This is a genomic window from Pseudomonas sp. TNT2022 ID642, assembly GCF_028656995.1.
GTDB lineage: Bacteria > Pseudomonadota > Gammaproteobacteria > Pseudomonadales > Pseudomonadaceae > Aquipseudomonas.
Genome location: NZ_JAMDGW010000019.1, coordinates 285,743 through 342,472, shown reverse-complemented (window position 1 = coordinate 342,472; position 56,730 = coordinate 285,743). Strand labels below are relative to the sequence as shown.

Annotated in this window: 51 protein-coding genes (2 of these 51 only partly in view); 32 read left to right on the top strand and 19 right to left on the bottom strand. The window is 60.1% G+C overall.

The annotated features are described in order from the left end of the window. From M5G26_RS19765 to M5G26_RS19740, 6 genes are all read left to right on the top strand, one after another. A protein-coding gene (locus M5G26_RS19765) for an aspartate aminotransferase family protein (RefSeq protein ID WP_034151967.1) crosses the window boundary here: on the top strand, positions 1-738 show its 3' portion. The gene continues 627 nt to the left of window position 1, outside the view; 738 of the gene's 1,365 nt are visible here — the last part of the coding sequence; the start codon falls outside the window, past its left edge; its stop codon occupies positions 736-738. A 172-nt stretch (positions 739-910) separates the two neighbouring features. Further along, positions 911-2,023, top strand: coding sequence for a polyamine ABC transporter substrate-binding protein (locus tag M5G26_RS19760; protein WP_007913851.1), 1,113 nt, complete (start codon positions 911-913; stop codon positions 2,021-2,023). Positions 2,024-2,211: 188 nt separating this feature from the next. Beyond that, positions 2,212-3,309, top strand: a complete 1,098-nt coding sequence (locus M5G26_RS19755; protein WP_026000501.1) for a polyamine ABC transporter substrate-binding protein — start codon at positions 2,212-2,214, stop codon at positions 3,307-3,309. Between the two features lie 66 nt (positions 3,310-3,375). Further along, positions 3,376-4,518 (top strand): ABC transporter ATP-binding protein, encoded by a 1,143-nt coding sequence (locus M5G26_RS19750; protein ID WP_007913856.1) that lies wholly within the window; start codon positions 3,376-3,378, stop codon positions 4,516-4,518. Between the two features lie 35 nt (positions 4,519-4,553). Further along, positions 4,554-5,435 carry an ABC transporter permease subunit gene (locus M5G26_RS19745; RefSeq protein WP_191625171.1) on the top strand — a complete coding sequence of 294 codons (882 nt, stop codon included), beginning with the start codon at positions 4,554-4,556 and terminating at the stop codon, positions 5,433-5,435. Next, positions 5,432-6,322 (top strand): ABC transporter permease subunit, encoded by an 891-nt coding sequence (locus M5G26_RS19740; RefSeq protein WP_007913861.1) that lies wholly within the window; start codon positions 5,432-5,434, stop codon positions 6,320-6,322. The genes M5G26_RS19745 and M5G26_RS19740 overlap by 4 nt, the downstream gene beginning before the upstream one ends. 140 nt (positions 6,323-6,462) lie before the next feature. Here M5G26_RS19740 and M5G26_RS19735 read toward each other — a convergent pair whose 3' ends face one another. Beyond that, positions 6,463-7,104 (bottom strand): HD domain-containing protein, encoded by a 642-nt coding sequence (locus M5G26_RS19735; protein ID WP_273916270.1) that lies wholly within the window; start codon positions 7,102-7,104, stop codon positions 6,463-6,465. Positions 7,105-7,224: 120 nt separating this feature from the next. Between M5G26_RS19735 and M5G26_RS19730 the strand changes: the two genes are divergently transcribed. Then, positions 7,225-8,190, top strand: coding sequence for a GlxA family transcriptional regulator (locus M5G26_RS19730; RefSeq protein WP_273916269.1), 966 nt, complete (start codon positions 7,225-7,227; stop codon positions 8,188-8,190). A 186-nt stretch (positions 8,191-8,376) separates the two neighbouring features. Here M5G26_RS19730 and M5G26_RS19725 read toward each other — a convergent pair whose 3' ends face one another. Both M5G26_RS19725 and M5G26_RS19720 read right to left on the bottom strand, forming a co-directional pair. Then, on the bottom strand, positions 8,377-10,788 hold the full coding sequence (locus tag M5G26_RS19725; RefSeq protein ID WP_273916268.1) for a penicillin acylase family protein: 2,412 nt from the start codon (positions 10,786-10,788) through the stop codon (positions 8,377-8,379). Positions 10,789-10,890: 102 nt separating this feature from the next. Next, positions 10,891-11,469, bottom strand: a complete 579-nt coding sequence (locus tag M5G26_RS19720) for a DUF6436 domain-containing protein (protein WP_273916267.1) — start codon at positions 11,467-11,469, stop codon at positions 10,891-10,893. A 99-nt stretch (positions 11,470-11,568) separates the two neighbouring features. Here M5G26_RS19720 and M5G26_RS19715 point away from each other — a divergent pair, with 99 nt between their 5' ends. Beyond that, positions 11,569-12,516 (top strand): alpha/beta hydrolase, encoded by a 948-nt coding sequence (locus M5G26_RS19715; RefSeq protein ID WP_273916266.1) that lies wholly within the window; start codon positions 11,569-11,571, stop codon positions 12,514-12,516. A gap of 42 nt (positions 12,517-12,558) precedes the next feature. Here the strand turns inward: M5G26_RS19715 and M5G26_RS19710 are convergent, their stop codons facing one another. Then, positions 12,559-13,290 (bottom strand): DUF2059 domain-containing protein, encoded by a 732-nt coding sequence (locus M5G26_RS19710; RefSeq protein ID WP_122604472.1) that lies wholly within the window; start codon positions 13,288-13,290, stop codon positions 12,559-12,561. Between the two features lie 108 nt (positions 13,291-13,398). Between M5G26_RS19710 and M5G26_RS19705 the strand changes: the two genes are divergently transcribed. Together M5G26_RS19705 and M5G26_RS19700 are read left to right on the top strand one after the other, a co-directional pair. Continuing rightward, on the top strand, positions 13,399-14,031 hold the full coding sequence (locus tag M5G26_RS19705; RefSeq protein WP_134176036.1) for a 2OG-Fe(II) oxygenase: 633 nt from the start codon (positions 13,399-13,401) through the stop codon (positions 14,029-14,031). A 1-nt stretch (position 14,032) separates the two neighbouring features. Beyond that, a complete protein-coding gene (locus tag M5G26_RS19700; RefSeq protein ID WP_273916265.1) occupies positions 14,033-14,518 on the top strand; it encodes a DUF523 domain-containing protein in 486 nt (161 codons plus the stop codon). 224 nt (positions 14,519-14,742) lie between these two features. On the opposite strand, the gene M5G26_RS19695 is transcribed toward M5G26_RS19700, so the two are convergent. After that, positions 14,743-15,306: a transporter substrate-binding domain-containing protein gene (locus tag M5G26_RS19695; RefSeq protein ID WP_273916264.1), complete on the bottom strand. Its 564-nt coding sequence runs from the start codon at positions 15,304-15,306 to the stop codon at positions 14,743-14,745. Positions 15,307-15,441: 135 nt separating this feature from the next. Here M5G26_RS19695 and M5G26_RS19690 point away from each other — a divergent pair, with 135 nt between their 5' ends. Continuing rightward, positions 15,442-15,867, top strand: coding sequence for a DUF4399 domain-containing protein (locus M5G26_RS19690; RefSeq protein ID WP_102901377.1), 426 nt, complete (start codon positions 15,442-15,444; stop codon positions 15,865-15,867). 119 nt (positions 15,868-15,986) lie between these two features. On the opposite strand, the gene serA is transcribed toward M5G26_RS19690, so the two are convergent. After that, the gene (gene serA / locus M5G26_RS19685; RefSeq protein ID WP_008085296.1) at positions 15,987-17,216 is read right to left on the bottom strand and encodes a phosphoglycerate dehydrogenase; all 1,230 of its coding nucleotides are present in this window, start codon (positions 17,214-17,216) and stop codon (positions 15,987-15,989) included. Positions 17,217-17,420: 204 nt separating this feature from the next. On the opposite strand from serA, the gene M5G26_RS19680 reads away from it, so the two are divergent. The 4 genes from M5G26_RS19680 (at position 17,421) to M5G26_RS19660 (ending at position 21,855) form a co-directional block, all read left to right on the top strand. Next, positions 17,421-18,815, top strand: a complete 1,395-nt coding sequence (locus M5G26_RS19680; protein ID WP_273916263.1) for an FAD-binding oxidoreductase — start codon at positions 17,421-17,423, stop codon at positions 18,813-18,815. Between the two features lie 41 nt (positions 18,816-18,856). After that, a complete protein-coding gene (locus tag M5G26_RS19675; protein ID WP_007913879.1) occupies positions 18,857-19,522 on the top strand; it encodes a fumarylacetoacetate hydrolase family protein in 666 nt (221 codons plus the stop codon). 263 nt (positions 19,523-19,785) lie between these two features. Continuing rightward, on the top strand, positions 19,786-20,709 hold the full coding sequence (locus M5G26_RS19665; RefSeq protein ID WP_273916262.1) for an SdiA-regulated domain-containing protein: 924 nt from the start codon (positions 19,786-19,788) through the stop codon (positions 20,707-20,709). 228 nt (positions 20,710-20,937) lie between these two features. Further along, positions 20,938-21,855 (top strand): SdiA-regulated domain-containing protein, encoded by a 918-nt coding sequence (locus M5G26_RS19660; RefSeq protein ID WP_150693707.1) that lies wholly within the window; start codon positions 20,938-20,940, stop codon positions 21,853-21,855. 146 nt (positions 21,856-22,001) lie between these two features. Here M5G26_RS19660 and rpiA read toward each other — a convergent pair whose 3' ends face one another. Continuing rightward, positions 22,002-22,676, bottom strand: coding sequence for a ribose-5-phosphate isomerase RpiA (rpiA, locus tag M5G26_RS19655; protein ID WP_007913886.1), 675 nt, complete (start codon positions 22,674-22,676; stop codon positions 22,002-22,004). 147 nt (positions 22,677-22,823) lie between these two features. Between rpiA and ilvA the strand changes: the two genes are divergently transcribed. Then, positions 22,824-24,338: a threonine ammonia-lyase, biosynthetic gene (gene ilvA / locus M5G26_RS19650; protein WP_123593571.1), complete on the top strand. Its 1,515-nt coding sequence runs from the start codon at positions 22,824-22,826 to the stop codon at positions 24,336-24,338. A 40-nt stretch (positions 24,339-24,378) separates the two neighbouring features. Beyond that, positions 24,379-24,792 carry a DUF2269 family protein gene (locus tag M5G26_RS19645; RefSeq protein ID WP_273916261.1) on the top strand — a complete coding sequence of 138 codons (414 nt, stop codon included), beginning with the start codon at positions 24,379-24,381 and terminating at the stop codon, positions 24,790-24,792. A 121-nt stretch (positions 24,793-24,913) separates the two neighbouring features. Here the strand turns inward: M5G26_RS19645 and M5G26_RS19640 are convergent, their stop codons facing one another. Beyond that, a complete protein-coding gene (locus M5G26_RS19640; protein WP_122596620.1) occupies positions 24,914-25,570 on the bottom strand; it encodes an HAD family hydrolase in 657 nt (218 codons plus the stop codon). A gap of 143 nt (positions 25,571-25,713) precedes the next feature. On the opposite strand from M5G26_RS19640, the gene M5G26_RS19635 reads away from it, so the two are divergent. After that, positions 25,714-26,193, top strand: coding sequence for an RNA pyrophosphohydrolase (locus M5G26_RS19635; protein WP_003229203.1), 480 nt, complete (start codon positions 25,714-25,716; stop codon positions 26,191-26,193). Between the two features lie 22 nt (positions 26,194-26,215). Continuing rightward, a complete protein-coding gene (gene ptsP / locus M5G26_RS19630; RefSeq protein WP_093429796.1) occupies positions 26,216-28,495 on the top strand; it encodes a phosphoenolpyruvate--protein phosphotransferase in 2,280 nt (759 codons plus the stop codon). 247 nt (positions 28,496-28,742) lie between these two features. Here ptsP and M5G26_RS19625 read toward each other — a convergent pair whose 3' ends face one another. Beyond that, complete coding sequence (locus M5G26_RS19625; RefSeq protein WP_273916260.1) at positions 28,743-29,489, bottom strand: NRDE family protein; 747 nt, start codon at positions 29,487-29,489, stop codon at positions 28,743-28,745. A 132-nt stretch (positions 29,490-29,621) separates the two neighbouring features. On the opposite strand from M5G26_RS19625, the gene M5G26_RS19620 reads away from it, so the two are divergent. The 3 genes from M5G26_RS19620 (at position 29,622) to M5G26_RS19610 (ending at position 32,319) form a co-directional block, all read left to right on the top strand. Next, entirely contained in the window at positions 29,622-30,404 is a 783-nt protein-coding gene (locus M5G26_RS19620) for a sulfite exporter TauE/SafE family protein (protein ID WP_150693710.1), read from the top strand. A gap of 77 nt (positions 30,405-30,481) precedes the next feature. Then, on the top strand, positions 30,482-31,297 hold the full coding sequence (lgt, locus tag M5G26_RS19615) for a prolipoprotein diacylglyceryl transferase (RefSeq protein WP_064116307.1): 816 nt from the start codon (positions 30,482-30,484) through the stop codon (positions 31,295-31,297). A 50-nt stretch (positions 31,298-31,347) separates the two neighbouring features. Beyond that, positions 31,348-32,319, top strand: coding sequence for a thymidylate synthase (locus tag M5G26_RS19610; protein WP_102901367.1), 972 nt, complete (start codon positions 31,348-31,350; stop codon positions 32,317-32,319). Positions 32,320-32,440: 121 nt separating this feature from the next. Here M5G26_RS19610 and cadR read toward each other — a convergent pair whose 3' ends face one another. Next, positions 32,441-32,890, bottom strand: a complete 450-nt coding sequence (gene cadR / locus M5G26_RS19605; protein ID WP_016983204.1) for a Cd(II)/Pb(II)-responsive transcriptional regulator — start codon at positions 32,888-32,890, stop codon at positions 32,441-32,443. 84 nt (positions 32,891-32,974) lie between these two features. Between cadR and M5G26_RS19600 the strand changes: the two genes are divergently transcribed. From M5G26_RS19600 to M5G26_RS19570, 7 genes are all read left to right on the top strand, one after another. Then, positions 32,975-35,284 (top strand): heavy metal translocating P-type ATPase, encoded by a 2,310-nt coding sequence (locus M5G26_RS19600; protein WP_273916259.1) that lies wholly within the window; start codon positions 32,975-32,977, stop codon positions 35,282-35,284. A gap of 14 nt (positions 35,285-35,298) precedes the next feature. Next, positions 35,299-36,162: a LysR family transcriptional regulator gene (locus M5G26_RS19595; protein ID WP_150693831.1), complete on the top strand. Its 864-nt coding sequence runs from the start codon at positions 35,299-35,301 to the stop codon at positions 36,160-36,162. A gap of 193 nt (positions 36,163-36,355) precedes the next feature. Then, positions 36,356-37,432: a putative 2-aminoethylphosphonate ABC transporter ATP-binding protein gene (locus tag M5G26_RS19590; protein WP_150693714.1), complete on the top strand. Its 1,077-nt coding sequence runs from the start codon at positions 36,356-36,358 to the stop codon at positions 37,430-37,432. Further along, positions 37,432-39,156: a putative 2-aminoethylphosphonate ABC transporter permease subunit gene (locus M5G26_RS19585; protein WP_273916258.1), complete on the top strand. Its 1,725-nt coding sequence runs from the start codon at positions 37,432-37,434 to the stop codon at positions 39,154-39,156. The genes M5G26_RS19590 and M5G26_RS19585 overlap by 1 nt, the downstream gene beginning before the upstream one ends. Before the next feature lie 26 nt (positions 39,157-39,182). Beyond that, positions 39,183-40,208 (top strand): putative 2-aminoethylphosphonate ABC transporter substrate-binding protein, encoded by a 1,026-nt coding sequence (locus tag M5G26_RS19580; RefSeq protein WP_007912988.1) that lies wholly within the window; start codon positions 39,183-39,185, stop codon positions 40,206-40,208. A gap of 143 nt (positions 40,209-40,351) precedes the next feature. Then, a complete protein-coding gene (locus M5G26_RS19575) occupies positions 40,352-41,488 on the top strand; it encodes a TIGR03364 family FAD-dependent oxidoreductase (protein WP_150693715.1) in 1,137 nt (378 codons plus the stop codon). Beyond that, positions 41,485-42,045 carry a phosphonate degradation HD-domain oxygenase gene (locus M5G26_RS19570; RefSeq protein WP_273916257.1) on the top strand — a complete coding sequence of 187 codons (561 nt, stop codon included), beginning with the start codon at positions 41,485-41,487 and terminating at the stop codon, positions 42,043-42,045. The genes M5G26_RS19575 and M5G26_RS19570 overlap by 4 nt, the downstream gene beginning before the upstream one ends. 187 nt (positions 42,046-42,232) lie before the next feature. On the opposite strand, the gene M5G26_RS19565 is transcribed toward M5G26_RS19570, so the two are convergent. Beyond that, on the bottom strand, positions 42,233-43,618 hold the full coding sequence (locus M5G26_RS19565; RefSeq protein WP_123376162.1) for a GTPase/DUF3482 domain-containing protein: 1,386 nt from the start codon (positions 43,616-43,618) through the stop codon (positions 42,233-42,235). Then, a complete protein-coding gene (locus M5G26_RS19560) occupies positions 43,611-44,990 on the bottom strand; it encodes a DUF2868 domain-containing protein (RefSeq protein WP_150693718.1) in 1,380 nt (459 codons plus the stop codon). Before M5G26_RS19560 ends, M5G26_RS19565 begins: the two co-directional genes overlap by 8 nt. Before the next feature lie 85 nt (positions 44,991-45,075). On the opposite strand from M5G26_RS19560, the gene M5G26_RS19555 reads away from it, so the two are divergent. Beyond that, on the top strand, positions 45,076-45,588 hold the full coding sequence (locus M5G26_RS19555; protein ID WP_134176053.1) for a dihydrofolate reductase: 513 nt from the start codon (positions 45,076-45,078) through the stop codon (positions 45,586-45,588). Positions 45,589-45,676: 88 nt separating this feature from the next. Here the strand turns inward: M5G26_RS19555 and M5G26_RS19550 are convergent, their stop codons facing one another. After that, a complete protein-coding gene (locus tag M5G26_RS19550; protein ID WP_150693720.1) occupies positions 45,677-47,068 on the bottom strand; it encodes an L-cystine transporter in 1,392 nt (463 codons plus the stop codon). 241 nt (positions 47,069-47,309) lie between these two features. On the opposite strand from M5G26_RS19550, the gene M5G26_RS19545 reads away from it, so the two are divergent. Next, a complete protein-coding gene (locus M5G26_RS19545) occupies positions 47,310-48,371 on the top strand; it encodes a hypothetical protein (RefSeq protein WP_064116295.1) in 1,062 nt (353 codons plus the stop codon). 164 nt (positions 48,372-48,535) lie between these two features. Here the strand turns inward: M5G26_RS19545 and ilvD are convergent, their stop codons facing one another. From ilvD to M5G26_RS19515, 6 genes are all read right to left on the bottom strand, one after another. After that, positions 48,536-50,377, bottom strand: coding sequence for a dihydroxy-acid dehydratase (ilvD, locus tag M5G26_RS19540; protein ID WP_273916256.1), 1,842 nt, complete (start codon positions 50,375-50,377; stop codon positions 48,536-48,538). 268 nt (positions 50,378-50,645) lie between these two features. Further along, a complete protein-coding gene (locus tag M5G26_RS19535) occupies positions 50,646-51,878 on the bottom strand; it encodes an MFS transporter (RefSeq protein WP_273916255.1) in 1,233 nt (410 codons plus the stop codon). Further along, positions 51,871-52,848: a diiron oxygenase gene (locus M5G26_RS19530; protein WP_273916254.1), complete on the bottom strand. Its 978-nt coding sequence runs from the start codon at positions 52,846-52,848 to the stop codon at positions 51,871-51,873. The genes M5G26_RS19535 and M5G26_RS19530 overlap by 8 nt, the downstream gene beginning before the upstream one ends. After that, positions 52,845-53,918 carry a SagB family peptide dehydrogenase gene (locus M5G26_RS19525; RefSeq protein ID WP_134176057.1) on the bottom strand — a complete coding sequence of 358 codons (1,074 nt, stop codon included), beginning with the start codon at positions 53,916-53,918 and terminating at the stop codon, positions 52,845-52,847. Before M5G26_RS19525 ends, M5G26_RS19530 begins: the two co-directional genes overlap by 4 nt. A gap of 447 nt (positions 53,919-54,365) precedes the next feature. Continuing rightward, complete coding sequence (locus tag M5G26_RS19520) at positions 54,366-55,562, bottom strand: class I SAM-dependent rRNA methyltransferase (RefSeq protein ID WP_093429813.1); 1,197 nt, start codon at positions 55,560-55,562, stop codon at positions 54,366-54,368. Positions 55,563-55,735: 173 nt separating this feature from the next. Next, positions 55,736-56,275: a type 1 glutamine amidotransferase domain-containing protein gene (locus M5G26_RS19515; RefSeq protein WP_150693724.1), complete on the bottom strand. Its 540-nt coding sequence runs from the start codon at positions 56,273-56,275 to the stop codon at positions 55,736-55,738. 227 nt (positions 56,276-56,502) lie between these two features. Between M5G26_RS19515 and M5G26_RS19510 the strand changes: the two genes are divergently transcribed. Further along, on the top strand, positions 56,503-56,730 hold the start of the coding sequence (locus M5G26_RS19510; RefSeq protein WP_191625172.1) for an HDOD domain-containing protein. The gene runs 585 nt beyond the window's last position; only the first 228 of its 813 coding nucleotides appear in the window; it begins with the start codon at positions 56,503-56,505; the stop codon falls past the right edge of the window.

Genomic DNA, 56,730 nt, shown 5'->3' with positions numbered 1-56,730 from the left:
GAAGAAAAGATTCTCGAAGTTGGCGTCGACAATGTCGGTGCCTTTATTGCCGAGCCGATTCAGGGTGCCGGTGGCGTGATCATTCCGCCTGACAGCTACTGGCCGCGCATCAAGGAAATCCTCGCCAAGTACGACATCCTGTTCGTGGCGGACGAAGTGATCTGCGGTTTCGGCCGTACCGGTGAGTGGTTCGGCAGTGATTTCTACGATCTCAAGCCGGACATGATGACCATCGCCAAAGGCCTGACGTCCGGCTACATCCCGATGGGTGGCCTGATCGTCCGCGACTCGGTGGTAGCGGTGCTCAACGAAGGTGGCGATTTCAACCACGGCTTCACCTACTCCGGTCACCCGGTGGCAGCCGCAGTGGGCCTGGAAAACATCCGCATCCTGCGCGACGAAAAAATTATCGAGAACGCGCACAACGAAACGGCACCGTATTTGCAGAAACGTCTGCGGGAACTGAACGATCACCCGTTGGTGGGTGAAGTTCGCGGAGTCGGTCTGTTGGGCGCGATCGAGCTGGTGCAGGACAAGGCCACGCGCAAGCGTTACGAAGGCAAGGGCGTCGGCATGATCTGCCGCCAGTTCTGCTTCGACAACGGCCTGATCATGCGCGCTGTGGGCGACACCATGATCATCGCGCCGCCGCTGGTGATCAGCAAAGCCGAGATCGATGAGCTGGTGACCAAGGCACGCAAGTGTCTGGACCTGACCCTCAGTGCGTTGCAGGGCTAAGTGCTAGGCTTTGAGCGGGGGAGCCGTGGCGCTCGCGCTCAAAGCTGTCAGAAAGGCTGGTCTTTTCTTGAAAGACCGCCTCGGATCTTGCCAGACTAGCCGCGGTTCCAGTTGTCCGGGTTCGGCCGCTGAACAAAGTGGTTCAAAAAAGAAAAATTTGGAGCATTAACGCATGAAGGCATTAGGCAAAAAGCTCGCTGGCAAGACTCTGCTCGCCATGTCCCTGATGGGAGTCATGGCGGCTGCGGCTCAGGCGGACGACAAGGTGTTGCACGTCTACAACTGGTCCGACTATATCGCCCCGGACACTGTGGCCAACTTCGAAAAAGCCACCGGGATCAAAGTCGTCTATGACGTCTTCGACAGCAACGAAACCCTGGAAGCCAAGCTGCTGGCCGGCAAGTCCGGTTACGACATCGTGGTGCCTTCCAATAACTTCCTCGCCAAGCAGATCAAGGCCGGTGTTTACCAAGAGCTGGACAAGTCCAAGCTGCCGAACTGGAAGAACCTCGACGAAGACCTGCTCAAGGCTGTTGGCGATGCCAGCGACCAAGGCAACAAGCACGCGTTCCCGTACATGTGGGGCTCGATCGGCATCGGCTACAACCCGGCCAAGGTCAAAGCTGCGCTGGGTATCGACAAGATCGATTCCTGGGACGTGGTGTTCAAGCCTGAAAACATCGAGAAACTCAAAAGCTGCGGCGTAAGTTTCCTCGACGCACCGACCGAAATGATTCCGGCGGCGTTGCACTACCTGGGCAAGCCGACCAACAGCAAGGACAAGGCTGACCTGAAAGCCGCCGAAGACCTGTTCCTGAAAATTCGTCCGTCGGTTGCCTACTTCCATTCCTCCAAGTACATCTCCGACCTGGCCAACGGCAACATCTGCGTCGCCGTCGGTTACTCGGGTGACCTGGAACAATCCAAGACCCGCGCCCAGGAAGCCGGTGACAAGGTCAAGCTGGCCTACACCATTCCAAAAGAAGGTGCTGGCACGTTCTACGACATGGTCGCCATTCCCAAGGATGCCGAAAACGTCGAAGCCGCCTACAAGTTCATGAACTACCTGCTTGAGCCGCAAGTGATGGCCGGCATCACCAACGCCGTGCGTTTCCCGAACGGCAACAAAGCTGCTACGCCACTGGTGGACAAAGACATCACCAGCGATCCGAGCATCTACCCATCGGCTGAAGTGAAGAAACAGCTCTATGCGATCAGCGACCTGGACGCAGCGACCTTGCGTTTGATCACTCGCAGCTGGACCAAGATCAAATCCGGTAAATAAGCCGGTTTGAAGCAGCAACCGCTGGCCGTCGTCTCCCGCGAAGGCGGCCAGCGGATCAATTAAATGACAGGAAGTTTTGCAGGAACGGTTTTTCGAGGGTAAGTTGCGCGCCGGTTTTGTTGCCGGGCAGCCACGGCTGTCATGCAGCGCGGGGCAACTTGGGCCCAACTAATTTAGAGGACCTCCACTTGCCTATTTTTTCTTCTTTGCGCAAAGCCCTGCTGGCCACTGCCGGCCTGACGATTGCTGTCGGAGCCCAGGCCGCCGGTACGGTGCATATTTATAACTGGTCCGATTACATCGGCGAGACCACTCTGGCCGACTTCCAGAAAGAGACCGGGATCAAACCGGTCTATGACGTCTTCGATTCCAATGAAACCCTGGAAGGCAAGTTGCTGGCCGGGCGTACCGGTTACGACGTGGTCGTGCCGTCGAACCACTTCCTCGGCAAGCAGATCAAGGCGGGCGCGTTCCAGAAGCTTGACCGTGCGCAACTGCCGAATTACGCCAATCTCGACCCGGCGCTGCTCAAGCGTCTGGAACAGAACGATCCGGGCAACCTGTACGCCGTGCCGTACCTGTGGGGCACCAACGGTATCGGTTACAACGTCGATAAAGTGAAGGCTGTACTGGGTGTCGACAAGATCGATTCCTGGGGCGTTTTGTTCGAGCCTGAGAACATCAAGAAGCTGCAAAGCTGCGGCGTGGCGTTCCTCGATTCGGCGGATGAAATGATGCCGACCGTGCTCAACTATCTGGGCCTGAATGCCAACAGCACCAATCCGAAGGACTACGAAAAGGCCACCGACAAATTGCTCGCGGTGCGTCCTTACGTGACCTACTTCCACTCCTCGAAATACATCGGTGATCTGGCCAACGGCGACATCTGCGTGGCCATCGGTTTCTCTGGCGATATCTTCCAGGCGAAGAATCGCGCAGCCGAAGCCAAGAAGGGCGTGAACATCGCTTACACGGTGCCGAAAGAGGGTGGTGCGCTGTGGTTCGACATGCTGGCAATCCCCAAGGATTCGTCGAACGTGAAGCAGGCCCATGCCTTCATCAACTATCTGCTGAAACCTGAGGTGATCGCTCAGGTCAGTGATTACGTCGGTTACGCCAACCCCAATCCGGGGTCGGACAAGTTGATGGAGCAATCCATCCGTACCGATGCGTCGGTGTATCCGCCTCAGGCCGTTATCGACAAGGCTTATGTGTCGATCGAGTTGCCACCGAACATTCAGCGTCTGATGACCCGCAGCTGGACCAAGGTCAAGTCGGGGATGTAAGGCACACACTATCCTGGGTTCGCCTTGCGGGGCGAACTGCACTGTTTTTTTCTGGGAGTTTCGTAAATGGCAGTTGCCTCCGGCGCCTATAAGAAAGCCCTCGAGGGCGACCAGACACCGAAACAGGTGTTGGTCAAAATCGACCGGGTCACGAAGAAATTCGACGAGACGATTGCCGTGGACGATGTGTCCCTGGAAATCAAAAAGGGCGAGATCTTCGCCCTGCTCGGCGGTTCGGGATCGGGCAAATCCACTCTGCTGCGGATGCTGGCAGGGTTCGAACGGCCCACGGAGGGGCGCATTTTCCTCGACGGCGTCGACATCACCGACATGCCGCCGTACGAACGTCCGATCAACATGATGTTCCAGTCGTACGCCTTGTTCCCGCACATGACCGTGGCGCAGAACATCGCCTTCGGCCTCAAGCAGGACAAGATCCCGGCGGCTGAAGTCGATGCTCGGGTGGCCGAGATGCTCAAGCTGGTGCAGATGAGCCAGTACGCCAAGCGCAAGCCGCATCAACTGTCTGGCGGTCAGCGTCAGCGCGTGGCGCTGGCACGGTCGCTGGCCAAGCGACCGAAGCTGCTGTTGCTCGATGAGCCGATGGGCGCACTGGACAAGAAACTGCGCTCGCAGATGCAGCTGGAACTGGTGGAAATCATCGAGCGCGTCGGCGTGACCTGCGTGATGGTGACCCACGACCAGGAAGAGGCCATGACCATGGCCGAGCGCATCGCGATCATGCACCTGGGCTGGATCGCCCAGATCGGCAGCCCGATCGATATCTACGAAACCCCGACCAGCCGTCTGGTCTGCGAATTCATCGGCAACGTCAACATCTTCGAAGGCGAAGTGATCGACGACGCTGAGGGCCACGCAACCATCACCTGCAAAGACCTCGATCGGCAGATCTATGTCGGCCACGGCATCAGCACCTCGGTGCAGGACAAGTCCGTGACTTACGCGATCCGTCCGGAGAAGCTGCTGGTCACCGCCGATCAACCGACCTGCGAATACAACTGGTCGAGCGGCAAGGTGCACGACATCGCCTACCTCGGCGGGCACTCGGTGTTCTACGTTGAATTGCCGAGCGGCAAACTGGTGCAGTCGTTCGTCGCCAATGCCGAGCGCCGTGGCGCGCGTCCGACCTGGGGCGATCAGGTTTACGTGTGGTGGGAAGACGACAGCGGCGTGGTACTTCGCTCATGAACATGCGCAAATTCAAACGCCGCATCAACCGAATAATCCCCAATGGCCGCCAACTGGTCATCGGGGTCCCGTTCATCTGGCTGTTCCTGTTCTTCATGTTGCCGTTCTTCATCGTTCTGAAGATCAGCTTCGCCGAAGCCGACGTGGCGATCCCGCCGTACACCGAGATTTACACCTACGCCGAGCAGAAGCTGCAACTGCTGCTGAACCTGGGCAACTACGCGATGCTGGCGGGCGACGAGTTGTACATCGCCGCTTATCTCGGCTCGCTGAAAATGGCATTTATCAGCACGCTGTTGTGCCTGCTGATCGGTTACCCGATGGCCTACGCCATTGCCACCGCCCGTAAAGAGCTGCAAACGGTGCTGGTGCTGCTGATCATGATGCCGACCTGGACGGCGATCCTGATCCGCGTTTACGCGTGGATGGGCATCCTCAGCAACAACGGTTTGCTCAACGGTTTCCTGATGAGCATGGGCTTCATCGACGAGCCGCTGCAGATTCTCAACACCAACCTGGCGGTGTACATCGGCGTCGTTTACTCGTATCTGCCGTTCATGATCCTGCCGTTGTACGCCAACCTGGTGAAGCACGATCACAGTCTGCTGGAAGCAGCATCGGACCTGGGTTCGAGCACCTTCAACAGCTTCTGGAAAATCACTATTCCGCTGTCCAAGAACGGCATTATTGCCGGCTGCATGCTGGTGTTTATCCCGGTGGTGGGTGAGTTCGTGATCCCGGAACTGCTCGGCGGTCCGGAAACCCTGATGATCGGTAAAGTGCTCTGGCAAGAGTTCTTCAACAACCGTGACTGGCCGGTGGCATCCGCGCTGGCAGTGGTGATGCTGGCGATCCTGATTGTGCCGATCATTCTGTTCAACCGCAGTCAGGCCAAAGAAATGGAGGGCAAAGAATGAAGCGCATCCGTTTCTCCAGCCTGATGCTGGTCATCGGTCTGTTGTTCATCTACCTGCCGATGCTGATCCTGGTGATCTACTCGTTCAACGCCTCGAAACTGGTGACGGTGTGGGGCGGCTGGTCGATCAAGTGGTACGTCGGCCTGCTCGACAACACCCAACTGATGGGCTCGGTGCTGCGCTCGCTGGAAATTGCCTGCTACACCGCGGTTGCTGCGGTGGCGCTGGGCACGCTGGCGGCGTTCGTGCTGACGCGCATCACCCGTTTCAAGGGCCGCACGTTGTTTGGCGGCCTGGTGACGGCACCGTTGGTGATGCCGGAAGTGATCACCGGTCTGTCGCTGCTGCTGTTGTTCGTGGCCATGGCGCAGATGATCGGCTGGCCGCAGGAACGTGGCATCGTCACCATCTGGATCGCTCACACCACGTTCTGTGCGGCGTATGTGGCGGTGGTAGTGTCGGCGCGCCTGCGTGAGCTGGACCTGTCGATCGAAGAAGCGGCGATGGACCTCGGTGCTCGGCCGTGGAAGGTGTTCTTCCTGATCACCATCCCGATGATCGCGCCATCGCTGGCGGCGGGCGGCATGATGTCGTTCGCGCTGTCGCTGGATGACCTGGTGTTGGCGAGCTTCGTCTCCGGTCCGGGTTCGACGACCCTGCCGATGGAAGTGTTCTCGGCGGTGCGTCTGGGCGTGAAGCCTGAGATCAACGCCGTGGCCAGTCTGATTCTGCTGGCCGTGTCGATCGTGACCTTCATGGTCTGGTTCTTCAGCCGCCGTGCCGAAGAAGCGCGCAAGAAAGCCATCCAGCAAGCCATCGAAGAAAGTGCAGCCGATTCGTGGAAGCAGCCGGACGTGCGTCGCGCACCAAGCCCGGAAGCGGCGTAAGCACTAATGGGTTGGCCTCATTCTCGAGGCCAACCCAATTCAAACTGTAGGAGTGAGCCTGCTCGCGATAGCGGAGTGTCAGTCAGGAAATTTCCAACTGACAGGACGCCATCGCGAGCAGGCTCACTCCTACATGGGTTTCAGGCAGTCCAGGGTGAGTGGCGGATGACCTCGACAAAGTTCATCGGCTTGAACCCCGGCTCCTGATCCCTCAGCACATCGGTCTTCACATTGCCAAACGTGGTCTGCGGACGATGGCGCAAGCCATCGGCAAACGCGCAGATAATGCACTCCTTGAAACCTTCCCCACGCGGGTGCGCATGCACCACCGCCTCACGCTGCACGGTGCTGAACGCGGCGTAATCCATCCCCAGCACATCCATCTCCACACCAGCCGTCACCAGCGCAACGGTCGGGCGCAGATGCTTGGGCACGCCCGGCGTGGTGTGCAGGGCAATCGACAGCCAGACCTGCTCGATGTCGTCATCGCTCAACCCGTACGGTTTGAGAAAAGCCGCCGCCGCGTTGGCGCCGTCCACTTCAAAACGCTCGTCATCACTGCGGTGGCCTTCGACCAAACCGAGGTCGTGGAACATTGCGCCGACGTAGAGCAACTCCGGATCGTAGGTCAGTTGCTGGCGCTCGCCGCTCAGTGCACCGAACAGAAATACCCGGCGCGAGTGGTGGTAGAGCAGGTCGGACTCGATGTCGCGGATGTACTCGGTGGTGGCCCGGGCGAGGGCGCTGTCGGGGATTTTGATGCCGGCGATGGTTGTGCTCATGGCAGGTTTCCTCACTGAAACGCCGTTGTGGCGCTGCTGGGGAAAGTCTGTTCCCGGCGCTGAAAGCGAACAATCGATGCATGGCTGCGATCCTTGCCAATCCACCTGCAATCCGTAGCCATGAATAAAGCCGTCGCCATTGTGGTGTTCGCAGGCGTGCAGTCGCTGGACGTCAGCGGCCCTATGGATGTGTTCGCCGAGGCCAATCGCTTCCTGGCGCCCGAGGATCACTATCGGCTCGAAGTGATCGGTGTCGAACACGGCCCGATGGCCTGCTCCAACGGTTTGAACCTGAATGCCCATTGGCATTTCAGCGAAGCCCTTGAGGCCTACGACCTGTTGCTGGTCGCTGGCGGCCCGCAACTGCCATTCATGAATTTTGGCGCGACGTTTGATGATTGGCTGCGCGGGGCGTGTTCACGGGCGCAGCGCTTCGGTTCAATCTGCAATGGCGCGTTCATGCTCGCGCGCGCCGGTTTGCTGGAGGGGCGCACCGTCACCACGCACTGGAACGACGCCGAGGCGTTGGCGCAGTTGTGCCCGACAACGCAGGTCGAAGCGGATCGCTTGTATGTCGAGGACGGCACGCTCTACACCTCGGCGGGGGTCACGGCGGGGATCGATCTGTCGTTGTATTTGCTGGCGCGTGATCACGGCGCTGAAGTGGCGCTGAGCGTGGCTAAACGGCTGGTGGTGTTCACCCAGCGCTCTGGTGGCCAGTCGCAGTTCAGCCCGTTCCTCACGCCGCACGCGGAGCCGACGTCGGCGGTGGCGATGGTGCAGTTGTATGTGCTGGCCAATCTCACGGGTGATCTGACGATTGCCGATCTGGCCAATGCGGCGAACATGAGTGCGCGTAATTTCTCGCGGGTGTTTGCTCGGGAGGCGAAAGTTACGCCGGCGGAGTTTGTCGAGCGGGCGCGGGTGGATGCGGCGCGGGTGATGCTGGAGAGCACGGCGGCGCCGTTGAAGACTGTGGCGTATCAGTGCGGGTTTCGCGATGCGCAGCATATGCGTGGGGTGTTTAACCGGCGGCTGGGGGTGACGCCGCAGCAGTTTCGGCTGAATTTTGCGTTGAAGCTGTGACCCTCACCCTCACCCCAGCCCTCTCCCAGAGGGAGAGGGGGCCGATTGGGGGATATTGAGGAGATACGCCGACGTGATGTTGCTGTTCCGAATCCATAATCGACTCGATCTCTCAGGTCGGTGCATAGCGAAAGACACCTCGGTCAGTCCCCTCTCCCTCGGGGAGAGGGCTAGGGTGAGGGGCTCTTAAGGTGCTGCCCGCGCCGGCAAAAGCTTCAACGTACTGCGCGTATTCGCCGTCACTTCTTCGGCATTGAAATGCGCCTGCACATAAATCCCGTCGACATACGCCTCAGCCTGATCGTCATAGTGACTGTCGAACGGCACACCACTCTGCCCAACCGGGTTGATCGTCAACCCATGCGCCGGATCAGCAAAATCCACCAACCGACGCGTCGACGGCCCGTAAGTCACCGGCCATGGCGCCGGGCCGATCTTCGCCGACAGATTGTTCGGCACCTCATGACTGCCCGGCGCGGCAAACGGCCCGACATTGAAAATCCGATCCAGCGGCTTCTGCTGTCCCAACGGATGGCCGTGAGTCAGCGTGTGCGCAGCGCCCCATTTCCACTCGGCAGAGTTATCGCCCAGGGTCAGCTTCAAGTGCTGCATGCTCGCCTGCCACGCCGCGCGCACGACATCGGCACGGGTTTCTTTGGCCGGCGTGCTGCGGTTGTCCCACCACGGTGAATCGGCATTCGCCGCCAGTTTCGGCAGCGCCGCATCGATCACCCGCGTCGACAGCAATGTCTCGAAGAAGTCATTGCCCAACTCATCCCGCATTGCCGCATCGGCGAGGTCGTAGAGGAACTGGTTGAACACCGTCGCACTGACCGAATCCAGCGGATAGTCGCCTGGCCACTGCGCCAGTTGCTCGACCAGTTTCAGTTGCGCCGGATCGCTGACCACCTCGCGCAGCACCGGCAGCAATGGCGCCAGCAAGCGCGGGCCGTAGCCGGTGGCGGTGCCCAGTTGCAGTTTCTGGTTGGCTTCGTTGGTCCACTTCACGCTCTTGTCGCTGAGCTGACGATTCAGTTGCTGGCCGCGATCGGCGAGGTTGTAGTAACCGGGAATCTCCATGCCGGTCGGCGACAGCGGCTGGAAGTTGGCCGAGACAATGTAGCCGCGCGCCGGGTTTTCTTCCTGCGGGTTGGCGCTGAACGGGTAGAAACCGTCCTTGTCGGCCTGATTGCTGCTGCCGTCGAGGATGAACTCCGGCCGCACCCCGGCCGGGCGCTTGGGCAGCAATGCCGAGGCCCACCAGGCGATATCGCCCTTGGCGTTGGCGTAAACCAGGTTCAGCCCCGGCGCCTGGACTTTTGCGGCAGCGGCGCGGGCCTTGGCCAAGGTGTCGGCGCGATTGAGCTGGTAGAAGCCTTCGAGGATCGGGTTCGGTGTTTCGAGAAAGGCCCACCACATCGCAATCGGCGTCTTGCCGGCAGCGGTGCCGAGGGCATCGTTGACGATCGGGCCGTGGGGCGATTGGCGCAGGGTCAGGGTCACCGGCGACTGCCCCTTCACGTTGATCTGCTGCTGTGTGACGACCATGTCGGTCCACTGGCCGCGATACCAGACCTGATTCGGATTATCCGGGTTGACCTTCTCGGCGATCAGGTCCAGATCGTCGTTCTGGAACATGGTCAGGCTCCAGCCGAAATCGAGGTTGTGGCCGAGGAAGGCGAACGGCACCAGCGCCTGATGATGGCCGTACAGCTCGAAGCCCGGCGCCGACAATTGCGCTTCGTACCACACCGACGGCACCGAGAAGCGAATGTGCGGGTCGCCGGCCAGCAGCGGTTTGCCGCTCTGGCTGCGGCTGCCCGCGATGACCCAGGCATTGCTGCCTTCGAACTGTGGCAGGCCGTTGTCGATCAGCGCCTGTTCGCTGAGGCGGGCGAGAGCGTTGAGGTCTTTCCAGTCGTCGGCAGCGAGGGCTGGCGCTGGCTTGGCGTGACCGTTGACCAGCACGCCTTTGGGCTGCCAGTCGAGGTCGAAGACCTTGAGGTAATCGGCGCCGAGCTGATCGCGCACGTAGGTCAGCAGCGGCTCGGTGCGAAATGCGGCAGCAAAGCTGTAGGCCATGTAGCCGGCGACGCTGATGCTGTCTTCTGCCGTGAAAGGTCGTTTGGGGATGCCCAGCACGTCAAACTCGATCGGTGCAGCGTGGCTGTCCTGATATTGGTTGATGCCATCCAGATAGGCTTGCAGGCCCTTCCACGCCGGAGACTGTTTATCGAGACTGGCGACGTAACTGGCCGCGCGCTCACGGATGCGCAGGCTGCGGAACAGTTTGTCGGTGTCGAGCAGCTTCGGCCCGAGCACTTCGGCCAGCTCACCTCGGGCGAGGCGACGCATGGCTTCCATCTGGAACAGGCGATCCTGGGCATGCACATAGCCGAGGGCGCGGTAGAGGTCGGTTTCGTTCTCGGCGCGGATGTGCGGCACACCGCGCTCGTCGTAGCGCACGGTCACTGAACCCTGCAGGTTGCGCAGCTCGACCTGACCTTGTCGCGTTGGCTGTTTGCTGTAGACGTACCAGCCTGCGCCGGCAAGCAGAACAACGATGAGCAAGGCCAGTACGGTGAACACGCGCTTCATGGTGACTCCTTGTGCAGGCGGGATTGCCGCCCGTCGGGCTGCAAACAATTAGCACAGACCTTCTGTGCCGTGCAGCGCTGTCCTTGAAAAGTCCGGAATGCCTTACTGCTTCTCCACTGGCCACGGGCAGTAGCAACCGACCGCCAGCGTGTGTGTGGCATTGACCGGGCGATCTTCCGTCAGGGCATTCAAAATCGGTTCGATAAAGCTGTTGCTGGAGTTGCAGGTCAGGCCTTCGCTGTACGGGCCGAAGTACGCCAGTTTGCCGCTGCGATCCCAGATTGCCACGGCCGGGCTGGCGGGGACTTGTTCGGAGCCGGGCAATATCGTGATGGTTTTCAGGCTGCTGAGGGTCGCGGGCAACTGGCCGTGGCTGCCGGTTTTTTGCACGGCGAAGAACTCCACGCCCCTGGCGCTGAACTGCTCGACCATCTCGGTCAGGTGTTGTTGATTGCCGACGTTGCACGGACAGGCCGGGTCCCAGAAGTGCACCAGGCGAATCTTGCCAGGGCCGGCGAGGTTGTCCGGCAGGCGCAGCGGATCACCGGAAAATACCGCCGTGTGTTCGCTGAACGCACGCAGATAGCGCCCCTGGAACCAGTCATACGCCGCCCACAGCACCCCGGCGCAAATCAGCGCGAGCAGGCTGGCAAACAGTGCGGTGCGGTAGGGCGAACGCATGGTTTTCGATCCTCGGAAGGTCGGCTAGCTTGCCATGTCTGTCACTACAGATGAATATCGCAGGCCGATAAAGTCTGTTTACCGCTTTGGAATTCCCGCATGCCTGCCACTTTCGATCCCGATCAAATCCGCGCCAGCCTCAAGCCTCTGGCCGAGTGGCAGCCGTTGTCGGACGAGGCCAAGGCTTATCAGCGCTTCTACCAGACCGACTTTCCCCATCGCGATGTCTGGCGTGGCATGGGCCGTTTCGAAGTCGATGGCTATGAAGTGGTGAGCCATTGCTGGTGGCCGGAGAAGGTCAAGGCGACGCTGTTTCTGCTGCACGGCTACTACGATCACGTCGGGCTCTACCGGCATGTCATCGAGTGGGCGCTGGATCAGGATTTTGCCGTGATCGCCTGCGATTTGCCGGGCCATGGCCTGTCGAGCGGGCCGCGCGCGAGCATCCGCGATTTCTCTGAATATCAGGATGTCCTGCAGGCCTTGTTTGCCGAGGCGCAGTCGATTTCCCTGCCGCAGCCATGGCATCTGTGCGGGCAGAGCACCGGCGGGGCGATTGTGGTCGATCACCTGCTCAACCATGGCGAAAACAGCCCGGCGCAGGGCCAGGTGATTCTGATGGCGCCGCTGGTTCGGCCGCGTGCGTGGGGCTGGTCGCAGTTCAGTTATTACCTGCTCAGACCTTTTGTCCGGGGTGTTGCGCGACGCTTCAGCGAGAACTCCAACGATCCGGATTTCCTGCCGTTTCTGCAGGCTGACCCGTTGCAGCCGCGACGCTTGCCGACGAAATGGGTGGGGGCGTTGTCGCGTTGGATCATTCGCGTCGAACACGCGAAAAAAAGTCCGCGACGGCCACTGATCATTCAGGGGCAGGCGGACATGACGGTGGACTGGCAGCACAATTTGCAGGTGTTGAAGTGGAAGTTCGATCGGCCGCAGATTCTGCTGCTGGCCGAGGCGCGGCATCATCTGGCGAATGAGACGGCGGAGATGCGCGAGGAGTATTTCGAGTTTCTGAGCAAGCGGATCAGAGGCCGGAATCTCTAGTGAAGCTGAAGGCCCCATCGCTGGCAAGTCAGGCGCTGAAGCTCATTGCCCGACCGCCAACCCCGCCCGAATCGCTGCCAGCGCCGCCTGGTAATACGCCTTGCCTTCAGCCGACTCGGCAAACGTCGCAAACTCTTCCAGCTCTTCATCCGACAGATCGCGATAGACGTAAAGCAACGTGTTGTTCATGTCCGCGCCGATCTGATCCATCAAGCGCTGGCGCTGACCATTGAGCATGCCTTGCGCCTGACCACCACCGAGCAGCCCCGGGATCATCGAACTCAAACTGTCCGCCGCCACGCCGGCAATCGCCAGACTCACTTCGGCGCCAGCTTCACGCGCTGGCAGCGCCTGAGCGAGGTGACCGATGATCAGCAGACGGCTGTCGCTGGCCTGCATCTTCGGCAGACCCTTGGCATTTTTCGCCAATTGATCGCGGCGGGTCGCGAGCAATTCGGCGGCGACGATTTTCTTGCCCAGCGGCGATTGAAAGAAGGTCAGCGCCGGTTTCGGGTCGGCAAGCTTCTGCCGCAGTTGCGCTTCGGCGCGTTGATCGACAGCCTGCGGGGCAAAGCGCTGATTGCTGTTATTCACCAATGCTTGAAACACCGCCGGTGGCAGGCTGTTCTGATAGCGCTGCTGTGCGGCCGTCAGGGCATCGTTGAAATGCGCACGTTGATCTGGCCAGCCGGCGACCTTGTACAACTGATCGTGGCCGTCCGCCCAGGCGGGCAAAACGCAGAACATCAACAGTGAAAAAAGCAAACGGCGCATAGGGACTCCTGTCAGCAGCGGACTATTCTCCGTGCGGTGCCGGTACTTGTCGAGAATTCGTAGCAAGCCGCCGCGTGGCTCTGTCGGATTTCTTGCCGCCGACATACTATGCGCGCCATGCAAATATCCTCTGAACACCCACTGCTGTTACGCATTGTCGATGACCTGGCCGACCACGGCTGGTCGCAGCAGAACATTTTCCTGCCCGCCGGTTTGACCCGCGAGCTGGCGGCCGAGTGCCGTAAACGTGAGGCCGAAGGTGAACTGGCGCCGGCGGCGGTTGGCCGTGGGCCGTTTTCAGAGATTCGCGAGGGTATTCGTGGCGACCACATTCAGTGGATCGATCCCGGTCAGGCCGAGGCCAGCGACCGCTATCTGAACCTGATGGAGAGCCTGCGCGAGGCGCTCAACCGTGGCCTGTTTCTTGGTCTTGAGGACTTTGAATGCCATTTCGCGCTGTATCCGCCGGGTGCTTTTTATCGCAAGCACGTCGACCGTTTCCGCGACGATGACAAGCGCATGGTCTCGGTGGTGGTCTACCTCAATGACGCGTGGCTGCCAGAGGATGGCGGTCAGTTGCGCATGTACCTGAATGATGAGCGCGTGCATGACGTGCAGCCTACTGGCGGGTGTCTGGTGGTGTTTCTCTCTGGTGAGGTGCCTCATGAAGTGCTGCCGGCGAACCGCGAGCGCCTGTCGCTGACTGGCTGGTTTCGTCGCCGTGGCAACGAGCCGTTCTGAGATGGACAGGATTCTGGTCAGTCGCTGCCTGCTGGGGCATCGCGTACGTTATGACGGTGGTGCGAGCGGGCCGTTTGATTTGCTTGAACAGTGGATTGCCGAAGGGCGGGTGGTGCCGTTGTGTCCGGAGGTTGCGGGTGGTTTGCCGACGCCGCGGGCAGCGGCGGAGATTCCGGGCGGGCAGGGTGGTGAAGTGCTCGATGGTGTCGCGGCGGTGATCACCACTGAGGGTGAGGATGTCAGTGCGCAGTTTCTCGATGGTGCGCGGCAGGCGCTGGAGCTGGTGCAGAAGCACGGGATTCGCGTGGCGGTGCTTAAGGCCAACAGTCCTTCTTGCGGGAATCTGTTGACGTATGACGGGACGTTCAGTGGCGTCAAAGTCAATGGCGAAGGGGTGACGGCCGCGTTGCTCAAGCGCCATGGTGTGCAGGTTTTCAGTGAACTGGAATTGCCGCAGGCCGCGCTGGCACTGGCTGCTTTGGACTGATCCTGAATCGTTACCCTCACCCCAGCCCTCTCCCGGAGGTAGAGGGGGCCGACCGTGGTGTCTGGCGCTATTCATCGACCTGAAACACCTTGTTGACTATGGATTCAACACAGTCATGACCAATCGATTTCGGATTCGGTATAGCCATCCCAGGTCGGCGTATCTCTAAAGCAACCCCAAATCAGTCCCCTCTCCCTCCGGGAGAGGGTTAGGGTGAGGGGCTTTTAAGGCTTCAACCACTTCTCGGTCAGCGCTGCCAAACGTCCATCCGCCTTGATCCGCTGCATCGCGCTCGCAAGGCTTGCCTGAAACGCCGGATTACCCTTCTGAAACGGAATCGCCAGATCCACCGGCGGCGCCGCTTTCGGCTTCTCTTCAGTCAATGCCTGCACCAGCACCATCGGCCGTGGCTGCTCATCCTTCTTTGCCAGCAACTGCCCATCGACCTTGCCGTAAGGCTCGCTGAAGTCGAAACGATCCTTGAGTTCAGGTGTCAGTGCTATGTGGTTGAGCGCAACGTCGTACTTGCCGCTTTCAACGCCCTGGAGCAGGTCGGCCTCATCCGTCACGATGAAGTCGGCGCGCACATCCAGCTCGTTGGCCAGCAGTTGCCCAAGCTCGACCTCGAACCCCGTGAGTGTGTCGCCTTCCTTGAAATTGAAGGGCGGTGTATTAGCCTCAAGGGCTATGCGCAGCTCGCCACGGTCGTTGACGTCATCAATCAGTTCGGCGTGAGCCAAAGGGCTCAAAAGGGGTAGCAGGCAGATCAGGCCAGGCAGAAAGCGCATGGTCACTCCTTTGAAATCATTATCGCGACGCTCTGATTCAGGCTCGCTTTGCTATGGTTGTCGAGTGCCTTCGACAACGAATGGTCATGAAGTTGTCATGACCGTGCGGATTTTACGGAAAAACTGGAGAAGAAAATGAAAAGCTTTATGTCACGTGCAGCGTTCGCGGGTGTGCTGATGGGCGTTTCGGTGCTGGCCAGTGCCGCCACACCGGCCCCCAAAGGCGCCGAAGTGTTCATCGTTTCTCCCGAAGACGGGGCCACGGTTTCGCAGACCTTCACCGTCAAATTCGGTACCAAGGACGTCGCACTGGCGCCGGCCGGTGACGTCACCAAGAACACCGGTCACCATCACCTGCTGATCGACGCCAAGGAAATTGTTCCTGCCGGTTCGGTCGTCCCTACCGATGCCAACCATATGCACTTCGGCAAGGCGCAGACCCAGGCTGACATCAAGCTCGCCCCGGGCAAACACACCTTGCAGCTGGAACTTGGCGACAGCGGTCACATGGCATTCGACCCGCCAATCGTCTCGAAGAAAATCACCATCAACGTGGAATAAAAAAGGGAGCCCTTTCGGGGCTCCCTTTTTTATCAGCGGCGAGTTGCAAGCTACGAGCTTCAAGCAAAAGCACAAGCGAACATCACTTGCCGCTTGTAGCTCGCGGCTTCTAGCTGTTCTTAGAAAAGAACCCGGCTACGGATAGTGCCGTTGATGTGCTGCAGCTTCTCTTGCGCCAGATCCGAGTACTCGGCGTCGACGTCGATCACCACGTAGCCAACCTTCTCGTTGGTCTGCAGGAACTGACCGGAGATGTTGATGCCGTTTTCGGCGAAGACCTTGTTGATCTCGCTCATCACACCCGGGATGTTCTCGTGGATGTGCAGCAGGCGGTGCTTGCCAGGGTGAGCCGGCAGGGCCACTTCCGGGAAGTTCACCGACGAAACGGAGGTACCGTTGTCGCTGTACTTGACCAGTTTTTCTGCCACTTCCAGACCGATGTTGGCTTGCGCTTCGGCGGTCGAGCCACCGATGTGCGGGGTCAGGATCACGTTGTCGAGGCCACGCAGCGGGCTTTCGAACTCTTCGTCGTTGGAGCGTGGCTCCACCGGGAATACGTCGATGGCCGCGCCGATCAGGTGCTTGTCCTTGATCGCGTCCGCCAGAGCGTCCAGTTCAACCACTGTGCCACGAGCAGCGTTGATCAGGATGCCGCCCTTCTTGATGGCGCGGATTTCCTTCTCGCCGATCATCCACTGGGTCGCAGCGGTTTCCGGAACGTGCAGGGTGACGATGTCGGACATGCCCAGCAGTTCGGTCAGGCTGCCGATCTGAGTCGCGTTGCCCAGTGGCAGCTTGGTCACGGTGTCATAGAAGTACACCTGCATGCCCAGGCCCTCCGCCAGAACCGACAGCTGCGTACCGATCGAGCCGTAGCCGACGATGCCGAGTTTCTTGCCACGGATCTCGAAGGAGTTGGCTGCGGATTTGATCCAGCCGCCACGGTGGCAAGAAGCGTTTTTCTCCGGGATGCCGCGCAGCAGCAGGATCGCTTCGGCCAGTACCAGCTCGGCAACGGAGCGGGTGTTGGAGTACGGCGCGTTGAACACGGCAATACCGCGCTCACGGGCAGCACTCAGGTCAACCTGGTTGGTGCCGATGCAGAAACAGCCGACCGCAACCAGCTTCTTCGCGTGATCGAAGATCTCTTCGGTCAGTTGGGTGCGCGAACGAATGCCGATGAAGTGAGCGTCAGCGATCTTTTCCTTGAGCTGGGCTTCCGGCAAGGAACCTGTCAGGTATTCGATGCTGGTGTAGCCCGCCGCCTTGAGGACGTCGACAGCCGATTGGTGGACGCCTTCGAGAAGAAGGAACTTGATCTTGCTCTTATCGAGAGAAGTCTTGCTCATCTGCGTAAACCTGTATCCCGGAGAAAAATGGCAGGAAATGGTCAACAGACGCTGACCCGGACGACAAGAAAGTCGTCTCCGCGGATCTGGCCTTGGGCACTGTCCTGCGGGGTCGATATGCTAGCATAGCCTCCCCGCTAAACACTCATTCCTGCGACGTGAAGCGTTCTCAGGATGACCATGAATTGTTCGAGAGTTCTGTCGATGACCAATCCTGCCCTGATTGATGAACTGAAGACCCTGGTCGAGCCTGGCAAGGTGCTGACCGACGCCGACTCCCTGAATGCGTACGGCAAGGATTGGACCAAGCACTTCGCCCCGGCGCCAAGCGCCATCGTGTTTCCCAAGACTATTGAGCAGGTGCAGGCGGTGGTCCGTTGGGCCAACTCGCACAAGGTCGCACTGGTGCCATCGGGCGGGCGCACCGGGCTTTCCGCCGCTGCCGTGGCGGCGAATGGCGAAGTGGTCGTGTCGTTCGACTACATGAATCAGATTCTCGACGTGAACCTCACCGACCGCACCGCCGTGTGTCAGCCGGGCGTGGTCACCGAGCATTTGCAGAACGTCGCTGAAGAAAAGGGCCTGTACTACCCGGTCGACTTCGCTTCGGCAGGTTCCAGCCAGATTGGCGGCAATATCGGCACCAATGCCGGCGGGATCAAGGTGATTCGCTACGGCATGACCCGTAACTGGGTGGCCGGCATGAAAGTCGTCACCGGCAAGGGCGATGTGCTGGAGCTGAACAAAGACCTGATCAAGAACGCCACCGGTTATGACCTGCGCCAGCTGTTCATCGGTGCTGAAGGGACCCTCGGTTTCGTCGTCGAAGCGACCATGCGCCTCGATCGCGCGCCAAAGAATCTCACCGCGATGGTCCTCGGCACTGCCGATTTCGACTCGATCATGCCGGTGCTGCATGCCTTTCAGGGCAAGCTCGACCTGACCGCCTTCGAATTCTTCTCCGACAAGGCTCTGGCCAAAGTCATGGGCCGTGGCGACGTACCGGCGCCGTTCGAGACCGATTGCCCGTTCTACGCGTTGCTGGAATTCGAAGCGACCACCGAAGAAGTGGCCAACAGCGCACTGGAAACGTTCGAGCATTGCGTAGAGCAGGGCTGGGTGCTGGACGGCGTGATGAGCCAGAGCGAAACCCAGTTGCAGAACCTGTGGAAACTGCGCGAATACATCTCCGAAACCATCTCGCACTGGACGCCGTACAAGAACGACATCTCCGTCACCGTGTCGAAAGTGCCGGCATTTCTACAGGAGATTGACGCGATCGTCGGCGAACACTATCCAGACTTCGAAATCGTCTGGTTCGGCCACATCGGCGACGGCAACCTGCATTTGAACATTCTCAAGCCGGATAACCTGAGCAAGGACGAGTTCTTCGCCAAGTGTGCGACCGTCAACAAGTGGGTGTTCGAAACCGTCGAGAAGTACAACGGTTCGATCTCCGCCGAACACGGCGTCGGCATGACCAAACGCGATTACTTGACCTACAGCCGCTCGCCAGTTGAGATCGAGTACATGAAAGCGGTCAAAGCGGTGTTCGACCCGAACGGCATCATGAACCCGGGCAAGATTTTCGCGGTTTGATCGGCAATCTTTGATGAATCAATGAAGGCAGGAGTCGGTAAATGAGCTATCAGCACCAGTACGTCGACGGCACGCGCATCCACTTCCCGATCGGGAAAGTCGTGTGCATTGGCCGTAATTACGCCGAACACGCCAAGGAACTGGACAACCCGGTGCCAACCGAGCCGTTGCTGTTCATCAAGCCGGGCAGCTGCGTGGTTGAGCTGGAAGGCGGTTTCGCCATTCCGACCGAGCGCGGTTCGGTGCACTACGAAGCGGAAATCGCCGTGTTGATCGGCAAGCCGTTGTCGACCAAGCCAAGCCGCGAGGAAGTGCTCGATGCCATTTCCGGTTTCGCCCCCGCGCTCGATCTGACCCTGCGCGACAAGCAGGCCGAGCTGAAAGCCAAGGGCCTGCCGTGGGAAATCGCCAAGTCGTTCGACGGCGCGGCGGTGCTTGCACCGTTCGTGGTCGGCAGCACATTTGCTGACCTGACTGACATCGGCATCCGCCTGACCATCAATGGCGAAGTGCGTCAGGACGGCAACAGCAGCGCGATGCTCAATCCGATCGTGCCGATGATCCAGCATATGGCCGGCTGCTTCTCGCTGCAGGCCGGTGACGTGATCCTCACCGGCACGCCGGTGGGCGTTGGCCCGCTGAACGTGGGCGACGACATCGTCCTCGAATTGGTCGGTGCGAGCAGCTTCACCAGCAGCGTGCGCTAACCGCCACGCCGCAAATCCCCTGTGGGAGCGAGCCTGCTCGCGAAGGCGTCAGGTCAGTCGACATCATCGTTGCCTGACACTCCGTCTTCGCGAGCAGGCTCGCTCCCACATTTGTTATGTGATCCACCTTGCAAACGTGCAGGGCAATCCCGCCATTTGCCGTTTTTTTCACATCCTGTACGGATAATTCCTCTCATTCTGGCGTCTGAGCCGGCCTCTTTGTGCTATTACCCTTAGCCTGAATTTTCGGAACGCGTCCCTCGATGTCATCTCAAACTCAGCTCAAACCCACTCGCCGTTCACGTTTCGCCCTGCGTTGGTATGTCTGGCTGTTGCTGGTGATTGCCGCGGTTTATGCCTTGGCGTTTGCCATGCATTGGGATGATCGCGGAGTGCTTTGGCTGCAGGAACGCTTCGAAAGCCAGGCCGAGCAGAAGGAAAGCATCTGGCTGCCGGACTATCGCGTGGTGATCGATGCCAAGCCGCTCAAGGGGATGGAGAAGGACGAGGCTTCGGATCTGGCGTACAACCCGCAGACCAAAACGCTGTTCTCGGTGATGGGCAAGAACCCGTTTCTCGCTGAACTGACTTTACAGGGCGATGTACTGCGCAAGATGCCGCTGGTGGGCTGGAGCAATCCGGAAGGCCTGACGATGATGGAAAACGGCTTGATGGCCATCGTCGACGAGCGCCAGCACCTGCTGTCGATCGTCAAGGTCGACGCGGATACTCGTGAATTGAACATCGCCGATTTCCCGAAATACGATCTCGGTCCGTCGAAAGACCAGAACAAAGCCTTCGAAGCCATTACCTGGGATTCCCATAATCAGCAATTGCTGCTCGGTGAGGAGCGGCCACCGGCGCTGTTCACCTGGAAAAGCGATGGCAGCCAGACCCTCAAGGGCGACAAGCAAAAACTCGCCAGTGATGAACTGGATATTCGCAACCTCTCGGCCTTGGCGATTGACCCGCGCACCCAGCACACACTGGTGCTGTCCGCCGACTCACATCTGCTGCTGGAGCTGGACGAGAAGGGCGAGCAGGTCAGCTTCATGACCCTTCTCGGCGGTTTCAATGGCCTGAAAAACACCATTCCCCGCGCTGAAGGCGTGACCATGGACGAGGCGGGCACGCTGTATATGGTCAGCGAGCCAAACCTGTTCTATCGCTTCGAGAAACAGAAATAGCAGCCTTTAGCGATTCCAATGTAGGAGCTGCCGAAGGCTGCGATCTCTTGACTGTGGGACGCAGAGCGTCCCCGGCTGCATTCGCACGCAGAGCGTGGGAACGATCAGATCGCAGCCTGCGGCAGCTCCTATACGGGTTGTCTTGTGGTTTGAGGCAAGTGGCCATTAAGCTTCAGTTCAGACGAGCGTGATATTTCATCCGCCTGTCTTGATCCCGAGCCTACCCGAATGCGTCGACTTGCCCGTCCCAAACACCTGATGATCATCCTGTCGGTGATTGCCCTGATCGCGTTGATTGCGATCGGCCAATACATGCGCCTGTTCGAGCGCGCCTGGTTCAATCTGCACACGTTATGGCAGCCGCTGAGCAGTGAATCCATTGCGTTGGACCAGTATCGAGTCGAGATTGAGGCGCGGGTCATTGATGGGCTGGATGACGATGTTTCGGCGCTGACCTTCGATCCGGTGCGCAAAAGCCTGTTCACCGTGACCAACAAGAATTCCGAGCTGGTCGAACTGTCGCTCGAAGGCAAGATCCTGCGCCGCATCGCACTGATTGGTTTTGGCGACCCGGAAGCCGTCGAGTACATCAGCGCCGACACCTACGTGATCACTGATGAGCGTCAGCAGCGGTTGATCAAGATTCACCTGGAGGCAGACACCACTTTCCTCGACGCGGCGGACGCCGAGCAGATGACCCTCGGCGTGCATATGGCCGGCAACAAGGGTTTTGAAGGTCTGGCTTACGACTCGGTGGGCAAGCGCCTGTTCGTTGCAAAAGAGCGCAATCCGATGCTGATCTACGAAGTGCACGGTTTTCCGCATTTCAATCCGGAAAAGTCCTACGCGGTGCATGTGATCAACGATCCCAAGCGTGACGCCGGGATGTTTGTGCGCGATCTGTCGAGTTTGCAATACGACGAGCGCAGCGGGCATTTGCTGGCACTGTCGGATGAGTCGCGGCTGATTCTGGAGCTGGATGTCGGCGGGCGGCCGTTGAGCACCATGTCCATCAGTGGCGGGCGTCAGGGTCTGAAGAAAACCGTGCCGCAGGCCGAAGGCATTGCGATGGATGATGACGGGACGTTGTATCTGGTGAGTGAGCCGAACCTGTTTTACGTCTTCAAAAAGCCTGCACAACCCTGACCAACACCCCAAAACCATGTGGGAGCGAGCCTGCTCGCGAAGGCGTCGTGTCAGCCAATGAAAATGTTGGCTGAACTGGCGCTTTCGCGAGCAGGCTCGCTCCCACAGGTTTATTCGTCTGCCCATAAAGTGTGGGCAGCGTTGGCTTACTCAGCCTTGAGGGTTTTCACACCTTCGCTGGTACCCAGCAGCAACAGATCCGCCGGACGCGCCGCGAACAAGCCGTTGGTGACCACGCCAACAATCGCATTGATCTGAGCTTCCAGCTCCACCGGGTTGGTGATCTGCAGGTTGAACACGTCAAGAATGATGTTGCCGTTATCGGTCAAAACGCCTTCGCGGTACACCGGGTCGCCGCCCAGCTTCACCAGTTGGCGCGCGACATGGCTGCGCGCCATCGGGATCACTTCGACCGGCAGCGGGAACTCGCCCAATACCGGTACCAGTTTGCTGGCGTCGGCGATGCAGATGAAGGTCTTGGCCACAGCCGCGACGATCTTCTCGCGGGTCAGTGCGGCGCCGCCGCCCTTGATCAGGTTCAGGTGCGCGTCGCTTTCGTCGGCGCCGTCGACGTAGAACTCCAGGTCGCTGACGGTGTTCAGCTCATACACCGGAATCCCGTGGCCCTTCAGGCGCGCGGCGGTGGCTTCGGAACTGGCAACCGCGCCATCGAATGCGCCCTTGTGCTGGGCCAGGGCGTCGATGAAGCAGTTGGCGGTGGAGCCGGTGCCGACCCCGACGATGCTCTTGTCGTCGAGTTTCGGAAGGATGAAGTCGACGGCGGCCTGAGCCACTGCCTGTTTGAGTTGATCCTGGGTCATGCGGGCTCCGGAAGCGGGCAAGGAGAGAACGGAAAGGCCGGCATTATAGCCGCATGCGCGGCTAAAACCTCTGGATTCGTGTGGTCGTGCGGGCAAAAGCCGGGTTAGACTCCTCGGTCCCGCTCAACCGCTCAGTGATGCTTTCCGATGCTCGAACAGTACGTCAAAAAGATCCTCACCTCGCGCGTTTATGACGTTGCCGTAGAAACCCCGCTGCAGAACGCTCGCCAGCTCTCCGAGCGGCTGGGCAACGACATTTGGCTCAAGCGTGAAGACTTGCAGCCGGTGTTCTCGTTCAAGATTCGCGGCGCCTACAACAAACTGACGCAACTGAGCGATGAAGAGCGCGCCCGTGGCGTGGTCACCGCGTCGGCGGGCAACCATGCGCAGGGTTTGGCCCTGGCGGCGAAAGTGTTGGGCGTCAAAGCCACCATCGTCATGCCCAAGACCACCCCCGAGATCAAAGTCGAAGGCGTGCGTTCGCGCGGCGGCAAAGTGGTGCTGCACGGTGATTCGTTCCCGGAAGCCCTGGCCTACTCGCTGAAACTGGTCGATGAAAAAGGTTACGTCTACATCCACCCCTACGACGATCCGCACACCATTGCCGGGCAGGGCACCGTGGCGATGGAAATTCTGCGCCAGCACCCGCAGCCGCTGGACGCGATTTTTGTTCCGGTCGGCGGCGGCGGTCTGATTGCCGGTATCGCCGCATATGTGAAATACCTGCGCCCGGACATCAAAGTCATCGGCGTCGAGCCGGACGATTCCAACTGCTTGCAAGCGGCGATGGCTGCCGGTGAACGCGTGGTGCTGCCGACTGTGGGCATCTTTGCTGACGGCGTGGCGGTGGCGCAGATCGGCCAGCACACCTTCGACATCTGCAAAGACTACGTCGATGAAGTGATCACCGTCAGCACCGACGAGATCTGCGCGGCTATCAAGGATATCTACGACGATACCCGCTCGATCACCGAACCTGCCGGCGCCTTGGGCGTGGCCGGGATCAAGAAATACGTCGAGTTGCGCGGCGTCAGTGGCCAGACTTTCGTGGCCATCGACTCCGGTGCCAACGTCAACTTCGACCGCCTGCGTCATGTTGCCGAGCGCGCCGAACTGGGTGAGGGCCGTGAAGCGATCATCGCCGTGACCATCCCCGAGAAGGCCGGCAGCTTCAAGGCGTTCTGCGAGGCCGTCGGCAAGCGCCAGATCACTGAATTCAACTACCGCTACAACACCGGCAGCGAAGCGCACATTTTCGTCGGCGTACAGACGCACCCGGACAACGACCCGCGCAGCGCACTGTTGGCGAGCCTGACCGAGCAAGGTTTCCCGGTCGTCGACCTGACCGACAACGAATTGGCCAAACTGCATATCCGCCACATGGTCGGCGGCCACGCGGCGCACGTGATTGATGAAGTGGTGTTCCGCTTCGAGTTCCCGGAGCGTCCGGGCGCGCTGTTCAACTTCCTTAATAAGCTCGGTGGGCGCTGGAACATTTCGATGTTCCATTACCGCAACCACGGCGCTGCCGATGGCCGTGTGGTCGCGGGCCTGCAAGTGCCGCACGACGAGCGTCATCTGGTGCCGGCGGCGCTTGAGGAAATCGGTTACCCGTACTGGGATGAAAGCGAGAACCCGGCCTATCAACTGTTTCTTGGCTGAGCGGCTACGCTGATGGGCATGGCCCAAGGAAGAGAAGTACATGGAAACCCTGACCACCCTGAAAATCCTTCACGTCGCGGCGACCGTGGTCATACTCGCGAGCGGGCTGGGGCTTGCCGCTCTGACTTGGCGTAATCGCAGCGAAGGGCCGGCCAGCACGATGCAGCGTCCCTGGCTGTTTATCTGGTGTTTGATGCTGATCGGTATGCTGAGCATGCCTTTCACCGGCTGGTGGTTGGTGCATCTGATTGGCTGGCCATTGGGGCAGTTGTGGATTCTGGGTTCCAGCGTGATCTATGCCGTGGCCACGTTGAGTGCGGTCTGGCTGCTGGTTCGGCTGAATCGGCTGTGGACGAGCGGGGTCGGCAACTGGAAATTCAGCCTGGCGCTGGCGATTGTCAGCGGCATCGGATTTCTCGCCATTGCGGCTTTGATGGGGGCCAAGCCTGTTTAAGGCTTGAGACCGAGTCGACCCAAATCGCTGGCAAGCCAGCTCCCACAGGTTTTTGAGCTGTCCACAAAATTTGTGTCCACTGATAGTCCCTGTGGGAGCTGGCTTGCCAGCGATGGCGTCATCAGTCGCGCAGAGTAATGACCGGCCAGCCACGCTTCTCGGCCTCAGCCCGCAGATTCGGGTCCGGATCGACAGCGACGGGATTCGCCACCTGCTCCAGCAGCGGCAAATCATTCATCGAATCGCTATAGAAATAGCTGTCATCCAACGAATACCCGGTCTCTTCCAGCCAGCGGTTCAGACGCGTCACCTTGCCTTCGCGGAAGCACGGAATGTCAGTGCTGCGCCCGCTGTAACGGCCATCGACCATTTCGCATTCAGTGGCAATCAGGGTTTCAACGCCCAGACGCACGGCAATCGGTGCGGTAACGAAGCGGTTGGTCGCGGTGATGATCACCAGTTTGTCGCCGGCGTCGCGGTGCTTTTTCAGCAGTTCCAGCGCCTTGGGCAGCACGATCGGCTCGATGCAGTCGCGCATGTAATCGCTGTGCCATTGCTCGAGCACGGCCATGTCGGTGCGGCCGAGGATCTCCAGGCAGAAGTTCAGGTACGCGGCGTTATCCAGTTTGCCGGCCAGGTAATCCTGATAGAACTCGTCGTTGCGCGCTTTGTACGCAATCGGGTCGAGGAAGCCGCGTTCACACAGATAGTCGCCCCAGGCGTGATCGCTGTCGCCGCCCAGAAGGGTGTTGTCCAAATCGAAGAGTGCCAGGCGCATTGCAGTTACCCGCTGATAAGTCTGTAAAAAGGCGACAAGAATACGGTCTTTTCACAAGAGTGCACATAAGGTAGGAAGCTTCGTTGCCGCCTTATCAACCTTTGTGGAACAATGCGGCGACATGCGTTTGCGAGGTTGTTGCCGTGATCGACCCCGATGGTTTCCGCCCCAATGTCGGGATCATTCTGACGAATGACGCCGGCCAGGTGCTATGGGCTCGCCGTATCAATCAAGATGCCTGGCAGTTTCCGCAAGGGGGAATCAACCCTGAAGAGACGCCGGAAGACGCCTTGTACCGCGAGCTGAACGAAGAAGTTGGCCTGGAACGTGAAGATGTTGAAATACTGGCCTGTACTCGGGGCTGGTTGCGCTATCGTTTGCCGCAACGTCTGGTGCGTACGCACAGCCAACCGCTGTGCATCGGCCAGAAACAGAAATGGTTTCTCCTGCGCCTGATCTCCAACGAGCAGCGGGTGCGGATGGATTTGACCGGTAAACCGGAGTTCGATGGCTGGCGCTGGGTCAGCTATTGGTATCCGTTGGGCCAGGTGGTGACATTCAAGCGCGAGGTGTATCGCCGCGCCCTCAAAGAGCTTGCCCCGCGCCTTTTAGCGCGCGACTGACGACGGAGTTCGACCCCGAGCCATGCTCAATACGCTGCGCAAGATCGTCCAGGAAGTTAACTCCGCCAAGGATCTCAAGGCGGCGTTGGGGATTATTGTGTTGCGCGTCAAAGAGGCCATGGGCAGCCAGGTCTGCTCGGTCTACCTGCTTGATCCCGAGACCAACCGCTTCGTCCTGATGGCCACCGAGGGCTTGAACAAGCGCTCGATCGGCAAAGTCAGCATGGCACCCAACGAAGGTCTGGTCGGTCTGGTCGGCACGCGTGAAGAACCCCTGAACCTCGAAAACGCTGCGGATCACCCGCGCTACCGCTACTTCGCTGAAACCGGTGAAGAGCGATATGCCTCGTTCCTCGGTGCACCGATCATTCACCACCGCCGCGTCGTCGGCGTGTTGGTCATCCAGCAAAAAGAACGCCGCCAGTTCGACGAAGGTGAAGAAGCCTTCCTCGTGACCATGAGCGCGCAGCTCGCCGGGGTTATCGCCCACGCCGAGGCCACCGGTTCGATCCGTGGTCTGGGCCGTCAGGGCAAAGGCATTCAGGAAGCCAAGTTCGTCGGCGTGCCGGGTTCACCGGGTGCGGCGGTTGGTACTGCGGTGGTCATGCTGCCGCCGGCGGATCTGGACGTGGTGCCGGACAAGACCATCACCGACATCGACGCCGAGCTGGCGCTGTTCAAGACCGCCATCGAAGGCGTGCGCGCCGACATGCGCGCGTTGTCCGCCAAACTGGCGACACAGTTGCGCCCGGAAGAGCGCGCGCTGTTCGACGTCTACCTGATGATGCTCGACGATGCCTCGCTGGGCAGCGAAATCACCACCGTGATCAAGACCGGCCAGTGGGCCCAGGGCGCGTTGCGCCAAGTGGTCACGGAACACGTCAATCGTTTCGAGCTGATGGACGACGCCTACCTGCGTGAGCGTGCGTCGGACGTCAAAGACCTCGGCCGCCGCCTGCTCGCCTATTTGCAGGAAGAGCGTCAGCAGAACCTGGTCTACCCGGAAAAAACCATTCTGGTCAGCGAAGAACTGACGCCGGCGATGCTCGGCGAGGTGCCGGAAGGCACGCTGGTCGGTCTGGTCTCGGTACTCGGTTCGGGTAACTCCCACGTCGCGATCCTGGCCCGGGCCATGGGCATTCCGACGGTGATGGGTCTGGTCGACCTGCCGTACGCCAAGGTCGACGGCATCGAAATGATCGTCGACGGCACCCGCGGCGAGGTCTACACCAACCCGAGCGAAGTGCTGCGCAAGCAGTTCGCCGAAGTCGTCGAAGAAGAGAAACAACTGGCGCTGGGCCTCGACACCCTGCGTGACTTGCCATGCGTGACCCTCGACGGCCACCGCATGCCGCTGTGGGTCAACACTGGTTTGCTGGCGGACGTGGCGCGGGCGCAGAAGCGCGGCGCCGAAGGTGTTGGTCTGTACCGCACCGAAGTGCCGTTCATGATCAACCAGCGTTTCCCGAGCGAGAAGGAACAACTGGCGATCTACCGCGAGCAGCTCGCCGCGTTCCACCCGCAACCGGTGACCATGCGCAGCCTCGACATCGGTGGTGACAAGTCGCTGTCGTACTTCCCGATCAAGGAAGACAACCCGTTCCTCGGCTGGCGCGGCATTCGCGTCACCCTCGACCACCCGGAAATCTTCCTGGTGCAGACCCGCGCGATGCTCAAGGCCAGCGAAGGCCTGAACAACCTGCGGATTCTGCTGCCGATGATCTCCGGCACCCACGAACTCGAAGAAGCCCTGCACCTGATCCACCGGGCCTGGGGCGAAGTGCGCGACGAAGGCACCGACGTGCCGATGCCGCCGATTGGCGTGATGATCGAGATTCCGGCGGCGGTGTATCAGACCAAGGAACTGGCGCGGATGGTCGACTTCCTGTCCGTCGGTTCCAATGACTTGACCCAGTATCTGCTGGCGGTCGACCGTAACAACCCGCGTGTGGCCGATCTTTACGACTACCTGCATCCGGCGGTGCTGCAAGCCCTGCAAACCGTGGTGCGCGATGCCCATGCGGAAGGCAAACCGGTAAGTATCTGCGGCGAGATGGCCGGCGATCCGGCGGCAGCGGTGCTGTTGATGGCGATGGGTTTCGACAGTTTGTCGATGAACGCCACCAACTTGCCGAAGGTGAAGTGGATGTTGCGTCAGGTCAATCTGAGCAAGGCCCAGGAGTTGTTGGCCGAGTTGATGACCATTGATAACCCGCAAGTGATCCACAGCTCGCTGCAATTGGCGCTGAAGAACCTTGGGTTGTCGAAGATGCATCCGCCGGCGGTGGTCAAGGCCCTCTGAAGATCAAAAGCCCCTCACCCTAACCCTCTCCCGGAGGGAGAGGGGACTGATTGGGGGATGCTGTAAAACTCCGCCGACCTGACAGTGCTGTGCTGAATGCAAAATCGAATCACAGCGATTGAGGGTGCTGCTGAATCCATAATCAGCTCGGTCTTTCAGGTCGATGCATGGCGCAAGACACCTCGGTCGGCTCCCTCTCCCTACGGGCGGTCCGACGTTTCGGGAGGGCTGGGGTGAGGGTTGGCTCTTAAGCTGTTATTTCCACCTCGCCCAAATGCCCGCCATACGGCCCAAAACTCCGCTCGACCATCCGCCGCGACCCATCCGCCTTCACGATCAACGCCGTACTCGCCCGCGTCCCGTAACTCTGGCTGGCAATAAACACACTCGACAACAATGACTCCGTCGCCAGACCCACCCCGGTATCCGGCAATTCCACATCCGGCGCGGTCTGGGCATCGCTTAGCAAATCGAGCAAGTGCTGTGGCTGCGGATCATCCAGCAATGCACTCAACCCAGCCTTGGCCTTGAGCAACTTCGGCCACGGCGTATCCAGCCCTGCATTGGATAATCCATAAATCCCCGAAGCCAGCATCACCGGTTCCGACATCCGCGCATTGAAGTGCCACAGCTCATGACTATTGCCGAGCAGCAGGTTGAACCCGGCATATTCCGCCGAACGCCCGACCACATCGCTCAAATAATCATCAATCGACGCATCGCCCGTCAGAAACCGCGCCACCAGTTCCCCTCGTGACTTGCGCGCTGGCGCCTGCTGCGGATCACGGATATTGGTCAACGCAGCAAAGCGCCCGCTGGCACCAATCCCCAGCCAGGTGCCGCCGGCCTCTAGATCACGCCCGGCATGCACATGCGGCGCCTCCGGCCACTGCGCCAGCGGCAGGCTTGGCCGGGCGTAGAACTCGTCACGGTTGGCCGCGACGATCAGCGGCAGGGCATGACCCGGGCGCCAGGCGAAAACAATCAGGCACATAAGGTGGTCCTTGTGTGTTTTTTGCTCACTCTACGCATCCCGCGTCCGTGCATCCATCGCCAGTGGAGCCAAAGGGTGTGCATCCGTTACCATGCCGCTCCGGTTTTGCGGATGCGGTCTGGGGAGACGGTCATGGAATTTCTGCTCTATCTGGCGCTGGGCGCCTGTGCGGGCGTGCTGGCCGGGCTGTTTGGCGTCGGCGGCGGGATCATTATCGTCCCGGTGCTGGTGTTCAGTTTCACTTTGCAGGGCTTTGATCAGTCGATTCTTACGCATCTGGCCGTCGGCACGTCGCTGGCGACGATCATCTTCACCTCGGTCAACGCCGTGCGTGAACATCACCGTCGCGGCGCGGTGCGTTGGCCGATTTTCATGTGGATGGCCGTCGGCATTCTGCTCGGCGCCGGTTTCGGTGCGCTGACTGCTGAAGCCATCTCCGGACCCAACCTGCAAAAAATCATCGGTGTGTTCGCCCTGGTGATTTCCGTGCAACTGGCGCTGGACATCAAACCCAAGGCCAGCCGAACGGTGCCGGGCAAATTCGGTCTGACCGTGGCCGGCAGCATAATCGGTTGGGCTTCGGCGATTTTTGGCGTCGGTGGTGGTTCGCTGACCGTGCCGTTCCTGACCTGGCGCAGCGTGCCGATGCAGCAAGCCGTGGCGACCTCGTCGGCCTGCGGCCTGCCAATCGCCTTGGTCAGTGCATTAAGTTTCATGATTCTGGGCTGGCACGATCCGTTATTGCCGGCCCATAGTCTCGGTTTTGTTTATTTGCCGGCGCTGCTGGGCATCGCCCTGACCAGCATGGTCTTCGCCCGCATCGGCGCGCGTTTGGCGCATCGGTTGTCGCCACGCTTGCTGAAACGGCTGTTCGCCGCTTTGCTGTTCAGCGTCGGGTTAAGCTTCCTGCTTTAACCGTCGCAATCCTGGCTTAATCCTGAGGTGGCAGCGTCGCCCGGGAATTTTGGTTTCAACTCTAACGAGGAGTCGCAATGCTGCCTTACCCGCAGATCGACCCGGTGGCCCTGGCCATCGGTCCGCTGAAAATCCACTGGTACGGTCTCATGTACCTCGTCGGCATCGGCGGTGCGTGGCTGCTGGCATCAAGCCGGCTCAACCGTTTCGACCCGACCTGGACCAAGGAGAAACTCTCCGATCTGGTGTTCTGGCTATCGATGGGCGTGATCGTCGGCGGACGTCTGGGTTATGTGCTGTTCTACGATCTGAGTGCTTATCTGGCCAACCCGACGCTGATTTTCGAAGTGTGGAAGGGCGGCATGTCGTTCCACGGCGGCTTTATCGGCGTGATGCTGGCCGCGTTGTGGTTCGGCAAGCGTAACGGCAAGTCGTTCTTCCAGTTGATGGACTTCGTTGCGCCGATGGTGCCGATCGGTCTGGGTGCCGGGCGCATCGGTAACTTCATCAACGCCGAGTTGTGGGGCAAAGCCACCGACGTGCCTTGGGCCATGGTCTTCCCGCCATTCAGCGATCCGGCGCAACTGCCGCGTCACCCGTCGCAGCTGTATCAGTTCGCACTGGAAGGCGTGGCGCTGTTCCTGATCCTGTGGATTTTCTCGCGCAAACCGCGTCCGACCATGGCCGTTTCCGGCATGTTCGCGCTGTTCTACGGCATCTTCCGTTTCATTGTCGAATTCGTTCGCGTGCCGGATGCGCAACTGGGCTATCTGGCCTGGAACTGGCTGACCATGGGCCAGGTGCTCTGCGTGCCGATGATCGTCGGCGGGCTGTTCCTGATCTGGCTGGCCTATCGTCGCGCACCGGCAGCACCGCTCGCGCCGACGGCTTAAACTACGAACCCCGGCGCGCGACGCCGGGGCTCAAAGGACACAGGTAACTCATGAAGCAATATCTCGAACTGGTCTCGCACGTCATTCAGAACGGCACCAAACAGGCCAACCGCACCGGCATCAACACCATCAGTTTCCCGGGTGCGATGCTGCGTTTCGATCTGCAGGAAGGTTTCCCGGCGATCACCACGCGCAAAATGGCCTTCAAATCGGCCATCGGCGAGATGTGCGGTTTTCTTCGTGGCGTCAACAACGCCGCTGAATTCCGTGCGCTGGGCTGCAAGGTCTGGGACCAGAACGCCAACGAAAATGCGCAATGGCTGGCCAACCCGTTCCGCCAGGGTGACGACGACCTCGGCGAAATCTACGGCGTGCAATGGCGCAAATGGCCGGCGTACAAGCAGATCCCGCTGAGCAACAGCGCCGCCATCGAACAAACCCTGGCCAACGGCTACAAGCAGATCGCTCAGGGCGAAGAAGACGGCCAGGCCTACGTGGTGTTGTACAAAGCCATCGATCAGGTGCGCCAGTGCGTCGACACGATCATCAACGATCCGGGCAGCCGCCGCATTCTGTTCCACGGCTGGAACGTCGCGCAGCTGGATGAAATGGCGCTGCCGCCGTGCCATCTGCTGTACCAGTTCCACCCGAATGTCGAGACCAAAGAGATTTCTCTGACCCTCTACATCCGCTCCAACGATCTGGGTCTGGGCACGCCGTTCAACCTCACCGAAGGCGCCGCGCTGCTGAGCCTGATCGGTCGCCTGACCGGCTACACGCCGCGTTGGTTCACCTATTTCATCGGTGATGCGCACGTCTACGAGAACCATCTGGACATGCTCAACGAACAGCTCAAGCGCGAGCCGTTCGCCATGCCGAAGCTGAAGATCTCCGATCGTGTGCCGGAGTTTGCCAAGACTGGCGTCTATCAGCCGGAATGGCTGGAACTGGTCGAGCCGAGCGATTTCTCGCTGGAAGGTTATGAGCACCACGCGCCAATGACCGCGCCAATGGCGGTCTGACAAGCAATACGCAATACCCCTGTGTAGGAGCTGCCGCAGGCTGCGATCTTTTGATCTTGCTGTTTATAAGATCAAAAGATCGCAGCCTGCGGCAGCTCCTACATTTGGTTTTGTGTTGGGCTCAATGGCCGTGGCTGCGGCCTACGTGGGAGTGTTCCACTTCCGTCGCGACAACCCCACCACTCACCTCCAGCCGCTGCAAAATCCCGCATTGATCGGCCATCGGCCCTTCTCCACAACGTTGGCGCAGGTCGAGCAGTTGCGTCTGCAACGCCAGCAACCCATCGATCCGCGCCTTCACATGCTGAATGTGCTCGTCGATCAGCGTATTCACGCTTTCACACTGATCCTGCGGGCTATCACGCATGGCCAGCAGGCTGCGAATCTCTTCAAGGGTCATGTCGAGGGTGCGGCAGTTGCGGATAAAGGTCAGGCGTTCGGCGTGGGCCTGGGTGTAGACGCGGTAGTTGCCGTCGCTGCGGGCCGGTTCCGGCAGGAGGTTTTCGCGCTCGTAGTAGCGGATGGTTTCCACGGCGCAGTCGGTCAACTTGGCCAGTTCTCCGATCTTCATGACGACAATCTCCAAAAGGGTGCTTGACCCTATAGTGGCTACAGGGTCTTTACTTGGCAACAGGCACCTTCATGGACGCGACCAATGAGCGATTCCCAGCACACCCACAAGCCCGGCGACGGACACGACCACAGTCATAAATTGCAGCCTGTGCATAAACATGCCCACGGCGGCGACTCTTGCTGCGGGTCGAAAGTCGCAGCCCCGGCACCGGTTCATTCGCACGAAGATTCCTGCTGCTCGTCGACAGCTGCCGCGCCTGCGTTGGTGCAACTGAGCGAAAAGACCAGCGCCGACGCGCGGCTGAGCAGTTTCCGTATCGAGGCGATGGACTGTCCGACCGAGCAGACGCTGATCCAGAACAAGCTCGGCAAACTCGCCGGCGTGCAGCAACTGGAGTTCAACCTGATCAACCGCGTGCTCGGCGTGACCCACAATTTGCCGGGTACCGAGCCCATCACCGAGGCGATCAAGTCCCTCGGCATGCACGCCGAGCCGCTGGAGACGGGCGTCGAAGCGCCAGCCCCGGCGCCTGTGAAAAAACATTGGTGGCCGCTGGCGTTGTCCGGTGTCGGCGCGCTCGCCGCTGAAGTCATCCACTTCACCAACGCCGCTCCGACCTGGGTGGTGGCGATCATCGCGCTGGTGTCGATCCTCAGCGGTGGCCTGACCACCTATAAAAAGGGCTGGATCGCCCTGAAGAACCGCAACCTCAACATCAACGCACTGATGAGCATCGCGGTCACCGGTGCAATCCTCATTGGCCAATGGCCGGAAGCGGCGATGGTGATGTTCCTGTTCACCGTCGCCGAGCTGATCGAAGCGCGCTCGCTGGACCGTGCGCGCAACGCGATCAGCGGTTTGATGCAGATGACGCCGGAGCAAGCCACGGTGTTGCAGGCTGACGGTTCGTGGATTGAACAGGAGGTAAAAAGCGTCGAACTCGGCGCCCGCGTGCGGGTGAAGCCGGGCGAGCGCATTGCGCTGGACGGCGAAGTGGCCAGCGGCAGTTCGACCATCGACCAGGCGCCGATCACCGGGGAAAGCCTGCCGGTGGAAAAAACCGTCGGCGATAAAGTCTTCGCCGGCACCATCAACCAGGCCGGTTCGCTGGAATACACGGTGACCGCAGCGGCGAACAATTCGACTCTGGCGCGCATCATCCACGCCGTCGAACAGGCCCAAGGTGCGCGGGCGCCGACCCAGCGCTTCGTCGATCAGTTTTCGAAAATCTACACGCCCGTGGTGTTCGTCTTTGCCTTGGCCGTGGCGATCATTCCGCCGCTGTTCATGGGCGCCGTGTGGTTCGACTGGATCTACCGCGCGCTGGTGTTGCTGGTGGTCGCGTGCCCATGTGCACTGGTGATTTCCACCCCGGTGACCATCGTCAGCGGCCTCGCGGCAGCGGCGCGCAAAGGCATTCTGGTCAAGGGCGGCGTGTACCTCGAGGGCGGTTTCAAGCTCGATTATCTGGCGCTGGATAAAACCGGCACGATCACCCACGGCAAACCGGTGCAGACCGATTACCTGTCGCTGGACCCAACCGCCGATGCCTCCGCGCCGGCTATCGCTGCTGCGTTGGCCGGACGCTCCGATCACCCGGTGTCGCTGGCCATCGCCAACGCCGCTGTGGATAAAAACTTCGCCGCGCTGATTGTGGATAACTTCGAAGCGTTGGGCGGGCGTGGCGTCAAAGGCGAGATCAACGGCCAGACCTACCACTTGGGCAACCATCGCTTGGTCGAAGAGTTGGGCCTGTGCTCGCCGGCACTGGAAGAAAAACTCTTCGCGCTGGAGAAACAGGGCAAATCCGTGGTGCTGCTGCTCGACAATTCCGGCCCGCTGGCACTGTTCGCGGTGGCGGATACCGTCAAGGAAACCAGTCGCGAAGCAATCCGTCAGCTCCACGAACTCGGGGTGAAAACCCTGATGCTCACCGGCGACAACGTTCACACCGCCCAAGCGATTGCCGCGCAGGTTGGCATCGACGAGGCCCGTGGCGACTTGCTGCCGACCGACAAACTGCAAGCCATCGAGGAGCTTTACGGTAAAGGTCATCGCGTCGGCATGGTCGGCGACGGCATCAACGATGCCCCGGCACTGGCCCGCGCCGAGATCGGTTTCGCCATGGCCGCTGCCGGCACCGACACCGCGATTGAAACCGCCGATGTCGCCCTGATGGACGATGATCTGCGCAAGATCCCGGCGTTCATCAGCCTGTCGCGCAACACCGCGAGCATCCTGAAACAGAACATCGCCCTGGCTCTGGTGATCAAGGCTATCTTTCTTGCGGTAACCTTCGCCGGACTCGCCACGATGTGGATGGCGGTGTTCGCTGACATGGGCGTGAGCCTGTTGGTGGTGTTCAACGGTTTGCGCCTGCTGCGCAAATAGAGTGAGGAAAGGTTGTGCTGAGTGCCGAGCTGAAAGCGTTTTACATGGTCGCCCGTCTGGGCAGCATTACGCTGGCGGCGAAAAAACTCGGCCTCAGCCAACCGACCGTGACCACGCAGATCCGCAATCTGGAAAGTCAGTATTCGGTGGAGCTGTTCTACCGTGGCGGCCGGCGTCTGAGCGTCAGCGACGAAGGCGCGCGATTGCTGCCGATGGTCAAGACGCTGCTGCAGCAGGAGGCCGACATCGAGTTTTTCCTGCGCAACAGCGGTCAGGTGCAGGGCACTTTGCGCATCGCGGCGACGGCGCCGTATTACATCCTCGATCTGGTGAAGACCTTTCGCGAGCGTCTGCCGCAAGTGGAAGTGTCGGTGGAAATCGGTAACTCGCAGCAAGTGCTGGAAGCGCTGGAGGATTACCGCGTGGACATCGCCGCGTCGTCGCAATTGCTCGATGACGCGCGCTTGATTCGTCGGGTGTTGGGCACTGATCCGCTGGTGCTGGCGGTGCATCGCAATCATCCGCTGGCGACGCAGGAGCATGTCGCGTTGAGTGCGCTGGCCGGGCATACGTTGTTGATGCGTGAATCCGGTTCAACCACGCGGCGGCTGACGGAAGAGTTGCTCGCGAGTGCCGGGGTGAGCTTCGGGCCGTTGCTGGAGATTGGCAGCCGTGAGTCGATTCGTGAGGCGGTATTGCGCAATATCGGCATCAGCATCATTGCCCGGCAGGAAGTGCCGCATGATCCGCAGTTGCGCGTGCTGACGATCGAGAATGCGCCGCAGATTCCTGAATATCTGTATTGCCTCAAAGAAAGGAAGGGCGCGCGGTTGCCGGCGGCGTTCCTCGGCTTGGCACAGGAAATGTCCCCGGCTTGAAGATCAAAAGATCGCAGCCCTCGGCAGCTCCTACAGGGGGACGCATTCCAATGTAGGAGCTGCCGAAGGCTGCGATCTTTTGATCTCCAACCAAAATCCCCGAATACCACTATCACCAGTTTTTGCCTCACTGCCACATGACGGACGCATTACAACTCTAGGATTGGCCCCATCTGCTTGATGAGGTCTGTCCATGAATCCTGCCATCGCAACTGCCCTGACCAACCCCGGCGCACCCATGAAAGTGCGCGGCGTGCAGAAACGCTTCGGCGCGTTCACTGCGCTGGATAACGTCTCCCTCGACGTCGCCGCCGGTGAACTGGTGTGCCTGCTTGGCCCTTCGGGCTGCGGTAAGACCACCTTGCTGCGCTGCATCGCCGGGCTGGAAAAACAGGACAGCGGCGAGCTGTACCTCGGTGACCGCGACGTCTCGCACCTCGCCCCACAAGCCCGCGACTACGGGATTCTGTTCCAGTCCTACGCACTGTTCCCCAATCTGAGCGTAGAGGCGAATATTGCCTACGGCCTTGCCGGCAGCGGTCGCGATGAAGTGCGCCAGCGCGTCGGACAGATGCTGGAACTGGTCGGCCTCACTGGCAGCGAGAAAAAGTACCCCGGCCAATTGTCCGGCGGCCAACAGCAACGCGTGGCGCTGGCCCGCGCTCTGGCGCCGGCACCGTCGCTGCTGTTGCTCGATGAACCAATGTCCGCCCTCGACGCCCGCGTCCGCGAGCATCTGTGCACCGAGCTGCGGCAACTGCAGCGCAACCTCGGCATCACCACACTGATGGTCACGCACAATCAGGACGAAGCCATGCTGATGGCCGACCGTATCGCGGTGATGAACAACGGCCGCGTCGAGCAGTACGCCACCCCGCAGGAAATCTACAACCGCCCAGCCACGCCGTTCGTGGCCGAGTTTGTCGGCCAGGGCAACTGGCTGCCGTTCCAGCGCAGCAGCGACACTCACGCGCAGGTCGGCGGGATGAATCTGCGCCTCAGCGATGGCAGCATTCAGCGCGCCTCGGGCCGTTTGTTTTGCCGCCCGGAAGCGATCAACGTCAATCCACCGGTGCACGAAGAAAACCTGTTCCCGGCCAAAGTCCGCGAGATCACCTTTCTCGGCAATCGCTGCCGCATGAGCTTCGAACTCGATCAGTTGCCCGGCCACGCCTTGCTCGCCGAACTCGCCCCGGAAGCCATGCCGCGCCTCGGCGCCCAGCAAATCATGGTCGCCTTGCCGCCGCGCAGCTTGCAGGTGTTTGCCTGATGAACAGCAACCTCGCGCTGCCGCTACCGCACAAGCAGGTGCGCCAGACTTCGAAAGCCGAGATTGGCGATCGCATTTTTGTCGTCGGCGGCAAAGTGCTCTTGCTGCTGTTACTCGGCGTCGCGGTATTGCTGCCGTTGCTGGCGATCTTCTGGCGTGGCTTCAGCAGTGAGGCCGGGCAGGGCGGTGGCTGGGTCGCGGCGAAGGAGTTGGTGACCAGCGAGAATTTCCACTGGCTGCTCGGCAACAGCCTGAAAGTGTCCCTCAGCGTCGCGGCCATCGTCGTACCGCTGGCTTACCTGTTTGCCTATGCGCTGCAACGCACGCTGATTCCGGCCAAAGGCATCTGGCGCGGTATTTCCCTGCTGCCGCTGATGGCGCCGTCGATGCTGCCGGGGATTGCACTGGTCTATCTGTTCGGTAACCAGGGCATGTTGCGCGGGTTGCTCTCGGACAACATCTACGGGTTCTGGGGGATTGTGCTGGGTGAGGTGATTTACACCTTCCCGCATGCGTTGATGATTCTGCTCTCGGCGTTGTCGCTGGCCGATGCGCGACTGTTCGATGCAGCGTCGAGCATGGGCGCCAGTCCGGCGAAGGCGTTCCGCAGCATCACCTGGCCGGCCACACGCCAGGCTGTGTTTGCCGCGTTCTGTCTGGTGTTCACCCTGACCATCACCGATTTCGGCGTGCCGGTGGTGGTCGGTGGCGACTATCAAGTGCTGGCGCTGGAGGCCTACAAAGCCGTGGTCGGCCAACAACAATTCGGTCGCGGCGCGTTGATCGGCATGGTGCTGTTGCTGCCGGCGCTGTTCAGCTTTGGCGTCGATGCATGGCTGCGTCGGCGTCACGGTGATTCCATGAGCGGTCGGGCGCAGGTGTTCAAACCGGCGCCGTCGAAAGTGCGCGATGGCTGTTATCTGGCGATTGTCTTGCTGATCAGCGCCGCGTTGATTCTGGTGTTCGGCATGGCGGTGTTTTCCTCGCTGGTGAAGTTCTGGCCGTACAACCTGTCGCTGTCGCTCAACCATTACCAGTTCAACGAAACCGCCGGCGGTGGCTGGCTGGCCTACAGCAACAGTTTGAAAATGGCGTTGGGCACGGCACTGATCGGCAGCGTGCTGATTTTCACCGGCGCTTACCTGATGGAGAAAACCCGCAGCCAGCGCGGCCTCAACCTGGCGTTGCGCATGCTCAGTTTCGTGCCGATGGCGGTGCCGGGGCTGGTGCTCGGCTTGGGTTACGTCTTCTTCTTCAACCTCACTGGCAACCCGCTGCACGTGCTCTACGGGACGATGACGCTGCTGATCGTCTGCACCATTGCGCACTACCTGACCACCGCCCAAATGACCGCTACCACCGCGTTGCGCCAACTCGACGCCGAGTTCGAAGCGGCTGCGCTGTCGCTCAAGGCGCCGCTATACCGGCATTACCTGCGCGTCACCGTGCCGATCTGCCTGCCGGCGCTGCTCGACATCGTGCGCTACCTGTTCGTCTCGGCGATGACCACCGTGTCGGCGGCGATCTTCCTCTACAGCCCCGACACCATCCTCGCGGCGGTGGCGGTGCTGAACATGGATGACGCCGGCAACGTCGGCGGCGCGGCGGCGATGTCGACCCTGATTCTGTTCACCTCGGCGGGCGTGTCCTTGCTGCTGGCGTGGGCTTCGCGCGGCTTGCTGCGCCGTTCTCAAGCCTGGCGGCAAACCGCGCCCGGTCACTGATTCAACTCACCTACAGGAAAACGATCATGTTCAAGCCTATGGCCCTGGCCGCTGCTGTGCTCGCTACTTTCAGCCTGAATGCCTTCGCGGCAAAAACCGAGTTGACGGTGTACACCGCCCTCGAAGCCGAACAACTGAAGTCCTATAAAGAAGCGTTCGAAAAGGCCAACCCGGACGTCGAGATCAAATGGGTGCGCGATTCCACCGGGATCATCACCGCCAAACTGCTCGCCGAAAAGGCCCGTCCACAGGCTGACGCGGTGTGGGGCCTGGCTGCTTCGAGCCTGGCGATCCTCGATCAGCAAGGCATGCTGCAAAGCTATGCGCCGAAGGACCTCGGCAAGATCGGCGCGAACTACCGCGACGCCGCCAACCCGCCCGCCTGGGTCGGCATGGACGTCTGGGCGGCAACGATTTGCTTCAACACCGTCGAAGCCGAGAAGCAGGGCCTGACCAAACCCGTGAGCTGGCAGGATCTGACCAAACCTGAGTACAAGGGCAAGATCGTCATGCCTAACCCGGCCTCGTCCGGCACTGGTTTCCTCGACGTCAGCGCCTGGCTGCAAACCTTCGGCGAGAAACAGGGCTGGGCTTACATGGACGGCCTGCACCAGAACATTGGTCAGTACGTTCACTCCGGTTCCAAGCCTTGCAAACTGGCGGCGGCTGGGGAATTTCCGATCGGCATTTCCTTTGAATATCCAGCCGTACAGTTGAAGCGCCAGGGCGCGCCGCTGGACATCATTCTGCCGAAGGAAGGTCTGGGCTGGGAGATCGAAGCGACTGCCGTGATCAAAGGCACGCCGCATGAAGAAGCGGCGAAGAAACTGGCTGACTTCTCGGCGAGTGCCGAGGCGATGGATCTGTACAAGGAGAACTTCGCCGTGCTCGCGCAACCGGGGATCGCCAAGCCGCAGACCGAATTGCCGGCGGATTACGAGCAGCGTCTGATCAAGAACGACTTTGCCTGGGCCTCGAAGAATCGCGACGAGATTTTGACCGAGTGGCGCAAACGTTATGACGGCAAGTCCGAGAAAGTGGCGGCCAAGTAAGATCTTTATCGACTGACAGGGCCTCATCGCTGGCAAGCCAGCTCCCACAGGTTTCAAGGTGTTCCCGCCATCAGTGTTCACCATAAAACCCTGTGGGAGCTGGCTTGCCAGCGATGGCTATCCTTCATTCAGAGCACCTCTAAATGACACAACACAAAGACCTGCTCATCGTCGGCGCCGGCATCCTCGGCCTGTCCCACGCCTTCGCCGCCGCCAAACGCGGTCTCAAAGTCGCCGTCTTCGAACGCACTGCCACGCCCCTCGGCGCTTCGGTGCGCAACTTCGGCCAGGCGCTGGTCACTGGCCAACCACCCGGCCCAATGCTCGAACTGGCCAAGGCCAGCCGCGAGATATGGGGCGACTGGGCGCAGCTCGCGGGCTTGCAGATCAAGCGTAACGGCTCGTACCTGTTCGCTCGCACTGAAGTTGAAGAACACTTGCTGGAAGTGTTCTGCAACGGTCGCGCCGTGGAGCACGGTTACAACATCCAGTTGCTGCGCGGCGCGGCCTTGCGCGATCTGTATCACGGCCAGTTCAGCCACCACCGCGCAGCTCTCCATGGCATCGACGATCAACAGCTTTACTCGCGTGAAGCAATCCCGGCGCTGATCGACTACCTGCGCCGCGACCTCGGTGTCGAGTTCCACTTCTCCACGCTGGTACGCGACGTCGAACCCGGACACCTGCACAGCACCGCCGGCAGTTTTACCGCCAAGCAGATCATTGTTTGCTCCGGTCACGATTATCAGACTCTCCTCGCCGAGCCGATTGCCGCGCTCAATCCGCAAATCTGCCGTCTGCAAATGCTCCGCGCCAAACCGCAGATCGATCTGAATCTGCAACACGCCTTGCTCACCGGTTTGAGTTGCGTGCACTACGGCGCTTTCGCCGATCTGCCGGAAGCAGCGGCGGTGCAGGCGCAGATCCTGCGTGAACAACCGCACCTGCACGACAACGGCATCCACCTGTTGATCAGCCCGACGCCCTACGGCGAACTGATCATCGGCGACTCGCACCATTACGGCAGCGACCCTTCACCGTTCAACGCCGAGCAAGTGGATAACTGGATGCTTGAACTGGCCGAGCAGACGCTGGGCTGCAAGGTGCAAGTGGTCGAGCGCTGGCAGGGCGTCTATGGTTCCCGGGGGCCGGGGCCGTTTTCGTTGCTGCGCCCGGCAGCGGGGTTGAGTGTGGCGCTGATGCACACCGGTGTCGGCATGAGCGTCGGCCCGGCGCTGGCCGAGCGCAATGTTGCGCAGTTGCTGGAGGAAATTGAATGACAGCTCACGAGCAAGTCGTCGCGCGGGTATTCGGGCTGTACGAACGCTTTGGCACCAGTGATTACATCGGCGAACCGGTGTCGCAGATCGAACACATGTCCCAGACCGCCGAACTGGCGATCGCCGAAGGCTTCGATGACGAAGTGGTGCTGGCGGCGTTCTTTCATGACATCGGTCATTTGTGTGCCGAGGGCGCGGAGAACATGGGCGGTTATGGCGTGGTCAGTCATGAACGGCTGGGCGCGGATTATTTGCGTGAGGCCGGTTTCAGCGAGCGCATGGCGCGGCTGGTGGAGTATCACGTGCAGGCCAAGCGGTATCTGACACTGCGTGAGCCTGGGTATTTTGATCGGCTGAGTGAGGCGAGCCGGCGGACGCTGGAATATCAGGGCGGGGTGATGACCGAGGCTGAAGCGGACGTGTTTGAGCGGGATCCGTTGTGTGCGGTCAGCCTGCGGATGCGCCAGTGGGATGAGTTGGCCAAGGAGAGGGCGGTGCCGGTGATTGATCTGGCGGTGCTCAAGCGCAAGGCTGAAGTTTTGTTGTCGGCCGGGTGATTGCAACCCTCATCGGATCGCCGCCCGCCCAGCCCTCTCCCGGAGGGAGAGGGGGCCTACGGTGTTGTTCTCAGGTGATACATCGACCTGAAATATCCAGTCGAACTCAGGTTATGAAAAGCTAGAAGATCTGCTCCCTTCCCCCTCTACCCCTTGGGGGAGAGGGCTGGGGTGAGGGGGTAGCGATCTAAAGCTCAAGCACCCGAGCAACCAACGCCTCAATCTGCTCCTGCCTTTCCGCCTGATTCAACTTCGCCTGCGGATTCAGCGATGACCACTGCGGATGCGCCCGCGCCTTGTTCAGCGCTTCCGGCAACTTGCCCTCACGCCAGGTTTTGTCCTGTGGCGTGGCCACCTGAACCGCATCCATCGCCGCATGCCCACGCTGATCCAGCGCCAACACCAACTGCCGCTGGCGCAACGCCAACAGTCGCAACACCCCGTCATCCACCGTCAGTTCGCGCTGCCCCTTGATCTTGCCAAGCAAGCGACTGCCATAACTGCGCGCCGTTTGCAGCGCACCGCCAGCAATTGCCCCCGCCAGCGCCGCCGCACCAAGGGTAATCCCGCCAACCAGCAAATCCACACCAGCCCCGGCCGCCGCGCCTGCCGCAATCCCACCGCCAACCCGTACGCCGAGCTGCTTCAAGGTTTCCGGATTGAATAGATCATCACCCCAACGTCCATCGAGCAACGGCAAATCACTCGCCGCCGCATCCTGTGGCCGGAACGCATACAGCTTGAGCAGCGCCTCGACACACTTCTGCTCGCGCTGGCGCACGGCTTTGCGCAATTCGCTGATGGCTTGCTGTTCCTGCGCCGCCTCGCTGACCACACTGCGCCGACACGCGGCGCAGTCGATCAACAATTCAGCAATCAACCGCGCCGCACTTTGCTGCCGCGCCAGGCGCTGAGCCTGTTGATCGGCAATCAGTCGCTCCAATTGTGGCCGGGCATTTTCCAGCAGCAGCGCAAGGCTTTCATACAGCCGTCGCTCACCATCCTCGGGCGGCGCCACACTGTCGAAACGCACCAGTGCATGCAGCCCAAGCCGCGCCAACGCTTCACGCCAATCCGGCTCGCGATGATTGGCGCTGCTGACGAAATTCAGCACCGGCAGCAGCGGTTTGCCGCAACTGGCGAGCACTTCCAGTTCATCGCGATACTTGGCCAGCACCGGTTCGCGCGCGTCGATCACGTATAAACCGGCGTCGGAGGCGAGCAGTTGCCGCAGCACTTTGGCCTCCTGCTCAAAGCGCTGACGCGCCTCGCTGCCGTCGAGAAACCGCGCCAGTCGCGCCGGGCCATCAAGGCGTTCGCCGGGACGTTCCAAGCGTTCGAGAAAATCCAGCAGGGCAATGGCGTCTTCCAGCCCCGGCGTATCGTAGAGGTCGAGCAACGGTTCGCCGTCCACCGATAAACGTGCGCCTTCGACATGCCGCGTAGTGCTCGGGCGATGCGAGACTTCGCCGAAGCCGACATCGCGGGTCAGCGTGCGCAACAACGAGGTTTTGCCGACGTTGGTGTGGCCGACCACCGCGAGTTTCAGCGGCGCTTTCCAGGCATCAGTCATGGCCAGTCTCCAGCCAGTTCAACGGCGCGCAATCGGCGAACTTCAAGTCAAGTTGTTGCAGTGCGACGTGCCAGTCGCCGAGGCGCTCGGCATCCAGTGCTTCACCCGGCGGCGCTTGCAGCAGCCACACGCGAGTCTCGCCCGCACTGCGCGCCAGTTCGGCGATCAAGGCGAGGCTGCCGCGATCCGGCGAGCGCCGTGGGTCGCAGGCAATCGCCAGACGTGCCGGCGGGAAGCGGCTGAGTTGTTCGAGGAGTTTGTGGCGTGATTCGCGACTGTCGAGGATGCCGGCGTTGCTGACGTTTTTCGGCAATGCAGGCGGCCATGGGCGTTGTTCGTCGAGTTCGATGGCCACCAGCAACGCACCTTCGCTGGCGAGTTCGCCGACGCTGCTTTCGACGCGATGCAACTGCGCCGGCTCCGGATCGTTGACGCCAAGGCGCTCGCTGGTCGGCATCAGTCGTTCGCGCAATTGCGCGTAGCCGGGCAGGTTCAGCTCCAGACGCAATCGATCACGTCCACGCTTCCAGCGCCAACGGCAGAACAGCATCAGCAGCAGACGGGGTAGCACGCCATAGATCAGCACCGCGCCGACCAGCCATATCGCCCACATCTGGCGAACCAGGACGCGGTTGTAATCGGTGTCCAGCGTTACGCGAATCATGTCCACGCTCGGCGCACTCCAGCCCAGTGCATGGGGAATAACCGTCAACGCATCAGTCAGTGCTGCGAAGAAGTCAGCGCCCAGCAACGTGCTTTCCCAGATGAAGTCATATTGCCGAGTGGCCATCATCAATATCAGCATGCTCAGCGCGCTGAACATGATCAGCAGCCACAGGCCATTGACCAGTGAGCCAATCGCCCAGCGATTGAGTTTGTGGCGTTGCAGCAAGACCAGCAATGCGGGGGGTAATTGCGCGGCTTTGGCGTCCCGGGCAAATTTTTCGCTGAGCCATAGCCACAGGCGGCCGAGTGCTGCCGCGTGTTCGCCAGCGAATAGCAGGCCGAATGCCCAGCTCAGCAGCAGGATCAGATTGACCCCGAGCAACGTGCCCAGCGCCCAGAAAATGTTCACCGCTCGCGTACCGTCGCCGAGCGCAGAAAATGCCATGCCAGCCCCGGTGACGCAGGCCAGCAGCACCATCAATAGCAGTGCCAGACGCGCGCCTTGCAGCCAGTGTTTGAGGGCGGCAGTCAGCCCGTCGCGTTCGGCCAGCCATAAAGCGCGGCGCTGAATACGGCTCGGCAGATCACCGCCGGCGGTGCGGGCCAGACGATTGGCTTCCAGATCATCCAGTGGGCCTGCGTGTTCTTCGCGCAGGCGCACGGTCTCGGTCAGCCAGAGGTTTTGCAGTGGAGTCAGTTCAGTCACGCGGGGTCCCGTCGCTCAATTGAGCGCTGAGCATAACCGCTGTGGCGCTTATCGGGGTAAGCGCGGCTCTGGTATCCTCGCCGGCATGACTAAATCACTCCCCCTCAGCCTGATCGCAGCCCTCGGTGAAAACCGCGTGATCGGCGTCGACAACAGCATGCCCTGGCACCTGCCGGGGGACTTCAAATACTTCAAGGCGACGACCTTGGGCAAGCCGATCATCATGGGCCGCAAGACCTGGGATTCGCTCGGTCGGCCATTGCCGGGGCGCCTGAACATTGTGGTCAGCCGTCAGGCCGATCTGGTGCTCGAAGGTGCCGAGGTTTATCCATCGCTGGAAGCAGCCGTGGTTCGCGCCGAGGAATGGGCGAAGGAACAGGGCGTCGATGAGCTGATGCTGATTGGCGGCGCGCAGTTGTACGCGCAAGGGCTGGCGCAGGCGGATCGTCTGTATCTGACTCGCGTGGCGCTGAGCCCGGAAGGGGATGCGTGGTTTCCGGAGTTTGATTTGGAGCAGTGGAAACTGGTGTCGAATCTGCCGAATCCGGCTGAAGGTGATAAACCCGCGTACAACTTCGAAGTCTGGGAAAAAGCTTAAAAGATCGCAGCCTGCGGCAGCTCCTACACGGTATCCGCGTTCCCTGTAGGAGCTGCCGAAGGCTGCGATCTTTTGATCTTGCTTTACATCACGCTTGAGCCAACTCCGCATGCTCATCAGCATCCAGCAGTTCTTTATCAGTCTGCTGCATCACCTGACTGGTAATCGCGCCAGCAGTGATCGAACCACTCACGTTCAACGCCGTGCGCCCCATATCGATCAGCGGCTCAACTGAAATCAGCAGCGCCACCAGCGACACCGGCAAGCCCATCGCCGGCAGCACGATCAGCGCCGCGAAGGTCGCGCCGCCACCAACACCCGCCACGCCCGCCGAACTCAGCGTCACAATCGCCACCAGCGTCGCGATCCACAGCGGATCCAGCGGGTTGATGCCAACGGTCGGCGCAACCATCACCGCCAACATCGCCGGGTACAGACCGGCGCAACCGTTCTGGCCGATGGTCGCACCGAACGACGCGGCGAAACTGGCCACCGACTGCGGAATCCCCAGACGACGAGTCTGCGCTTCAATGCTCAGCGGAATGCTTGCGGCACTGGAGCGGCTGGTGAACGCGAACGTCAGCACCGGCCAGATCTTGCGGAAGAAACGCAGCGGATTGATCCCGGCCGCCGATACCAGCAAGCCGTGCACCACGAACATCAGGCCCAGACCGAGGTACGACACCACGACGAAACTGCCGAGCTTGATGATGTCTTGCAGGTTGGAACCGGCGACCACTTTAGTCATCAGCGCCAGCACGCCGTACGGGGTCAGTTTCATCACCAGGCGCACCAGACGCATCACCCAGGCTTGCAGGGTGTCGATGGCGTTGATCACTTTCTGACCTTTGTCGACGTCATCCTTGAGCAGTTGCAGCGCGGCAACCCCGAGGAATGCGGCGAAAATCACCACGCTGATGATCGAGGTCGGCTTGGCCCGCGCCAGATCGGCGAACGGGTTCTGCGGGATGAACGACAGCAGCAGTTGCGGCACATTAAGGTCGGCGACCTTGCCGGCATAGTCAGACTGAATGGTTTGCAGACGGGCCATTTCCTGGGTGCCGGCGACCAGACCTTCGGCGGTGAGGCCGAACAGGTTGGTCAGGCCTATGCCGATCAGCGCCGCGATCGCGGTGGTGAACAGCAGGGTGCCGATGGTCAGGAAGCTGATCTTGCCCAGCGACGAAGCGTTGTGCAGACGCGCCACGGCGCTGAGGATCGAGGCGAACACCAGCGGGATAACGATCATTTGCAGCAACTGCACGTAGCCGTTGCCGACCAGATCGAACCAGCCGATCGACGCTTTCAGCACTGGGTTGCCAGCACCGTAAACGGTGTGCAGGGCCACGCCGAACGCAACACCGAGCACCAGCGCGAGCAGGACTTTTTTCGCCAGGCTCCACGTGGTGTGGCGGGTTTGTGCCAGACCGAAGAGCAGGGCGAGGAACACCAGTAGGTTGAGAATCAACGGTAGATTCATGAGATCTCCAGGAAAGACTGTGCCAACAGCCTTCCGGGGCTGCTGCGAACCGGCAAGCCTAACAGCTTGATTTGCAATGATTTAATACCAAAATCTTAGGGTGTCCGTCGTTTTTGGAATAAGCCCGTGTCGCTCTCGGCAATGCATCTGGCGCAATAGGGACGCGGGCGGTCGCTGACAGACGAGGACTGTCACACTAATTTGTTAGCGTCGATCTCTTTGAATCAGGGAGAAGAGGCTTATGAAGTTCGCACCGAAATTTCTGGCTGTCGCGCTGACAGTGGGCATGGGCCTGGCCACTCAGGCGTTCGCTACTGACCTGAAACACTGGCCGGCCGATCAGGCCAAGGCGCTGGACGCGATGATCGCGGCCAACGCCAACAAGGGTAACTACGCGGTGTTCGACATGGACAACACCAGTTACCGCTACGACCTCGAAGAGTCCTTGTTGCCGTTCATGGAAAACAAGGGCCTGATCACCCGCGACAAACTCGATCCTTCCCTGAAACTGATGCCGTTCAAGGACACCGCCGACCACAAGGAAAGCCTGTTCAGTTACTACTATCGCCTCTGCGAAGTCGACGACATGGTCTGCTACCCGTGGGTGGCGCAGGTGTTCTCCGGCTTCACTCTCAAGGAACTCAAAGGCTACGTCGATGAGCTGATGGCCTCGGGCAAACCGGTGCCGGCGACTTATTACGAAGGCGATGTGGTGAAGAAGCTCGACGTCAATCCGCCGAAGATCTTCACCGGCCAGCAAGAGCTGTACAACAAGCTGATGGAGAACGGCATCGAGGTCTACGTGATGACCGCTGCCTCTGAAGAGCTGGTGCGCATGGTCGCGGCGGATCCGAAGTATGGCTACAACGTCAAACCGCAGAACGTCATTGGCGTGACCACCCTGCTGAAGAACCGCGAGACCAACGAACTGACCACCGCGCGCAAGCAGATCACCGCCGGTAAATATGACGAGAAGGCCAACCTCGGCCTGGAGTTGACGCCATATCTGTGGACCCCGGCCACCTGGATGGCCGGCAAGCACGCGGCGATCCTCACTTATATCGATGAGTGGAAAAAACCGGTATTGGTCGGTGGCGATACGCCGACCAGCGACGGTTATATGCTGTTCCACGATGTTGACGTGGCCAAGGGCGGGATTCACTTGTGGATCAACCGCAAGGACAAGTACATGACGCAGTTGAACGGCATGATGGCCAAGCACGCAGCGGCGCAGGCCAAGGAAGGGTTGCCGGTGACGGCGGACAAGAACTGGGTGATCGTCAAACCAGAAGAAATCCAATAATCCCCTGTAGGAGCTGCCGAAGGCTGCGATTTTTTGATCTTGTTTTAAGGGCAAGATCAAAAGATCGCAGCCTTCGGCAGCTCCTACAGGGATCGGGTTTTCATTCTTCAAACAAAAAAATGCCCCGCACTTGGCGGGGCATTTTTATTGCTGCGATTTGATGCTTACAGCCCGTCGAGCATCGCTTTGTTACGCACAGCACCTTTGTCGGCACTGGTCGCCAGCAGGGCGTAGGCCTTGAGGGCGGTGGTCACTTTACGCGGGCGAATCTCGACCGGTTTCCAGCCTTTCTTGTCCTGCTCGGCGCGGCGTGCCGCCAGTTCCTCGTCGCTGACCAACAGGTTGATCGAGCGGTTCGGGATGTCGATCAGCACTTTGTCGCCATCCTGCACCAGACCGATCGCACCGCCGGCGGCTGCTTCTGGTGAAGCGTGACCGATGGACAGACCGGAAGTACCGCCGGAGAAACGGCCGTCGGTGAGCAAGGCGCAGGCTTTGCCCAGGCCTTTGGATTTCAGGTACGACGTCGGGTAGAGCATTTCCTGCATGCCCGGGCCGCCTTTCGGGCCTTCGTAGCGAATGATGACGATGTCGCCTGCCTTCACTTCGTCAGCGAGGATGCCGCGTACCGCGCTGTCCTGGCTTTCGAAGATCTTCGCGTTGCCTTCGAAGACGTGGATCGATTCGTCGACACCGGCGGTTTTCACCACACAGCCGTCGAGGGCGATGTTGCCGTACAGCACGGCCAGGCCACCTTCTTGCGAATAGGCGTGTTCGAAGCTGCGGATGCAGCCGTTTTCACGGTCGTCATCCAGGGTTTCCCAACGGGTCGACTGGCTGAACGCCGTCTGCGTCGGGATACCGGCAGGGCCGGCCTTGAAGAAGTGATGCACCGCTTCATCGGTGGTCTGGGTGATGTCCCACTTGGCGATGGCTTCTTCCATGCTGCGGCTGTGCACGGTCGGCAGATCGGTGTGCAGCAGACCGACACGGGCCAGCGAACCGAGAATGCTGAAGATACCGCCGGCGCGGTGCACGTCTTCCATGTGGTACTTCTGGATGTTCGGCGCGACTTTGCACAGCTGTGGAACGCTGCGCGAGAGACGATCGATGTCGCGCAGGTCGAAATCGATTTCGGCTTCCTGAGCGGCCGCGAGCAAGTGCAGGATGGTGTTGGTCGAACCGCCCATGGCGATGTCGAGCATCATCGCGTTCTCGAACGCCTTGAAGTTGGCGATGTTGCGCGGCAATACCGATTCGTCGTTCTCGCCGTAGTAGCGTTTGCACAGTTCGACGATGGTACGGCCGGCCTGCAGAAACAGTTGTTCGCGGTCGCTGTGGGTGGCCAGAGTGGAACCGTTGCCCGGCAATGCCAGGCCCAGTGCTTCGGTCAGGCAGTTCATCGAGTTGGCGGTGAACATGCCGGAGCACGAACCGCAGGTCGGGCAGGCGCTGCGCTCGTACTCAGCAACTTTCTCGTCAGAAGCGCTTTCGTCGGCGGCGATCACCATGGCGTCGACGAGGTCGAGGCCGTGGGATGCGAGTTTGGTTTTGCCGGCTTCCATCGGGCCGCCGGATACGAAGATCACCGGAATGTTCAGGCGCAAGGCAGCCATCAGCATGCCCGGGGTGATCTTGTCGCAGTTGGAGATGCAGACGATGGCGTCGGCGCAGTGGGCGTTGACCATGTACTCGACGGAGTCGGCGATGATCTCGCGGCTCGGCAGCGAATACAGCATGCCGTCGTGGCCCATGGCGATGCCGTCATCCACGGCGATGGTGTTGAATTCTTTCGCTACACCGCCGGCGCGTTCGATTTCACGGGCGACCAGTTGGCCCAGATCCTTCAGGTGCACGTGGCCCGGTACGAACTGGGTAAACGAGTTGGCAATGGCGATGATCGGCTTTTTGAAGTCGTCATCTTTCATCCCCGTAGCGCGCCACAGTGCGCGGGCGCCGGCCATGTTGCGGCCGTGGGTGGATGTTTTCGAGCGGTAATCTGGCATGGAGCACTCCGGGCGGCTAATCACTTACTAATCAGGTGCAAAAGGGGAGTGAGCTTCTATTGACGTCTGGAACACTCGGAAATGGCCGGGTGTTCGTGAAGTTGCCGATGACGTTGCGGGATCGCCGCTGGTCTCAGCCTGAGCTCATAAACCCGCCGGGGGATGAATGGCGATGAATCAGCCGATTCTACACCGCTGGCGTCTGGAGGGAATGGCGCAAAGCGCTGTTCCAGTGCCGACGGCGTGTATGGGATGACGACCGGCGGGTTTAATCACCGTTGGTCTGCGCCACGGTATTGGCTTCAAGGTTTCTGGCGCGATGGCTGAGCCTGTTGTTGAGCAGCAGCGCGATCGCACTCAGCAGCACAAAGCTGTAACCCAGCGTCGACTGCAGATTGGCCGGACTGAGGCTGATCAACGCGCTGATAAGTCCGCCACAGATAAAGATGATCGTGCTGCCCGCCGAGGCCGAGGTGCCGGCGTTTTCAGGAAACAGGCCCATGGCCCGAGAGGTGGCTGCGGGGCGTGCAATGGTGGTGCCCGCCGTGCAGATCAGCATCGGGATCAACACCGTGGCCGGAGCCAGCGCATGATTGGCCGCCAGGTACAGCATCGCCAGTCCGGACAGCAGTATCAGACTCAGCCCGGTGAGGATTTGCTGAACCGGCGTGATCCGTCTATTCAGTACGGCGGCCAGAATGCCACCAACCACGTAAGCGGCACCGTAGATCAGCAGAATCAATGAAAAGTCATAAGGCGCGAGTTGCAGTTGGTCCATGAAGATCAGGGGTGAAATCACGATGAACGAGAAGTGGCAGGCGAAGGCAAACGCTGAAATCAGCCAGTACCCGACAAACTCGAAATCCCCCAGCACGCGCCGGTAGGACTGAAAGAAACCGATTTGCGTGCCACTGCAAGTCGGACGGCTGTTTGATAAAAACAGCCACGCCTTGATCAGCACCATGGCGGATAGCGCGGTAAATACCCAGAAGCTGCCGCGCCAACCGAGTGTGGCCTGCAGAAAAGTGCCGGCCAGCGGCGACACCGAGATAAAAATTCCGGTGGCCGTGACCATCAGGATACGCAAACGATCGCGCTCCTCACCGTCGAACAGATCCTGCACCAGCGCCTGGGACAGCACGAAACATCCACAGCCCAAGGCCTGCATTACCCGAAACACCAGGAATAACGTGTAATCGGAGGTCATCACGCAACCGAGCGCACCCAGCATCGATACGCTCATGCCAGCGAGTAACAAGCCCTTGCGCCCGATTACGTCCGACAGTGGGCCGATCAATACCTGGGCAAACGCGATCCCCACGGCGAACAGGCTGATGGATAGCGCGATGTCTGCCGGTGAACTGCGAAAGTGCGTCGCCAACGCCGGAAAGGAAGGAAGCAGAACATCCAGTGGAAACACGCCAAGCAGCACCATGGCCAGCAATAGACTGACAGCCCCACGGCGCTGTCGGGTGGTTGCCACGGATTTTCCTTTATCCATCGATCAGTCCTGCCTTGGCGAAAAGTTTCTGGTTATGGGGAAGCGCGAAAAAACCGGCCTTGCGCAGTGCGTCCAGCGTTGCGATGGCACCTGATCGTGCACGCGCACGATTGGCGTGCACCGTTGTCATACCGCCAACAATTTCCATCACGTCGCTGTCAGCGATGCCGACTCCTCGTAGGCTCTGTTGCAGCCAGCGTTCGTCGGCCTCGAAGAAAGTCCCGATGATTTCCAGCAGTGTTCTGCTCGCAAACGTGCGCTGGCGGCTGTTCATCGACAGCCAGAAGTAATGGAAGGCTTCGGCGAAGTAACGACTGTGGCGGGCTTCGTCCGCCAGATGGTCACGCAGCATGTCGTTGACGCTGGACACCAGGCTGTCGCGACAGACGTCCAGCAGCTCCCGGGCAATGATGGTTTCCGAGACGAAGCCCAGCAGAAACCATGCCAGCGCCCGGTTCTTTTCCGGCGTGCGAGCAATCAGTGCATTCAGGCGGGTGATGCGCTGCGGAATGGCCGGACGTCCGGTGATTCCATAGAAGTTGGCGATCTGCTCAGCGAGACGATTGGAAAACAGCGCGTGGTAACCCTCGTCGGTGTAGAGCTGCAGCGCCGCGTGTTTCATCGGCAGAGGCACGTAGATGGGCAGTTCCCGGTGCACGATGACTTCCACGGCACGATTGACGATGCGGTGTTCGAGGAGGGTGGTGTAATCGAGAAAGTGCACCAGATGGTTGGCTGACAGCCGGTGCAACACATCGCGCCCCGCCGCCTGGATGGCCGGATGAGCCAGGTACGGCAGAAACGCCGGTGGAAACCAGTGGCGGGTTTGCAGTTGCAGCGGGACATCGTCGGGTAACAGATAGTCATGGGTACTGCTGCGCACAGAGGCGCGGCTCTCCCAGTTTCCCAGAGTGAACTTGAGCGCCCAGGACTCCGGCGCTTGATCCGGTGCCGAAATTGACAGGGTCATGGCTGCCCCTCGCGCAACAGATCGCGCATTTCGTGGCACATCACTTGCCCGTCGCTCTCCCCACAGCCAACAAAGAACAGCGGTTGTTCAGCGCTTCCCTCCAGGTTGAGGAGGACTTCGACCTGCTGGTCGGCAAACGCCCCGGTGAGCCAGGTATTGAGGCCCAGTGCCGTGGCGACCAGTTGGAAGGTTTGCGACAGGTGGCCGGCCTCGACGAATGCCATGCGATAGGCCCGCGAGTGTTCGTACTTCCACCAGAGCCGGTCAAATCGAGCGGTGATGAACAACCCCAGCGGCAGGTTGTTGATGAAATGCTGACCACCAAGCAGGTGGCCCAGCGCGGGTTCAGGTAACGGATTGACCCGGCTCAAGGTATGGTCGGCCGGATGATAAGCATAGATGCCCTGCTCCAGGCCCTCGACGTTCTGCACCAGCAGGAAGCCTTCGCAAGCGTTCAGGCCACCTGCGGAAGGACTGCTGCGCCGTGCGCTCAGCCCATGGGCGATGCTGTCGTCGCGATCGTTGTCACGTTCATGGAGATAACCGAGGGACAGGTAGAGCAGGGTGCCGACATCATTCAGCGTTATCGCTGCACCTGTATAGCTGCGACAGGTTTTGCGCTGGAGCAGCACCTTTCCAAGACTGTCGTCACTCAATGCGCACGGTGCGGGCAAGGTAATACGCAGCCCGGTTTCAAGCGTCGGGCGGTCTGCCGCCGGCGTTGGTGTGGCCAATACTTCATTGCAGTGCGCCAGATATTGCCTGGACCACTCGTGAATATTCTGTGGGATATGTTCAAAGGGAATGTTCTGCGTGCCGATGTGATAAATCATCGACAGCTCATCCCAACCCCATTGCGGATTGTCTATTTTTGAAACGGTAAGAATGCCCGCGCTTAATAGTTGTGTGTCTATTATATTGTGGCTATCAAAAAGTTCGGGGTTGTTGATTAATTGTGCAAGACGAGTCGTGTAGTTGAGGTCAAGTTCGTGTTGTGTATGGTTTTTATAGTTCCATACAATTTGTCCGGGTGAACGGGGCAATATAAATAGAAAAGGATTAATGTACATGTGGGGCTTTCACTCTGGATAAAGTCAAAAGGACACCGGGTTGCCGGCACTCCCCGGCGTCCAGACTTACTTAGCGGGCTTTAGGGGCAACCAGAAAAGCCAGGTTTGCGATTTTTTTACTTTCCAGAGAAATACTTTTCATGATGTGAACTCCTTGTTCATTGATAGTTGAAGTCACCTCGTGGTGACAACTTCATAATAGTTTGTAATGGATTATTGGCAAGCGGATATTAAGTAGGAAAATTCCAGTAATTTTGTCGGAGCAGTCTTCGGCTGCAAATAAACTTGTAGGGTAAGTTTCAGTAATCAAAAGATATAAGGAAATATCCTGCAAGTCGGCAGGAAAAGAATTGTAGGAAGTGTGGGGCGATAGCGAAGGGGCAGGGCGCCGGCAGCGCGGCGCGCAAAGCAAACGGGGAGCCTGCTGGCTCCCCGTCATCCGCAAAATCAGCTGTTGGGCAGCAGGCGGCAGGTGATGCTCTTGATGTAACGCGTTTCGGCGATCGCCGGGTGCACCGGGTGATCCGGGCCCTGACCGCCACGCTCCAGCAACTGGATATTGCGATCCAGGTGACGGGCGCTGGTCAGCAGGATGTTCTGCAGGTCGTCTTCCGGCAGGTGCATCGAGCACGACGCGCTGACCAGGATGCCGTCCTTGTTGAGCAGGCGCATGGCTTGCTCGTTCAGGCGACGGTAGGCGCCTTCGCCGTTTTTCATGTCTTTCTTGCGTTTGATGAACGCTGGCGGGTCGGCCACGATCACGTCGAAGCGCTCTTCGCTGGCTTTCAGTTCTTTCAGCGCTTCAAAGACATCGCCTTCGATGCAGGTCATCTTGTCGGCGAAACCGTTCAGCGCAGCGTTGCGCTCAACGCCGTCGAGGGCGAAGGCCGAGGCATCGACGCAGAACACTTCGCTGGCGCCGAACGCGGCAGCCTGCACGCCCCAGCCACCGATGTAGCTATAGAGGTCGAGGACGCGTTTGCCTTTGGCGTATGGCGCCAGGCGGGCGCGGTTCATGCGGTGGTCGTAGAACCAGCCGGTTTTCTGACCCTGAATGACCGGGGCTTCGAATTTCACGCCGTTCTCTTCCAGCGCCACCCACTCCGGCACCAGGCCGAACACGGTTTCGACGTAGCGGTTGAGGCCTTCGGCGTCACGGGCGGCAGAGTCGTTCTTGAACAGAATGCCGCTTGGCTTGAGCACTTGGGTCAGTGCTGCGATCACGTCATCTTTATGCGCTTCCATGGTCGCCGAGGCGATCTGGACCACAAGGATGTCGCCGAAACGGTCAACGACCAGGCCAGGCAACAGGTCGGAATCACCGTAAACCAGACGATAGAACGGCTTGTCGAACAGGCGCTCGCGCAGCGACAGGGCCACGTTCAAACGGTGCACCAGCAGCGATTTGTCCAGCGCTACTTTAATGTCGCGCGACAGCAGGCGGGCGCAGATCAGGTTGTTCGGGCTCATCGCCACGATGCCCAGCGGCTTGCCGCCAGCGGCTTCGAGGATGGCCTGGTCGCCGGCATTGAAGCCGTGCAGTGGGGTGGCGGCTACATCGATTTCGTTACTGTAGACCCACAGGTGACCGGCGCGCAGGCGACGGTCGGCGTTGGCTTTGAGGCGCAAGCTAGGCAGGGACATGACGTCGCTCCGGAAAAAAGAGCGGGAGTATAGCGTGTTGCGACTTGTGCCGGGTTTGATGAGCGATGAAACGCTGATGGCCTCTTCGCGAGCAGGCTCGCTCCCACAAAGGGCTTGTGACCGACACAAGACCAATGTGGGAGCGAGCCTGCTCGCGAATGCGGTCCCCAATGCTACGCCGACAGTGCGTCGATCAGCTCTTTATTGAACGCCGGAATATCATCCGGCTGACGACTGCTGATCAGGTGACCGTCCTTGACCACTTCTTTGTCGACCCAGTTGGCCCCGGCATTGACCAGATCATCCTTGAGGGTCTTGTAACTGGTCATGGTCTTGCCGTTGACCAGCCCCGCGGAAATCAGCAGCCAGCCGCCATGGCAGATCACCGCAATCGGCTTGCCGGCCGAGGCGCCGGTCTTGACCAGGTGCTGGGCATCCTGATCGATGCGGATGGTGTCGGAGTTCTGCACGCCGCCCGGCAGGACGATCGCGTCGTATTGCTCGCTGCTGGCGCTCTGGAATGTCTGGTCGACCTTGAAGTCGTCCGCCGGTTTGTCGTGATTCCAGCCTTTGACCTGGCCAGCCTCGGCGGAAAGGATGTCGACCTGCGCGCCCGCTTGTTCCAGTGCCTGCTTGGGACCGGTCAGTTCGACCTGTTCGAAACCATCTGTTACCAAAATGGCGATGCGTTTGCCGGTGAGGGAAGTGGCCATCATAAGCTCCTGAGTCTGTGGGAGATTGCCGCCGTAAAGGACCGGAGTGATCCGTCGGGCATTACAGATTCCGAAGCCGTGGCCTGAATGAAAGTTCCTGACAATTGCCCACTGGTGTGTCGTCTCGCGGTTTTTAGAGGTTAGAATCGCCGCCTGTCCCAGAGTGTGTACTTATGTCCCAAGAGCTGACCACCGAACAGATTCAACAATCGCTGCAAGGCATCAGTGTGCCGGCGCAACCGCAGATCATGGTGGATCTGCAAATGGAGCAGTACATGCCCGACCCGGACCTGGAGGTGATCGCCAAGCTGATCGCTCAGGATCCTGGCCTGTCCGGCTCGTTGCTGAAAATCGTCAACTCGCCGTATTACGGTCTGAGCAACAAGATCACCTCGATTCAACGCGCGGTGAATCTGTTGGGCAGCCGCTCGATCATCAACCTGATCAACGCGCAG

What these genes read in the sequence shown, in the direction of transcription:
- M5G26_RS19760 (WP_007913851.1), top strand. Translation starts at nt 911, where the DNA reads ATGAAGGCATTAGGCAAAAAGCTCGCTGGCAAGACTCTGCTCGCCATG.
- M5G26_RS19750 (WP_007913856.1), top strand. Translation starts at nt 3,376, where the DNA reads ATGGCAGTTGCCTCCGGCGCCTATAAGAAAGCCCTCGAGGGCGACCAG.
- M5G26_RS19740 (WP_007913861.1), top strand. Translation starts at nt 5,432, where the DNA reads ATGAAGCGCATCCGTTTCTCCAGCCTGATGCTGGTCATCGGTCTGTTG.
- M5G26_RS19735 (WP_273916270.1), bottom strand. Translation starts at nt 7,104, where the DNA reads ATGAGCACAACCATCGCCGGCATCAAAATCCCCGACAGCGCCCTCGCC.
- M5G26_RS19730 (WP_273916269.1), top strand. Translation starts at nt 7,225, where the DNA reads ATGAATAAAGCCGTCGCCATTGTGGTGTTCGCAGGCGTGCAGTCGCTG.
- M5G26_RS19725 (WP_273916268.1), bottom strand. Translation starts at nt 10,788, where the DNA reads ATGAAGCGCGTGTTCACCGTACTGGCCTTGCTCATCGTTGTTCTGCTT.
- M5G26_RS19720 (WP_273916267.1), bottom strand. Translation starts at nt 11,469, where the DNA reads ATGCGTTCGCCCTACCGCACCGCACTGTTTGCCAGCCTGCTCGCGCTG.
- M5G26_RS19715 (WP_273916266.1), top strand. Translation starts at nt 11,569, where the DNA reads ATGCCTGCCACTTTCGATCCCGATCAAATCCGCGCCAGCCTCAAGCCT.
- M5G26_RS19710 (WP_122604472.1), bottom strand. Translation starts at nt 13,290, where the DNA reads ATGCGCCGTTTGCTTTTTTCACTGTTGATGTTCTGCGTTTTGCCCGCC.
- M5G26_RS19705 (WP_134176036.1), top strand. Translation starts at nt 13,399, where the DNA reads ATGCGCGCCATGCAAATATCCTCTGAACACCCACTGCTGTTACGCATT.
- M5G26_RS19700 (WP_273916265.1), top strand. Translation starts at nt 14,033, where the DNA reads ATGGACAGGATTCTGGTCAGTCGCTGCCTGCTGGGGCATCGCGTACGT.
- M5G26_RS19695 (WP_273916264.1), bottom strand. Translation starts at nt 15,306, where the DNA reads ATGCGCTTTCTGCCTGGCCTGATCTGCCTGCTACCCCTTTTGAGCCCT.
- M5G26_RS19690 (WP_102901377.1), top strand. Translation starts at nt 15,442, where the DNA reads ATGAAAAGCTTTATGTCACGTGCAGCGTTCGCGGGTGTGCTGATGGGC.
- serA (WP_008085296.1), bottom strand. Translation starts at nt 17,216, where the DNA reads ATGAGCAAGACTTCTCTCGATAAGAGCAAGATCAAGTTCCTTCTTCTC.
- M5G26_RS19680 (WP_273916263.1), top strand. Translation starts at nt 17,421, where the DNA reads ATGACCAATCCTGCCCTGATTGATGAACTGAAGACCCTGGTCGAGCCT.
- M5G26_RS19675 (WP_007913879.1), top strand. Translation starts at nt 18,857, where the DNA reads ATGAGCTATCAGCACCAGTACGTCGACGGCACGCGCATCCACTTCCCG.
- M5G26_RS19665 (WP_273916262.1), top strand. Translation starts at nt 19,786, where the DNA reads ATGTCATCTCAAACTCAGCTCAAACCCACTCGCCGTTCACGTTTCGCC.
- M5G26_RS19660 (WP_150693707.1), top strand. Translation starts at nt 20,938, where the DNA reads ATGCGTCGACTTGCCCGTCCCAAACACCTGATGATCATCCTGTCGGTG.
- rpiA (WP_007913886.1), bottom strand. Translation starts at nt 22,676, where the DNA reads ATGACCCAGGATCAACTCAAACAGGCAGTGGCTCAGGCCGCCGTCGAC.
- ilvA (WP_123593571.1), top strand. Translation starts at nt 22,824, where the DNA reads ATGCTCGAACAGTACGTCAAAAAGATCCTCACCTCGCGCGTTTATGAC.
- M5G26_RS19645 (WP_273916261.1), top strand. Translation starts at nt 24,379, where the DNA reads ATGGAAACCCTGACCACCCTGAAAATCCTTCACGTCGCGGCGACCGTG.
- M5G26_RS19640 (WP_122596620.1), bottom strand. Translation starts at nt 25,570, where the DNA reads ATGCGCCTGGCACTCTTCGATTTGGACAACACCCTTCTGGGCGGCGAC.
- ptsP (WP_093429796.1), top strand. Translation starts at nt 26,216, where the DNA reads ATGCTCAATACGCTGCGCAAGATCGTCCAGGAAGTTAACTCCGCCAAG.
- M5G26_RS19625 (WP_273916260.1), bottom strand. Translation starts at nt 29,489, where the DNA reads ATGTGCCTGATTGTTTTCGCCTGGCGCCCGGGTCATGCCCTGCCGCTG.
- M5G26_RS19620 (WP_150693710.1), top strand. Translation starts at nt 29,622, where the DNA reads ATGGAATTTCTGCTCTATCTGGCGCTGGGCGCCTGTGCGGGCGTGCTG.
- lgt (WP_064116307.1), top strand. Translation starts at nt 30,482, where the DNA reads ATGCTGCCTTACCCGCAGATCGACCCGGTGGCCCTGGCCATCGGTCCG.
- M5G26_RS19610 (WP_102901367.1), top strand. Translation starts at nt 31,348, where the DNA reads ATGAAGCAATATCTCGAACTGGTCTCGCACGTCATTCAGAACGGCACC.
- cadR (WP_016983204.1), bottom strand. Translation starts at nt 32,890, where the DNA reads ATGAAGATCGGAGAACTGGCCAAGTTGACCGACTGCGCCGTGGAAACC.
- M5G26_RS19600 (WP_273916259.1), top strand. Translation starts at nt 32,975, where the DNA reads ATGAGCGATTCCCAGCACACCCACAAGCCCGGCGACGGACACGACCAC.
- M5G26_RS19590 (WP_150693714.1), top strand. Translation starts at nt 36,356, where the DNA reads ATGAATCCTGCCATCGCAACTGCCCTGACCAACCCCGGCGCACCCATG.
- M5G26_RS19585 (WP_273916258.1), top strand. Translation starts at nt 37,432, where the DNA reads ATGAACAGCAACCTCGCGCTGCCGCTACCGCACAAGCAGGTGCGCCAG.
- M5G26_RS19580 (WP_007912988.1), top strand. Translation starts at nt 39,183, where the DNA reads ATGTTCAAGCCTATGGCCCTGGCCGCTGCTGTGCTCGCTACTTTCAGC.
- M5G26_RS19575 (WP_150693715.1), top strand. Translation starts at nt 40,352, where the DNA reads ATGACACAACACAAAGACCTGCTCATCGTCGGCGCCGGCATCCTCGGC.
- M5G26_RS19570 (WP_273916257.1), top strand. Translation starts at nt 41,485, where the DNA reads ATGACAGCTCACGAGCAAGTCGTCGCGCGGGTATTCGGGCTGTACGAA.
- M5G26_RS19565 (WP_123376162.1), bottom strand. Translation starts at nt 43,618, where the DNA reads ATGACTGATGCCTGGAAAGCGCCGCTGAAACTCGCGGTGGTCGGCCAC.
- M5G26_RS19555 (WP_134176053.1), top strand. Translation starts at nt 45,076, where the DNA reads ATGACTAAATCACTCCCCCTCAGCCTGATCGCAGCCCTCGGTGAAAAC.
- M5G26_RS19550 (WP_150693720.1), bottom strand. Translation starts at nt 47,068, where the DNA reads ATGAATCTACCGTTGATTCTCAACCTACTGGTGTTCCTCGCCCTGCTC.
- M5G26_RS19545 (WP_064116295.1), top strand. Translation starts at nt 47,310, where the DNA reads ATGAAGTTCGCACCGAAATTTCTGGCTGTCGCGCTGACAGTGGGCATG.
- ilvD (WP_273916256.1), bottom strand. Translation starts at nt 50,377, where the DNA reads ATGCCAGATTACCGCTCGAAAACATCCACCCACGGCCGCAACATGGCC.
- M5G26_RS19535 (WP_273916255.1), bottom strand. Translation starts at nt 51,878, where the DNA reads ATGGATAAAGGAAAATCCGTGGCAACCACCCGACAGCGCCGTGGGGCT.
- M5G26_RS19530 (WP_273916254.1), bottom strand. Translation starts at nt 52,848, where the DNA reads ATGACCCTGTCAATTTCGGCACCGGATCAAGCGCCGGAGTCCTGGGCG.
- M5G26_RS19525 (WP_134176057.1), bottom strand. Translation starts at nt 53,918, where the DNA reads ATGTACATTAATCCTTTTCTATTTATATTGCCCCGTTCACCCGGACAA.
- M5G26_RS19520 (WP_093429813.1), bottom strand. Translation starts at nt 55,562, where the DNA reads ATGTCCCTGCCTAGCTTGCGCCTCAAAGCCAACGCCGACCGTCGCCTG.
- M5G26_RS19515 (WP_150693724.1), bottom strand. Translation starts at nt 56,275, where the DNA reads ATGGCCACTTCCCTCACCGGCAAACGCATCGCCATTTTGGTAACAGAT.